Origin of the sequence: Pseudomonas fragi (assembly GCF_002269505.1) — a bacterium.
Lineage (GTDB): Bacteria > Pseudomonadota > Gammaproteobacteria > Pseudomonadales > Pseudomonadaceae > Aquipseudomonas > Aquipseudomonas fragi_D.
The window spans coordinates 116,172-170,636 of sequence record NZ_NQKQ01000004.1 but is presented as its reverse complement, the minus strand read 5'-3'; the positions used below and the strand labels follow the sequence as shown (position 1 = coordinate 170,636).

General features: G+C 54.1%; 60 protein-coding genes and 2 pseudogenes (2 of these 62 running past the window's edge). 26 read left to right on the top strand and 36 right to left on the bottom strand.

Going from position 1 to position 54,465, the window contains the following annotated elements; translation table 11 throughout:
• Window positions 1-948 carry the 3' portion of a zincin-like metallopeptidase domain-containing protein gene (locus CJU81_RS05910; protein ID WP_141232569.1) on the top strand. The gene continues 183 nt to the left of window position 1, outside the view, so the window shows 948 of its 1,131 coding nt (coding positions 184-1,131); the start codon falls outside the window, past its left edge; the stop codon is at window positions 946-948.
• 192 nt (window positions 949-1,140) lie between these two features.
• Here CJU81_RS05910 and CJU81_RS24020 read toward each other — a convergent pair whose 3' ends face one another.
• The 11 genes and pseudogenes from CJU81_RS24020 to CJU81_RS05860 all read right to left on the bottom strand — a co-directional run.
• Complete coding sequence (locus CJU81_RS24020; protein WP_176464805.1) at window positions 1,141-4,860, bottom strand: hypothetical protein; 3,720 nt, start codon at window positions 4,858-4,860, stop codon at window positions 1,141-1,143.
• 93 nt (window positions 4,861-4,953) lie between these two features.
• Window positions 4,954-5,487: a hypothetical protein gene (locus CJU81_RS23685; protein WP_141232568.1), complete on the bottom strand. Its 534-nt coding sequence runs from the start codon at window positions 5,485-5,487 to the stop codon at window positions 4,954-4,956.
• 67 nt (window positions 5,488-5,554) lie between these two features.
• Window positions 5,555-5,965 (bottom strand): hypothetical protein, encoded by a 411-nt coding sequence (locus CJU81_RS05895; RefSeq protein WP_095035876.1) that lies wholly within the window; start codon window positions 5,963-5,965, stop codon window positions 5,555-5,557.
• 229 nt (window positions 5,966-6,194) lie between these two features.
• Complete coding sequence (locus CJU81_RS05890) at window positions 6,195-6,614, bottom strand: hypothetical protein (protein ID WP_095035875.1); 420 nt, start codon at window positions 6,612-6,614, stop codon at window positions 6,195-6,197.
• Between the two features lie 68 nt (window positions 6,615-6,682).
• The gene (locus CJU81_RS05885) at window positions 6,683-7,552 is read right to left on the bottom strand and encodes a hypothetical protein (RefSeq protein ID WP_095035874.1); all 870 of its coding nucleotides are present in this window, start codon (window positions 7,550-7,552) and stop codon (window positions 6,683-6,685) included.
• Window positions 7,549-7,920, bottom strand: coding sequence for a hypothetical protein (locus CJU81_RS05880; RefSeq protein ID WP_095008384.1), 372 nt, complete (start codon window positions 7,918-7,920; stop codon window positions 7,549-7,551). The genes CJU81_RS05885 and CJU81_RS05880 overlap by 4 nt, the downstream gene beginning before the upstream one ends.
• A gap of 151 nt (window positions 7,921-8,071) precedes the next feature.
• The gene (locus tag CJU81_RS23680; RefSeq protein ID WP_141232567.1) at window positions 8,072-8,563 is read right to left on the bottom strand and encodes a hypothetical protein; all 492 of its coding nucleotides are present in this window, start codon (window positions 8,561-8,563) and stop codon (window positions 8,072-8,074) included.
• Between the two features lie 34 nt (window positions 8,564-8,597).
• Window positions 8,598-8,891 carry a hypothetical protein gene (locus tag CJU81_RS05875; RefSeq protein WP_095035873.1) on the bottom strand — a complete coding sequence of 98 codons (294 nt, stop codon included), beginning with the start codon at window positions 8,889-8,891 and terminating at the stop codon, window positions 8,598-8,600.
• Between the two features lie 1,774 nt (window positions 8,892-10,665).
• Window positions 10,666-11,547, bottom strand: coding sequence for a hypothetical protein (locus CJU81_RS05870; RefSeq protein WP_095035872.1), 882 nt, complete (start codon window positions 11,545-11,547; stop codon window positions 10,666-10,668).
• A 154-nt stretch (window positions 11,548-11,701) separates the two neighbouring features.
• Window positions 11,702-12,151 carry a phosphate-starvation-inducible protein PsiE gene (locus CJU81_RS05865; protein WP_095035871.1) on the bottom strand — a complete coding sequence of 150 codons (450 nt, stop codon included), beginning with the start codon at window positions 12,149-12,151 and terminating at the stop codon, window positions 11,702-11,704.
• A 142-nt stretch (window positions 12,152-12,293) separates the two neighbouring features.
• Window positions 12,294-12,536 (bottom strand): annotated as a pseudogene (locus CJU81_RS05860) (phosphate-starvation-inducible PsiE family protein); the annotation flags it as partial.
• A gap of 269 nt (window positions 12,537-12,805) precedes the next feature.
• Here CJU81_RS05860 and CJU81_RS05855 point away from each other — a divergent pair.
• The 3 genes from CJU81_RS05855 to CJU81_RS05845 all read left to right on the top strand — a co-directional run bounded on the left by CJU81_RS05855 (window position 12,806) and on the right by CJU81_RS05845 (window position 14,128).
• Complete coding sequence (locus tag CJU81_RS05855) at window positions 12,806-13,063, top strand: YebG family protein (protein ID WP_016781842.1); 258 nt, start codon at window positions 12,806-12,808, stop codon at window positions 13,061-13,063.
• Between the two features lie 78 nt (window positions 13,064-13,141).
• On the top strand, window positions 13,142-13,717 hold the full coding sequence (locus CJU81_RS05850; RefSeq protein WP_095035869.1) for an NAD(P)H-dependent oxidoreductase: 576 nt from the start codon (window positions 13,142-13,144) through the stop codon (window positions 13,715-13,717).
• A gap of 39 nt (window positions 13,718-13,756) precedes the next feature.
• The gene (locus CJU81_RS05845; protein ID WP_095028959.1) at window positions 13,757-14,128 is read left to right on the top strand and encodes a MerR family transcriptional regulator; all 372 of its coding nucleotides are present in this window, start codon (window positions 13,757-13,759) and stop codon (window positions 14,126-14,128) included.
• Here CJU81_RS05845 and CJU81_RS05840 read toward each other — a convergent pair.
• The 4 genes from CJU81_RS05840 to hmgA all read right to left on the bottom strand — a co-directional run bounded on the left by CJU81_RS05840 (window position 14,125) and on the right by hmgA (window position 18,575).
• The gene (locus tag CJU81_RS05840) at window positions 14,125-15,150 is read right to left on the bottom strand and encodes a Leu/Phe/Val dehydrogenase (RefSeq protein ID WP_095035929.1); all 1,026 of its coding nucleotides are present in this window, start codon (window positions 15,148-15,150) and stop codon (window positions 14,125-14,127) included. The genes CJU81_RS05845 and CJU81_RS05840 overlap by 4 nt on opposite strands.
• Before the next feature lie 161 nt (window positions 15,151-15,311).
• The gene (gene maiA / locus CJU81_RS05835; RefSeq protein WP_095035868.1) at window positions 15,312-15,950 is read right to left on the bottom strand and encodes a maleylacetoacetate isomerase; all 639 of its coding nucleotides are present in this window, start codon (window positions 15,948-15,950) and stop codon (window positions 15,312-15,314) included.
• 12 nt (window positions 15,951-15,962) lie between these two features.
• Window positions 15,963-17,267, bottom strand: a complete 1,305-nt coding sequence (gene fahA / locus CJU81_RS05830) for a fumarylacetoacetase (protein ID WP_095035867.1) — start codon at window positions 17,265-17,267, stop codon at window positions 15,963-15,965.
• A 3-nt stretch (window positions 17,268-17,270) separates the two neighbouring features.
• Window positions 17,271-18,575: a homogentisate 1,2-dioxygenase gene (hmgA, locus tag CJU81_RS05825; protein WP_095035866.1), complete on the bottom strand. Its 1,305-nt coding sequence runs from the start codon at window positions 18,573-18,575 to the stop codon at window positions 17,271-17,273.
• Between the two features lie 164 nt (window positions 18,576-18,739).
• Here hmgA and CJU81_RS05820 point away from each other — a divergent pair, with 164 nt between their 5' ends.
• Window positions 18,740-19,534: an IclR family transcriptional regulator gene (locus tag CJU81_RS05820; RefSeq protein WP_095035865.1), complete on the top strand. Its 795-nt coding sequence runs from the start codon at window positions 18,740-18,742 to the stop codon at window positions 19,532-19,534.
• 12 nt (window positions 19,535-19,546) lie between these two features.
• Here CJU81_RS05820 and CJU81_RS05815 read toward each other — a convergent pair whose 3' ends face one another.
• From CJU81_RS05815 to CJU81_RS05800, 3 genes are all read right to left on the bottom strand, one after another.
• Window positions 19,547-19,924: a hypothetical protein gene (locus CJU81_RS05815; RefSeq protein ID WP_095035864.1), complete on the bottom strand. Its 378-nt coding sequence runs from the start codon at window positions 19,922-19,924 to the stop codon at window positions 19,547-19,549.
• Window positions 19,925-20,309: 385 nt separating this feature from the next.
• Window positions 20,310-20,996, bottom strand: a complete 687-nt coding sequence (locus tag CJU81_RS05805) for an LrgB family protein (RefSeq protein ID WP_095035862.1) — start codon at window positions 20,994-20,996, stop codon at window positions 20,310-20,312.
• On the bottom strand, window positions 20,986-21,372 hold the full coding sequence (locus tag CJU81_RS05800) for a CidA/LrgA family protein (protein ID WP_095035861.1): 387 nt from the start codon (window positions 21,370-21,372) through the stop codon (window positions 20,986-20,988). Before CJU81_RS05800 ends, CJU81_RS05805 begins: the two co-directional genes overlap by 11 nt.
• 99 nt (window positions 21,373-21,471) lie before the next feature.
• Between CJU81_RS05800 and CJU81_RS05795 the strand changes: the two genes are divergently transcribed.
• Complete coding sequence (locus CJU81_RS05795; RefSeq protein WP_095035860.1) at window positions 21,472-22,368, top strand: LysR family transcriptional regulator; 897 nt, start codon at window positions 21,472-21,474, stop codon at window positions 22,366-22,368.
• Here CJU81_RS05795 and CJU81_RS05790 read toward each other — a convergent pair.
• Window positions 22,349-22,804 (bottom strand): flavodoxin, encoded by a 456-nt coding sequence (locus CJU81_RS05790; RefSeq protein ID WP_095035859.1) that lies wholly within the window; start codon window positions 22,802-22,804, stop codon window positions 22,349-22,351. The two genes, CJU81_RS05795 and CJU81_RS05790, sit on opposite strands and share 20 nt — an antisense overlap.
• Before the next feature lie 100 nt (window positions 22,805-22,904).
• Here CJU81_RS05790 and CJU81_RS05785 point away from each other — a divergent pair, with 100 nt between their 5' ends.
• Both CJU81_RS05785 and CJU81_RS05780 read left to right on the top strand, forming a co-directional pair.
• The gene (locus CJU81_RS05785) at window positions 22,905-23,372 is read left to right on the top strand and encodes a PAS domain-containing protein (RefSeq protein ID WP_095035858.1); all 468 of its coding nucleotides are present in this window, start codon (window positions 22,905-22,907) and stop codon (window positions 23,370-23,372) included.
• A 58-nt stretch (window positions 23,373-23,430) separates the two neighbouring features.
• A complete protein-coding gene (locus CJU81_RS05780) occupies window positions 23,431-24,036 on the top strand; it encodes a hypothetical protein (protein ID WP_095035857.1) in 606 nt (201 codons plus the stop codon).
• Between the two features lie 6 nt (window positions 24,037-24,042).
• Here CJU81_RS05780 and CJU81_RS05775 read toward each other — a convergent pair whose 3' ends face one another.
• Entirely contained in the window at window positions 24,043-24,975 is a 933-nt protein-coding gene (locus tag CJU81_RS05775) for a MerR family transcriptional regulator (RefSeq protein ID WP_095035856.1), read from the bottom strand.
• 262 nt (window positions 24,976-25,237) lie between these two features.
• On the opposite strand from CJU81_RS05775, the gene CJU81_RS05770 reads away from it, so the two are divergent.
• The 6 genes from CJU81_RS05770 to CJU81_RS05745 all read left to right on the top strand — a co-directional run bounded on the left by CJU81_RS05770 (window position 25,238) and on the right by CJU81_RS05745 (window position 28,223).
• On the top strand, window positions 25,238-25,807 hold the full coding sequence (locus CJU81_RS05770; RefSeq protein ID WP_095035855.1) for an antibiotic biosynthesis monooxygenase: 570 nt from the start codon (window positions 25,238-25,240) through the stop codon (window positions 25,805-25,807).
• 88 nt (window positions 25,808-25,895) lie between these two features.
• Complete coding sequence (gene folM / locus CJU81_RS05765; RefSeq protein ID WP_095035854.1) at window positions 25,896-26,606, top strand: dihydromonapterin reductase; 711 nt, start codon at window positions 25,896-25,898, stop codon at window positions 26,604-26,606.
• A 25-nt stretch (window positions 26,607-26,631) separates the two neighbouring features.
• Window positions 26,632-27,192, top strand: coding sequence for a GTP cyclohydrolase I FolE (gene folE / locus CJU81_RS05760; protein WP_095035853.1), 561 nt, complete (start codon window positions 26,632-26,634; stop codon window positions 27,190-27,192).
• Window positions 27,192-27,578, top strand: a complete 387-nt coding sequence (folX, locus tag CJU81_RS05755) for a dihydroneopterin triphosphate 2'-epimerase (RefSeq protein WP_095035852.1) — start codon at window positions 27,192-27,194, stop codon at window positions 27,576-27,578. The genes folE and folX overlap by 1 nt, the downstream gene beginning before the upstream one ends.
• A 14-nt stretch (window positions 27,579-27,592) precedes the next feature.
• Window positions 27,593-27,889, top strand: coding sequence for a DUF1244 domain-containing protein (locus tag CJU81_RS05750; RefSeq protein WP_095035851.1), 297 nt, complete (start codon window positions 27,593-27,595; stop codon window positions 27,887-27,889).
• Window positions 27,882-28,223, top strand: coding sequence for a HopJ type III effector protein (locus CJU81_RS05745; protein WP_095035850.1), 342 nt, complete (start codon window positions 27,882-27,884; stop codon window positions 28,221-28,223). Before CJU81_RS05750 ends, CJU81_RS05745 begins: the two co-directional genes overlap by 8 nt.
• A 181-nt stretch (window positions 28,224-28,404) precedes the next feature.
• Here the strand turns inward: CJU81_RS05745 and trxB are convergent, their stop codons facing one another.
• Window positions 28,405-29,367: a thioredoxin-disulfide reductase gene (gene trxB / locus CJU81_RS05740; protein ID WP_016781820.1), complete on the bottom strand. Its 963-nt coding sequence runs from the start codon at window positions 29,365-29,367 to the stop codon at window positions 28,405-28,407.
• Between the two features lie 312 nt (window positions 29,368-29,679).
• Between trxB and cysZ the strand changes: the two genes are divergently transcribed.
• Window positions 29,680-30,441, top strand: coding sequence for a sulfate transporter CysZ (gene cysZ, locus CJU81_RS05730; protein ID WP_095035849.1), 762 nt, complete (start codon window positions 29,680-29,682; stop codon window positions 30,439-30,441).
• Window positions 30,442-30,502: 61 nt separating this feature from the next.
• On the top strand, window positions 30,503-31,693 hold the full coding sequence (locus CJU81_RS05725; RefSeq protein WP_095035848.1) for a glycosyltransferase family 4 protein: 1,191 nt from the start codon (window positions 30,503-30,505) through the stop codon (window positions 31,691-31,693).
• Here CJU81_RS05725 and CJU81_RS05720 read toward each other — a convergent pair.
• Window positions 31,690-32,172 (bottom strand): glutathione peroxidase, encoded by a 483-nt coding sequence (locus CJU81_RS05720; protein WP_095035847.1) that lies wholly within the window; start codon window positions 32,170-32,172, stop codon window positions 31,690-31,692. The two genes, CJU81_RS05725 and CJU81_RS05720, sit on opposite strands and share 4 nt — an antisense overlap.
• A 135-nt stretch (window positions 32,173-32,307) precedes the next feature.
• Window positions 32,308-32,793, bottom strand: coding sequence for an FKBP-type peptidyl-prolyl cis-trans isomerase (locus tag CJU81_RS05715; protein ID WP_095035846.1), 486 nt, complete (start codon window positions 32,791-32,793; stop codon window positions 32,308-32,310).
• Between CJU81_RS05715 and CJU81_RS05710 the strand changes: the two are divergent.
• The 3 genes and pseudogenes from CJU81_RS05710 to CJU81_RS05700 all read left to right on the top strand — a co-directional run bounded on the left by CJU81_RS05710 (window position 32,792) and on the right by CJU81_RS05700 (window position 36,164).
• Window positions 32,792-33,099: pseudogene (locus CJU81_RS05710) on the top strand (DUF3565 domain-containing protein). The gene CJU81_RS05715 and the pseudogene CJU81_RS05710 sit on opposite strands and share 2 nt — an antisense overlap.
• A 59-nt stretch (window positions 33,100-33,158) precedes the next feature.
• Window positions 33,159-35,258 carry a phosphate acetyltransferase gene (pta, locus tag CJU81_RS05705; RefSeq protein ID WP_095035845.1) on the top strand — a complete coding sequence of 700 codons (2,100 nt, stop codon included), beginning with the start codon at window positions 33,159-33,161 and terminating at the stop codon, window positions 35,256-35,258.
• Complete coding sequence (locus CJU81_RS05700; RefSeq protein WP_095035844.1) at window positions 35,259-36,164, top strand: acyltransferase; 906 nt, start codon at window positions 35,259-35,261, stop codon at window positions 36,162-36,164. It begins immediately after the preceding gene.
• A gap of 186 nt (window positions 36,165-36,350) precedes the next feature.
• Here the strand turns inward: CJU81_RS05700 and cysN are convergent, their stop codons facing one another.
• From cysN to CJU81_RS05685, 3 genes are all read right to left on the bottom strand, one after another.
• A complete protein-coding gene (gene cysN, locus CJU81_RS05695; RefSeq protein ID WP_095035843.1) occupies window positions 36,351-38,249 on the bottom strand; it encodes a sulfate adenylyltransferase subunit CysN in 1,899 nt (632 codons plus the stop codon).
• 9 nt (window positions 38,250-38,258) lie between these two features.
• Window positions 38,259-39,176: a sulfate adenylyltransferase subunit CysD gene (gene cysD, locus CJU81_RS05690; RefSeq protein WP_095028988.1), complete on the bottom strand. Its 918-nt coding sequence runs from the start codon at window positions 39,174-39,176 to the stop codon at window positions 38,259-38,261.
• 243 nt (window positions 39,177-39,419) lie between these two features.
• Complete coding sequence (locus CJU81_RS05685) at window positions 39,420-40,178, bottom strand: Nif3-like dinuclear metal center hexameric protein (protein ID WP_095028989.1); 759 nt, start codon at window positions 40,176-40,178, stop codon at window positions 39,420-39,422.
• Window positions 40,179-40,278: 100 nt separating this feature from the next.
• Here CJU81_RS05685 and algW point away from each other — a divergent pair, with 100 nt between their 5' ends.
• Window positions 40,279-41,433 carry a Do family serine endopeptidase AlgW gene (gene algW, locus CJU81_RS05680; RefSeq protein WP_095035842.1) on the top strand — a complete coding sequence of 385 codons (1,155 nt, stop codon included), beginning with the start codon at window positions 40,279-40,281 and terminating at the stop codon, window positions 41,431-41,433.
• A 118-nt stretch (window positions 41,434-41,551) separates the two neighbouring features.
• Here algW and hisC read toward each other — a convergent pair whose 3' ends face one another.
• The 10 genes from hisC to CJU81_RS05630 form a co-directional block, all read right to left on the bottom strand.
• Window positions 41,552-42,604 carry a histidinol-phosphate transaminase gene (gene hisC / locus CJU81_RS05675; RefSeq protein WP_095035841.1) on the bottom strand — a complete coding sequence of 351 codons (1,053 nt, stop codon included), beginning with the start codon at window positions 42,602-42,604 and terminating at the stop codon, window positions 41,552-41,554.
• Window positions 42,605-42,606: 2 nt separating this feature from the next.
• Complete coding sequence (hisD, locus tag CJU81_RS05670) at window positions 42,607-43,932, bottom strand: histidinol dehydrogenase (RefSeq protein WP_095035840.1); 1,326 nt, start codon at window positions 43,930-43,932, stop codon at window positions 42,607-42,609.
• Window positions 43,933-44,080: 148 nt separating this feature from the next.
• Window positions 44,081-44,716, bottom strand: a complete 636-nt coding sequence (gene hisG, locus CJU81_RS05665; protein WP_095035839.1) for an ATP phosphoribosyltransferase — start codon at window positions 44,714-44,716, stop codon at window positions 44,081-44,083.
• Window positions 44,717-44,897: 181 nt separating this feature from the next.
• Window positions 44,898-46,163: a UDP-N-acetylglucosamine 1-carboxyvinyltransferase gene (gene murA / locus CJU81_RS05660; RefSeq protein WP_095028992.1), complete on the bottom strand. Its 1,266-nt coding sequence runs from the start codon at window positions 46,161-46,163 to the stop codon at window positions 44,898-44,900.
• Between the two features lie 31 nt (window positions 46,164-46,194).
• On the bottom strand, window positions 46,195-46,434 hold the full coding sequence (locus CJU81_RS05655; protein ID WP_003439919.1) for a BolA family protein: 240 nt from the start codon (window positions 46,432-46,434) through the stop codon (window positions 46,195-46,197).
• Window positions 46,435-46,549: 115 nt separating this feature from the next.
• Window positions 46,550-46,855 (bottom strand): STAS domain-containing protein, encoded by a 306-nt coding sequence (locus tag CJU81_RS05650; protein WP_095035838.1) that lies wholly within the window; start codon window positions 46,853-46,855, stop codon window positions 46,550-46,552.
• A complete protein-coding gene (locus tag CJU81_RS05645; protein WP_095035837.1) occupies window positions 46,852-47,511 on the bottom strand; it encodes an MlaC/ttg2D family ABC transporter substrate-binding protein in 660 nt (219 codons plus the stop codon). The genes CJU81_RS05650 and CJU81_RS05645 overlap by 4 nt, the downstream gene beginning before the upstream one ends.
• Window positions 47,512-47,522: 11 nt before the next feature.
• The gene (mlaD, locus tag CJU81_RS05640; protein WP_016781805.1) at window positions 47,523-47,990 is read right to left on the bottom strand and encodes an outer membrane lipid asymmetry maintenance protein MlaD; all 468 of its coding nucleotides are present in this window, start codon (window positions 47,988-47,990) and stop codon (window positions 47,523-47,525) included.
• Window positions 47,990-48,787 carry a lipid asymmetry maintenance ABC transporter permease subunit MlaE gene (gene mlaE / locus CJU81_RS05635; protein WP_095028995.1) on the bottom strand — a complete coding sequence of 266 codons (798 nt, stop codon included), beginning with the start codon at window positions 48,785-48,787 and terminating at the stop codon, window positions 47,990-47,992. The genes mlaD and mlaE overlap by 1 nt, the downstream gene beginning before the upstream one ends.
• Complete coding sequence (locus CJU81_RS05630) at window positions 48,787-49,596, bottom strand: ATP-binding cassette domain-containing protein (protein ID WP_095035836.1); 810 nt, start codon at window positions 49,594-49,596, stop codon at window positions 48,787-48,789. Before CJU81_RS05630 ends, mlaE begins: the two co-directional genes overlap by 1 nt.
• A 292-nt stretch (window positions 49,597-49,888) precedes the next feature.
• Here CJU81_RS05630 and CJU81_RS05625 point away from each other — a divergent pair, with 292 nt between their 5' ends.
• The 6 genes from CJU81_RS05625 to CJU81_RS05600 form a co-directional block, all read left to right on the top strand.
• On the top strand, window positions 49,889-50,863 hold the full coding sequence (locus CJU81_RS05625) for a KpsF/GutQ family sugar-phosphate isomerase (RefSeq protein WP_095001144.1): 975 nt from the start codon (window positions 49,889-49,891) through the stop codon (window positions 50,861-50,863).
• Entirely contained in the window at window positions 50,863-51,387 is a 525-nt protein-coding gene (locus CJU81_RS05620; protein WP_095028997.1) for a KdsC family phosphatase, read from the top strand. The genes CJU81_RS05625 and CJU81_RS05620 overlap by 1 nt, the downstream gene beginning before the upstream one ends.
• Window positions 51,388-51,395: 8 nt before the next feature.
• Window positions 51,396-51,968: an LPS export ABC transporter periplasmic protein LptC gene (gene lptC, locus CJU81_RS05615; protein ID WP_095035835.1), complete on the top strand. Its 573-nt coding sequence runs from the start codon at window positions 51,396-51,398 to the stop codon at window positions 51,966-51,968.
• On the top strand, window positions 51,955-52,500 hold the full coding sequence (gene lptA, locus CJU81_RS05610) for a lipopolysaccharide transport periplasmic protein LptA (RefSeq protein WP_095035834.1): 546 nt from the start codon (window positions 51,955-51,957) through the stop codon (window positions 52,498-52,500). Before lptC ends, lptA begins: the two co-directional genes overlap by 14 nt.
• Window positions 52,500-53,225 carry an LPS export ABC transporter ATP-binding protein gene (lptB, locus tag CJU81_RS05605; protein ID WP_016781798.1) on the top strand — a complete coding sequence of 242 codons (726 nt, stop codon included), beginning with the start codon at window positions 52,500-52,502 and terminating at the stop codon, window positions 53,223-53,225. The genes lptA and lptB overlap by 1 nt, the downstream gene beginning before the upstream one ends.
• Window positions 53,226-53,461: 236 nt before the next feature.
• A protein-coding gene (locus tag CJU81_RS05600; protein ID WP_095035833.1) for an RNA polymerase factor sigma-54 crosses the window boundary here: on the top strand, window positions 53,462-54,465 show its 5' portion. Its footprint extends 490 nt past the window's final position; 1,004 of the gene's 1,494 nt are visible here — the first part of the coding sequence; the start codon lies at window positions 53,462-53,464; its stop codon lies beyond the right edge, outside the window.

The following is a 54,465-nucleotide window of genomic DNA, read 5'->3' as shown; positions in this document are numbered from 1 at the left end:
ATCTACGGACTGGAAAATTCACTCCTCCTATCGCAGCTAGCAGAAGACAAAGATTACAGCTTCCCTTTCTACCTCACTGCAAGCCAAGGCTACGCAAACGGCCTGTCCAACAAAGGCGAGAAAAGCGATTTCATCGTTAACCGCTTTGGAGTAAAGCTTGGCTACATGAAGGACAAGGCAGAACCTGAAATTGCTAGGGACGATGAATCAAAAGCCAAGGCTGTGTACATCCCTGCTTCAAAACTCACCCCAGTTTTCAACATTGCTCAGTTCACTGGCGACCTCCCAGCCGCTGTACAGAAGCTAATGGACGCTAACCAGCCAAAAGCCACACCAGCCGAGTTGGAAACGGTCTATCAAGCCTTGCTGGACACGATGCCAACGCCTTTGAAACGTGTGGTCGGGACTAATCACTACCGCCCTACAGAAGACGCCATCTACATGAATCCGTCGAATCTGTTCAAGAGTAGGCTTCACGAAACCAACACCCTCCTACACGAAGTTTCGCACTCCTATGGACACGAAAGCAGGAAGAACCGCCCTTCCCTACGCCACTATTCAGAAGGCATAGAGCACCGTGCGTATGAAGAGCTGGTAGCCAATCTGTCGGCACAGTCAGTCATCAAGCACTACGACTTGAACCTAGACCCTGTAACCCGGCAGGAGCTTGATGAGGGCTTCATGCAGAACCACACAACGTATGACGCGAGCTGGGCAAAATCAGCCTATAAGAACAATCCTTCTGAAATCTTCAGAGCGGCTAAGGACGCTGACAGAACCGCAAACACAATCGTCCATGAGCTGGACCAAAAGCTTGTGCTCATGCTCAAAGCAAACCCTGACCTGAAAATCAGCGAAATGGTCAAAGAAAGGATTATTGCTAAATCAGCACCCGAAATAGACGCACCTAAAAAAACCTATAAAAAATCAAACTACAAGAGAAAATAATGAATAAATCACATGAACAAATCGAACTAGAAATACAAATGCAATTATTAATAATCAGACAGCTATCAGAGGACGGAGAATTGGTAGCGGAAATTGACATCCCCGACGAAACTGAACATACAGGTTATCCAGATGACCTGATAATTTATTAAAAAAAGCCTCAATGAGGCTTTCTTTATGTCACTCCACAAATCATTTTGTTCCTCCACCAAATTCCACATAACTCAATCTCTTGCCAGCCTTAGCTACGTTTATCAACGGTATATCAAAGGTATCTAACTCAACTTTTGCTAATCCTTTTGTGGCTTCTTTGTATGAAACTACAATATTCCCCGATTTCAAATCTAAAATCGTGCTATTGATTATAATGTTCCTTGCATTTTCCGCCGTGATTTTTCCTTTACCAATATATGCAATACCTGAACGAGGAACTCCAGCTATATTTACTTTCCCCTTAGTTTTAGTAATCCAAGCATTAAGCAACGAACCGATTTCGTCTGAATTTATTGCTGATATATTATTAGCAACGATATTCAGCTTATAATCACCATCTGAAACAATATCAACGTTATTCACATATTCAGTCAAGGTTCTTATGACAGCAGAATTATCAGCTTGTACTGATTGATTTCTCAAAAGCCCTTCTGTTTTGAATTCAGAGTTATCACCACTATAAGAAGGAGTATTGATACCTGAACACGTATTTTTATACACTTTGAATTCTTGCCCGTATGGATAAGCAGTGCTGCCATCTGACTTGATTGCTTTGAATCGTATTTTAGTAATCAAACCCGTTTCACCGGCAGCGCAAACTTCTGTTTCGAATTCACTTTCATAATCCACAACGTCAGCAACACAACTATCCACTCTACTCGTCTCTACGAATGTTTTTCCGCTGATACCTTTTGTTATCCATTGGCCTTTGATAGTGATTTTCCCGATGCTTCCAGCAGGGCAAGAATCTTCTCGTTCACCATCAGTAATTTCAATCACATCATCAGTCAATTCCTTACAGGTGTTCGATACAATTTTTTTGACCCAACCAGTATCATTTTTGATTGTTCCTATTGGAGCCGGTTCAACATAATAATCATAGGTTCTGTATTCATTATATTTTATCGAACCAGTTTGACCTTCAAGACACAATTCAGTTGAGGTTTGGAAATCAGAAATTGTTGTGAATCTATCATCGGGCAATTCTGGCCCAACAGGGTCAACAGGGTCTACGGGAACCTCTGGCTCTTCTGGCTCAACGATTACAGGCGGAATCACAACAGGAGGCTCTACTGATGCCACGCAATTGTTCGCAGTCGTTGACCATTCGCTGAACGTGTCTTTATCTCCATTGCTCCAAAGGTTGTAGGTTCTTTGTTCAGTCAATGTGCCCGTCAAAGGACTCACACAATTCACTGTACGAACTTCAGTTTCAGTTGTGAATGACTTCACCGGCATACAAGCCTCAATACTGTCTTCATTCCACACGCCATTTTTATCTACTACGTCCTTGCCAAATGTCCAATCTGGCGATTTATACTCAGCATAGTCGTCGTAGTTAAACTCATTCAATGTTCCCGCTGGTGTCTTGAAAAAATATTTTTCAGTATAGTTTTGTTCAGCATTTATGAACCATGAATACCAAACGGTCAAAGTACCTTTTCTGATTGTAGAACCACCTTCCACGCCGCCAACTGTTGAACCAACGGCACATTGCTCAACACCCGTCTCATTCCAGCCTTCTATTGGCTCAGAAGGTAGTGTTGGCTCTTGCGGAGGCAAATCCTTACATTCTTCAATGCTGTCCGCATTCATTGAGCCATATTTTGAAACCATGTCTTTCGTAATCTGTGGAAATGAATCATATTCAGCGCCTTTCACCATTTCAATTTCTGAGTATTCTTTGCCGTCGAAGAAGTAATTTTGTGATTTTCCTAATTTCGAATCGTACCTATTAAACACAGGAACCTTACCAGTTCTCACATTGCTTCCACCAACCACACCACCAACCGTTTGATTTATTCCGCAGTACTCGTAATAACCCAAATCAAAACTGAATTCCGGGTCTTTTGGTTCTGGCTCAGGCAATGCTTTACATGACTCAATGCTATTTGTATCCATTGCTCCATATTTTTTAACCATCTCCTCTGTCAATGTTGGAAAGGATGAAACACCGTTATTATCAATCATTTCGATTTTTGTGTAATTACTACCATCGAAAAAGTAGTAGTTCGATTCGAACGTTTTATTATCGAACAAGAAGTAAACTGGCACCTTACCATTTCGTGAATTACCGCCACCCACAACACCACCAACTGTCTCGTTAAATGCACAGTACTGATAGAACTGCAAATCAAACATGTACGCAGGGATTTGAGGAGGCTGCTCAGGTTCTATTGGTGGAATCTCAGGCTCTACCGGCTCAACTGGAATCACAGGCTCAGATTCAATTGGCAAACAAGCTTTTGGCTCAGATTGCCATCTTCCGTATTTTTCTACATCAGTTTGTCTTGATGTTGAGCTGAAAAAATCATTCTGTGAATACTTTATGAATTCGTCATTCGTATTATTCTTAACGTATGACAAACCATCCTTATTGTTGTAAAACTGAACAATTCCCAACCCAATCTTTGTATTGCCTGAATTCTTGCCATCTGTTGTGTATCCAGACGGGCAAAACACTTCCAATGCCACATCTTCGTTCGGGTTGTAAACTGGTCCAGTAGGCACCTCTGGTTCAGGTTCTGGCTCAGGAACAACGGGAGTCTCAATCATTTTACAAGCTTGCTGTGTACTAAGATTTTGACCAAATTGCTTGAGCGTGATTTCTTTATCTGCTGAATTAAGCAAGTCAAAACCAGTAGGACTTAATCCTTTTGCCGTTCCGTCTGCTTGATTTCTGACGTAGTTCTGACCTTCATCAGTTCTGTAAAATGACATTTCACCAGTGAGGTAAACATTGCTACCGTCATTCAAGCCGCTTGTTGAATATCCAGAATCGCATTTCAGTTCGATTGTATGCAGTGTATCTGTAACACAAACCGGCGATGCATTAGAAAATACAATATTGCCTGAACCATCATTGCTTTTAAATGCGCTTATGTCAGATAAGCTATTAAATTGATTCGAGTGATTAGCATTATAAAGAGTTTCTGGATATATTAGCGGACCAGACGCTCCAAACCTATATACCTTTGTAGCTCCTGAAAAACTAGGAGACGTATATAGCTTTGCGTATTGAGAAGTTTCCCATCTGTTCGATTCGTATTCCTTTAAATGTATTTTTCCATCAGAATAAATATTCTGATTCACATTACACACTGACTTAGCCTGCCCCCCCTCAGTTTCAACATATGAACCACCTCTCCAATCGTTATTTACGTTCTGATTTAGCACGTCATTTTTAACTTCATTTTTAACTTTAGATAACGCAGAATCTATTGACTCAGGCATAGCCAAACAAAAATCTTCATCGCGTTCAAACAACTTGTCTACATTATATATTGAAGTGGTTCCATCTAAGCTTAGCGCAGTAATCAAATCTAAAGAATCTGCATAAGCAAGTCTTCCGCCCACCCCGTTAGTTTCGTTGGCCCAATCAAGATACCCGGTATCGTAAAAAACTCCATTTTTATCTTTAACAATAAGTCTTCTATCTCCAGCGTCAGAAAAAGAATAGGTTTGAACGTAAACACCCATTTCAGAATGGCTGAATCCCCCACCAACAAAACGACCCGGACCACAAATAGAATCAAGCTGTTTCCTTGTAGTTAAGTCTAATGGTGATATCGGAACCGGAACTGCATATGCCCCATTTTTTTCTAAAAAGGGGTATAACTCAGGGTCAATAATTTGCGCAGAAAAAGCAGTTGATGCGAAGATTAAACTAACGCCAGTTAATAAGGATTTGTAAAACATAATATGATGTAGTAGTTGTACTCGTATTATACCATTTCGCAGAATGCAAAAAACCGCATTAAGCGGCTTACGAATTACAATGCAATATACAGATTAACAAAAGTTCTTTTTCATCCATTTTGCTACGCCGGGGCTATCGCACATTTGAGCTTTAGAACTTCCTATGTTTATTACCTTTGCACCGTCAGGCGACTGCAATACTAATGATGTAGGTTGAAAATAGGGTTCACCGACTTGAATACTCGTATACGTTTGAGTGTCCCAGTCAAGCGCAACTTGTTGCAAAGTTCTTGTTGAAACACTGTACGCAACAATGTGATACACACCCGGTCGAAAGCCGTTGTGCATTGGCTCAACCCTAAATCCCGAAATCTTATAGGGACGCCCTTCTTTCGCTAATAGCGAATTTATTGCCCCAATCTTTCCATTTAGCTTTTTAATTACAGATTCTGCACCTGCTTGCGTCCCGCCATCCCAATAATCCAGCTTACTCAAATCCCAAGAATTTAAGTCCGAATCTTGCATCCAATCGCCAGAACTTGGCCCGCTCGACCATTCAACAGCGAATGAATTCAGTGAGAATGTTATTGCTATGACAGACAATAATGACTTAGTAATATTTTTCATTTAATTTGTTATTTATTTCATAACTGAATTATACCATTTCGACACAGCAGGATTTCCGTTTTACACGCTACAAATCATCCGGGAATTTCTCGACATTTTCTTTGAGAAATTGACACGCTTCAATCGACTCGTTTTGATTCTTAATAAACGCAATAAATTCAGCGAATTTCCTCATTGCAAAAACCGGATGCACATTAATCAAATGCTTCCTAACCGCATCACAATAGTAGTCAAAATAAACGTCTTCTTCGCAGTCATACGTGCCAAGGCAATAGCTGATGTGCGTGTGCATCAGCATGGCTCTCGCGAACTCATAGCCTTCGTCTAAAAGCTGCTGCTTTCGTGCATCAACATCCAGTGCATTGTGAGCACGGAACGCCTCAAAGGTGTCTTCCAGACGTTTCAGCCGCTCAGCCACGTCATCATCAACAGTAATCATGCGGTTAGGCTTGTAGCGGTCTTTGAAGGTCCATGCCATGTGATTTGTCTCCTTTGATTAAGGAGGCATGATTGATCGATTCAGGGAGGCAGGCAACTCAAGCCATAAAAAAACCCACCATCTTGGGTGGGTTCAAAAACCGGAGTGTTTTTCATCGCTTTATCGTAAGCAGTTTTAGAAAAAATCAACAATAACCAAATTATCAATTACTGCTTACATTACCAGTATACCATTTTAAAAATCAAAACAAGGGCATTACTATAATATTCTAAATATTTACAGCATCACCCCATTCTTCTTGAATGGATTTAGCTTTGAAGGCATGAAAGCAATATGATTTGAAAATGACCATACCAGCGTCTTTTATTCCAGCCTGTGCGATTTTAGTCGTGAAATCATTCACGTAACCATCCCAAACTGATTCAATATCTAAATCACCATAATGGCCAAAAAAATTAGCCAACACGTCATGAATTGAGAAAATATCAGCCAAATCTGTGGCTTCGTAATTTTCACCATTTTCAGCCAATTCGCTGACAACCATGTCTAAATCTTCTGAAATTACAAACGTTCGATAGACTTGAAGAGTAGCTATTAAGTGATTGACGGTTGTAGGCACGTTCATTGTGAAATGAAGGTACTGACCTTCTTGATAGGGGTTTTCGAAAACGTTGTCGGGGATATTCATTGGCTCAATTCCTTCTGGATTGAGCAGATTATTGATCGAATGAAATGTGTGTGCAACTCAAGAATTGATCAAAAATCACACACCTCAGAAGCCTTGGGTTTTAAGCGATTCACCAAGAATTCAAGAATTTCATCTGCATCGTATTTTTCATTAAGCATTTTGTTCATCAAGCGTTTATCAATGTCTTTGTTATCAATTTTATCACCTGCCTTCTCAGCATTCGCGTGAATCAATTCACGACTCAATTCAAAATAGAATGCATTGTCACCAACATTTACTGGCTTAGAAGGAATAATGACTGGCACAAACGAAGCAGCTTTGAGCTTTTCAAACGTCGCATAGCGCTCTTGTGAGGTGGGGCAATTGCGGTCGAGGGATCTATCCGCCTTGACGAACATGCCGCTGATTTGGTCTTTAAAGCCGCATGCAGGGATACAGGCTTCGAGATCTTTCTGTGTCTTCTCACCGTACTTGACTTGGTACGACCCCGCTGTCTTTTGGGCAAATGTCGTGTCACCAAGTGCTTCTGTCTTCTTGAAGCGAATCACGACAGAGAAAAACTCCTCTCTGTGTACGTTTCTGCGAACAACAGAGACAAGGCAAGCCTGCACACCGTTGGCTTTGAGCTTGTGCAACTCTTCGAGAGAGACGTTATAGAGCGTTGCGTAGTGGTAGCTCTGAGACTTGCACTTGATGCCTACTGAGTAGCCAGAGGCGTTTCTACCACCGAGAATCGACAGCACAGAGTCTTTCAATAGGTCAGCAGCTTTGTACCCTTTTCCTCGCTCGCCTAGGCGTCCGGGTATCCCGAACGTGTAGGTAGTCTTACCTTTGGCTTGAAGAGCTTTTGAAGGCGTTAGGTAGACGATGTATCTATCTGCTTTGAGAGCACTGAGCTGTTTTTTAAGCTCCTTCATACGGTCTGCTGTTAGGCTCATACAGCGCCTCTCACTTGCAACAACCCATCGCTATTCAAGGACATTGTGTAATTGATATTTTTCCACTCGGTACGAGCATAGAGACCATTAAAGTATCCATCCACGAAAATGCTTTTACTTAATCTGAACGAACCTATATCAACCGACCTTATCAAGCCGATTTTCTTTAGCTGCAAAATTATATTATTTACAGTCTGAGGAACCACACCAGCATCATTAGCAATGCATTTTTTATGGTAGAAATTTATGTTTATGATTCCGTCTTTATCAAGAAATTTCATCAGCTCTTTGAAAACCTTCTCCCCACTCGGAGAAAGATTATTGTGAACGGAAATCATGTGGAATAGAGTATCGGCTTTGTGATTCATATTGATTTTATTTAGTTTCTACAAATATCGTACCATTTTATTTTGTAAAAACCAGTTATACGACAAATTATTTATTAAGAAAAATCCTCAGATTTGAGGATTAGGCATACTCAATTAAGAGTACGTTCAAAAGGTATTCTCACGATACCTTTTAGAAATCGATACCAACGTACAATTCCACCTTTGCTTGGCTTTTTTCATAGAAACGATAGGTTTCAACATATTTCTTGTTAATCATTCCATCTGCATCTAAAGCACATTTATTCAAAGGCTCGCAAAAACGACCATCTGTTTTGCTGTTAATTTCTGAAGAATTTCCGAATGCTCTTGAATTCAACCTGAATAGAATTACTCCTTTACGATTACCATTTACGGTTTCAACAAGCCCCAAAACCCTCAACAAGTTTATTGCTTTAGTTCTTGTTTTTGGTTGCTTTATGCCAAGCACCTTGTCTAAATCAGCATAACAAACTGTGCATTCATTATTTCTATCCATTGCATCAGCGGCTAAATCCAATATCGTTCTAGCGAAGCTATCACACATACCCGCAGCAAAAATCACTGGCAATGCATTTTTGTAGGTTTTTACATAGATAATTTTATCCTTTGTCTTGTCCAACACGCTTGTAAAAGGGTTTTTCATTTACTTCTCCGAATCTTCGTTTCTTCACTGCACATTATTTATTTATCAAAACTTCTATCAAAAACATATTGAATTTTTTGTCGTACTCTTCACTTATCAACTTCCTTTTTCTCAATATGTTTAGTGCTACACGCACAGTTTCTTTTGATTTTGAAAGGTACGCCCCCATTCTTTCGTAATTTTCGTATGCAATTTGATGCTTACCTAAATTCTCATCAGACTCAATCATTAGATACATTAGCAACGTGAATGCCGTTGTGCTTTCCTTTGCCAATTCAGCCAAGCGTTCTTTTGTTTTCTCTCTTCTGCTGATATATGCGTATGACATTTTTTATCCCCTTATTTTTTCTTGTTTTATCAATATAACATTTACCTAACAGATTTTTAGGGGTTAAGCGAAATATTTTCGAAAATTATTATAATGTCCTATTATTGCGGATCATTAAAAACGATTATTATCAAAAGGTGTTTTCACGCCGAATCTTAAACTCAATAGACTAATCGTAATAATTGGTTAAATTTTGAACAATCTTGATTACGATTAAAAGGTAGTACAGTACCTTTTATAAAGTACCTAACACAGATTTACGTGGAAATAAGTGGCTTTAAAAGGTAGTGCAGTACCTTTTAATTGGGGGGTAAATCAGGTTATAAAAGGTAGTACAGTACCTAAGATCTCCTCCACAGCCCTTTAAATTCAAGGGGGCAAAACGTATAGCGTGCGCGTTGCGCGCTAAAGTTTTTAGAAACCAATAAAAAAACTAAGCGCCAGAAAATTCCCCGAAACCAAAAAATCATATTGGGAACAAAAAAAGGGGAACTGGAAAACAAACCTTGCGATTTGAAATTTTTATTCTAAACAATGAATCCTCTTTGTATTAAAAAATCCACTCGCTTCGCGGGAATTGAGTTTTTTCCTAGAAGGATATTTTCAGAATTCTTGCTTCTACTTAGTCTAGTTGTGAATTCAATCGATAAATCAAAAGCGGTTTTAAAGATATTTTAGTTTTTAATATTGGTAGAGTTTATGTAATTGATTGGATTATGCGATTTAAAGCAATTCTATGGTGTTCTTCGATGAGACACACCAGAAAATGCTTAGGACGTGAAATTAGTGGCTTAATGAGTTTAATCCTAAGCATTGCACCTAGACCCAACTCACACTGCGTTCTAAACATTTCTCAAATATCGAATCAAACCATTTCTCTCGAATTCCCTACCGTAATTTTAAACGCAGAAAATCACCTACTTATCTCTTTTTATTTTTCACCGCATTTCCCACTGCGATTCGTTTTCGAGAAAAACCACCGAAATATTTTTCGTATCAATCATAAAAAAATCATCACATCCACTGAATTTTAATCAAAAAATAATATTTATGAACATCATTTTTATTATGTTCATAAATATGAAGATCCACAAATTTGAGTTTTAAAAGCCCTTTGAACATCATTTTTATTATGTTCGTAATTTCGTTAAAAAATCTTTGAACATAACTTTCGTTACATTCACCACTAGTCCAGCCCTTTAAATTCAAGGGGGGGATCGATATACGCGGGCGTGCGCGTTGCGCGCTAAAGAAAATCGTCAACAGCAAAAAAACAAACTAACCTAACAAAATCCATGTCGCTGAAAAAATAAAATGGAAACTTGATAATGGGAACAAAAAATTGGGAACTGGAAAACAAACCTTTGCGATTAGTAATTTTTAGAAAATCAATGCATTCCTCTTTTTTAGAAAAACACACTCGCTTCGCGGGAATTGAGCTTTTTTCCTAGAAGGTGATTTTCAGAATCCTTGCTTGTACTCAGGCCAGTTGTTGATTTAATCGATAAATCAAAAGCAGTTTTAAAGATATTTTAGTTTTATTATTTGTAGAATTTAAATAATTAATTGGATATTGCGATTTGAAGCGTTTCTAGTGGCTTCCTCGATGAGACACACCCGAAAATGCTTAGAACGCGAAATCATGGGCTTTATGACTCAATTCAGAGCATTGCACCAAGAATTAACAAACCGTGCAGTATTCACCACTAGTGCAGCACTAAAGTTGTTGAGCCAAAATCTTCAAATAAAAGCCTAATGACTCAACACCTCAATCTCACGACTTGAATTCTATACCGCTGAACATTTCATATGCTTGCTCATCATCATTTTTATTTCTTGGGATAATTACAGCAATGCTTTCATCATCTTTTTCAAAGAAATACGTGATAAATTTTTCGTCTTGATTTCGCTTTAACTCACAACCTCGCAGCGATGTAAAATCATTATCACTAGCAAAAGACAACGCATAGAAAAGGCTTTTAAATGTTGCGTCTTCAACAATGCTTTTATTTTCATCACAAATGTTAATTTGAATGCGCGTATCAATAGCCTTATCAAGACCCACAAAATCAATCATAAAATTATCAGCATCACCAATATTCACTGAATAAAGATTAGCTTTTTTACACATTTCCACAATGACGTTATTCTTAATTCTGCCAATACTAACCACTCGATTCGCAACGTCAAATTTAAAACGGTCAATGTCATTTCTGACATTCAACCATTTCAGACCAAGCGCATCACCCTGATTAGACATGTACGCTTCATAATCACTTGGCAGGGCTTTCAGATAATGTCTTTGATACTTTATTCTAAGATTAATGCCTTCAAAGCTAAAAACACTTTCAATATTTTCATTTTCATCTAAGTAAGACTCAACCTTACCTTCGCCAAGTGAGCTTTGTTGCAAATCACCAAGAGCATAAATAAACACAAGCGCTTCTTGCTTTGCAGTTACATAAAACTCTATGCATTTCATTTTGCTCATCAAAGCAAATGCAAATCCATTTTCTTTTTCAGCTTTGCAAAAAGAACAATCACCAAAATCTTCATAAATTTCGCCATTTGGCTTCTCTAAAACTACTTCGATTTTGTTGCTGACTTCCATCAACTGAAAAATATCACCCATATCGAACGGAACTGGCAGTTTCATTTTTGTCAATCCTTTAACTGATTCTTTAAGAGATTTATCAAGGCTTTTTGTCTTTCTTCTAATGAGACAAGTGTGTGCTGTTAACTAGAATGAGAGCGTGAGAGACGGAAAAAAATTGGGGTTCAAAATCAAAATCAAAAACCAATTAATTTTCTTATTCAGCCTTTTCTTTTACAGATGGATATTTTGAAGATGAAAATCTAACAACGAGAATCGAAACAGAAAGCAAAAGCACACCACCACAAACGTACAAAATGCCCATATCTGGCGCATTGTGATGTGAAACATCGCTAATCAAAAGCCTAATCAAAGCCGTAACGCCGATGTACAAAAGGAAGCGTAAAGGCATGTGATTTGTACGAAAATAAATGCCCGCCATAGCCAGCAATTCAAGAAATATGAAAAGCAGTAAAATATCATCAACGGAAATTTTAGGCTGTTGCAGCATGTCTATAAAGGTCGAAATCCCCGCATAAACCGTTACCACTCCGATTCCAAAAAGCGCAAGGTAATGAAACGTTTCTACGAACAGATTGCCGATTGAATCGGCACCACCATGAAGCTTTTTCCGCAGCGTTTCAGCCCATTTCACTTGTTCAGTCATTACCTACCACCATCAAAAAATTGAGCGATTCAAGCCAACCGCACGTTACGTCAAAAATAGATTACGCGCACCATGCCCCAGCATTCTCGGGACGTGCAAGGGTTTCGTCGCCCTGAAATGTATTGTTAGTAACGTAGACCTTCGTCTTGAAGTAAATCCCGACCATCGCACCCAACTCGAGGTAGATAAACAGCAGCAGGATGTCATCAATCGTGATGTTGCCCTTCTCCACCATCCCCAGAAATTCCATCACCGCAGCCCAGGCGGTGACCGCACCAATGGCAAACAACGCCAGGTAGTGGAAGGTTTCGACGAACAGGTTGCCCATCGACTCGGCCAGTTCATGAACCTGGCGACGTAGCTTCTCAGCTTTGTTAACTCTCACGATGCAGCTCCTTGAATCGACTCGAACGGATCATCCGCGATGCACATGACGCTTTTTACATGCAGAAAAAAGGCCATGTGGCAGCCTGATGCTGCTTACTTAAGATGATGGCGGACGGCTATTAGACACGTCAGGCACCTGCTGCGCCTATCAATTACAGCTAGAGTGAAAAAGCTGCTATTCAAATCCCGATGATTGGCTTATCCTTTTCGCTGTATATAAATACAGTAATCGCAAGATAATTTACGTGAAGGCATATGAGGTGGTAAATGGCCGTCGAAGTGGTATACCGCAGCAGCCGAGATCTGGAGCGTTTGTTCATGGATAAAGCCGAAGCTGACCGTCATGACAAAATGCTGGAACTGGCAGAATTGCTGGCCGAAGTATTGCAAAAAGCTGTGCCGTCCCTGAACGAGCAGCAAGTCGAAGAAGCCGGTATCTACATGGCGAAAAATCGCGATGTGTTTGCCAAGGCATTCAAGAGCCAGCCGGACGCCCTGTCCGAGTTGCTGGTCGACAGCGAGTAAGACTGCCGCGTACTCGCTTGACTCTCCCCTACGGGGCAGCCCCTACCCTCAAAGGCCTACTTTGAGGTTGGCGCCACGATGAGCAAGCGAGTACTGGTGATTCTCGGTCACCCCGGCACGAACAGTTTCTGTAGCGCACTGGCAGACAGCTACATAGCTGCGGCCAAAGATGCCAGCCATGATGTACGCGTCATGCGCCTGGGCGCCCTGCGCTTCGATCCGGTGCTGCACGAGGGCTACAGGCAGATACAGGCACTGGAGCCCGACTTGCTCGACGCTCAGGCCGACATTCTCTGGGCCGAACACCTGGTGCTGGTTTATCCGATCTGGTGGGGCGGGGTTCCCGCGCTGATGAAAGGCTTTTTCGATCGCATCCTGCTGCCCGGTTTCGCCTTTAACTATCGCCAGGGGAAGGCCTTCCCCGACAAGCTGCTCAACGGGCGCAGTGCGCATCTGCTGGTCACGATGGACACCCCGCCCTGGTACTACAAGTGGATTTACCGCATGCCGGGCCTGCATCAAATGCGTAAAAACACCCTGGCATTTTGTGGCATAAAGCCTTTGGCCACCCTGACCTTTGGCCCGATCCTCGGCGCCACCCCCACTCAACGAGCAACATGGCTGCAGCAAGCCCGCACGCTCGCGACCCGCTGAGCAGATCCTTGCTGACGGCCATTGAAAAAAGGACTTTTCATGTACATCGGCAAAGCCGCCCGCTTGTCCGGCACCACTATCAAAAGCATTCGTCACTACGAAGAAATCGGCCTGTTACCTCCGCCGCAGCGCCGTGGCGCTTATCGCGTTTACAGCGAGCAAAGCGTCGAGCTGCTGATGTTTATCAAGTGCGCGCAGCAATTGGGTTTCAAGCTCAAGGAAATGCAGGCGATTCTGGATCAGCACCGTGGCCAGACGCTGCCGTGGCAAGTGGTCGGTAACGCCATTGACAGCAAAAAACAGGCTGTGATGAATCAGATAGCGGCGTTGCAACAGGTACATGCGGGGCTGGTCGAGTTTGAATCACGCTTTGCAGCGCGAGCACCGGAGCTGGATTTGGCCTGTCATTAAGCTTCGGGGTACAACAAACGCTGCGCCAGCTCATCAGAAACCCTTGCCGGCGAACGCTTTTCGGCTTGGGCATGGGCATAGATGCCGGTAAGACGCTGGCTGATCCGCAGCAATTGCTGGTTGATGGCCTCGGGGGTGGCGTCTTCATGGGTCAGTGCCATGTAGATCAGCCCTCCGGAGTTGATGACGTAATCGGGTGCATACAAAATGCCCCGTCGTTCGAGCTGATCGGCCACTTGCAGATTGGTCAACTGGTTATTCGCGCATCCGGCCACAGCCGAGCAGCGCAGTTGCGCCACGCTATGCCAGTTCAGCACGCCTCCCAGGCCGCACGGTGCAAGAATGTCACAGGGTGTACTGAGCAAGGCTTCGCAGGCAATCGGGTGGGCGCCCAGTTGCTCCATGGCCAGGCGCACTTTTCCGGGGTCGGTATCACAAACCAGCAATTCAGCCCCCGCCGCATGCAGTTGCTCGGCCAGTGCATAGCCCACCTTGCCCAGCCCCTGCACCGCCACTCGCAAGCCCTCGAGATTGTCACTGCCCAAACGTGATGACGCCGTGCTGCGGATACCGGCAAACACCCCCATTGCGGTATGTGGCGAAGGGTCCCCCGCAGCGGTGGTACTGGTGACATGCCGGGTATGTTGGGCAATGCAGTCCATGTCCGCGGTTGATGTACCGCTGTCGATTGCGGTGATATAGCGCCCGTCCAGTTGCTCCACACAACGGCCAAAAGCCTCAAACAGCGCGGCGCGACTTTCGACATGGGCAGCACGCACCACCACCGCCTGGCCACCGCCTACGGCAAGGCCGGCCAGCGCCGCCTTGTAGCTCATGTCTTGAGCCAGACGAATGGCATCGTTCACCGCACTTTCGTCGTTGGGATACGCCAGATAACGGCAGCCCCCCAGCGCTGGTCCCAGATGAGTGTTGTGAATGGCAATCACGGCCTTGAGGCCGGTCACAGGGTCCACGCTAAGGTGCAACGACTCCAGCTTGGCGCTTTGCATGAGAGCAAACATCATCAGGCCCTCGAACGATTATGGGTATTCGCCAGTATAGGCGGCGCCAGAAAATCCGTTGAAGTGCGCAGGAATAAGCCTTTGCGGTTTTCAGGGTTTAGGACATATCCGCGAAGAAGAGATCCGGTGGGAGTAAGCCCGCTCCCACACACAGAGTGAGGTCAGGCCGGTGTGTCGAGCTGATTGGCCGGGTGCGCCGTGATAAACGCCGGATGCTTTTCTGCCAGCGCTGCCACCCGCGCAATGCGCGGGTAAGCCGCCAAGGGCACGTTGAACCGCTGCGCCGCATACAACTGCGGAATCAAGTACACATCCGCCAACCCCGGCTGCGGCCCGAAGCAATAGCCGCTGTCACCGATCAATTGCTCAATGGCACTCAGCCCTTGGCTGATCCAGTGACTGATCCACTGCACCACCTGCTCTTCACCCTGTCCCAACTGGCGCAGTTGGTTGAGCACACTGACGTTATGCAGCGGGTGGATATCGCAGGCCACCAGAGCCGCCACCGCCCGTTCGCGGGCGCGATCAGCAAGGTCCGCAGACAACAGCGCGACCTGCGGGTAGCGCTCTTCGAGGTATTCGATGATTGCCGGTGACTGGGTCAGCACATCGCCCTCGTCCGTGCGCAAAGCCGGCACGCGGCCTTGCGGGTTGATCGCCAGATACGCCGCCTGACGGTGTTCACCGCCAGGCGGGGCAACCAGGTTGACCGGCACAGCCTGATAATCCAACCCCTTGAGCGCCAGTGCAATGCGCACGCGGTAAGAGGACGTGGAGCGGTAGTAGGTAAAGAGTTGCATGACCCGCTCCTTTTAACGCGCCGCCACGACCTTGCCCCGGCACTCGCCAAAACCGATGGAGGCATGACCTTCACGGGTGCAGCGGGCACGCAGGATGATTTCGTCACCATCCTCCAGAAACTTGCGCACTTCGCCCGAGGCCAGTTCGATCGGGTGTTTGCCGCCCTCGGTGATTTCCAGCAGGCTGCCCAGTTGCGAACGATCCGGGCCCGACAAGGTGCCCGAGCCAAACAGGTCACCGGACTGCAACTGGCAACCGTTTACACTGTGATGAGCCACCAGCTGGGCCGCGGTCCAGTACATGTTCAGGCTATTGCTCAAACCCAGGCGATGGGCTGGCAGGTTCTGCTCGCGCATCGCCTGGGTAAGCAAAAGCACCTCAAGTTCGATATCCAGCGCGCCATTGGCTTGATCCCGGGTATCGAGCAAGTAAGCCAGTGGTTGCGGGTCACCCTCAGGACGGGCCGGTTGCGCGCGACGGAATGGCTCCAGTGCCTCGGCACTCACCACCCACGGCGAGATACTGGTGATAAAGCTTTTGGACAGGAACGGGCCCAGCGGCTGGTACTCCCAGGCCTGGATATCCCGTGCCGACCAGTCATTGAGCAGGCAGAAGCCGGCAATGTGCTCGGCGGCTTCGCTGACCGGAATGGCATCGCCCATCTCATTGCCCTGGCCCACCCAGATCCCCAGTTCCAGCTCGTAGTCCAGGCGAGCGCACGGGCCAAAGGTCGGCTCGGTCTGGCCTGCAGGCAAAGTTTGCCCTTTAGGGCGCCGAACTTCGGCACCGGACGGGCGAATGGTCGAGGCGCGCCCGTGATAGCCAATCGGTACATACTTGTAGTTGGGCAGCAGCGGGTTGTCGGGGCGAAACAGCTTGCCGACGTTTTTGGCGTGTTCGATGCCAACATAGAAGTCGGTGTAGTCACCGATTTTGGCCGGCAAGTGCAGTTGGCAATCAGCCGCCAGTGGCAGCAACCGCGAGCCCTGGGCTTCGATTTTGCCGCGCAGGGTGCTGCCCTCGCCCAGCAATTGCTGCAAACGTTCGCGCAAGGCAACCCGGGCACTGCGGCCCAGGGCAAAGTAGGCATTCAACGCGCCGCCCAACGAAGCCTCGACCGCAACCTTGGCCTGGCCTTCAAACAACCCCGCCGCCAACCCGGCCTCCAGATCGAATATGGAATCGCCAATGGCAACCCCGCTGCGTGGCGCCGAGCCATCAATGCTGAAAATACCCATCGGCAGGTTTTGCAGGGGGAAATCGCGATGACCATTGGCAGAGGCGATCCAGCTACGGGTCAAAGTGGACTGGGTCATGGGTTATCTCCGGTTAGGGGTGAAGGTCACAGGCAGCGTGGCCCAGCAAGCGTCGTAGTTCGATTGCAATTGCGGGCATTCAAGGGCAAACCGGCTTGGGCGCAGCACCTGGCTGGTCTCGAACATAAAGGCCATGGTGTTGTCGATTTTGCTCGGTTGCAGTTCGGCGGCAATGGCTTTGGTACAGGTTTCGCCATCCGGGCCGTGGGCGCTCATGCAACTGTGCAACGACGCACCGCCAGGCAGGAATCCTTCGGCCTTGGCATCGTAGTTGCCCTGGATCAAACCCATGTATTCGTTCATCAGGTTGCGGTGGAACCAGGGTGGCCGGAAGGTGTTTTCAGCCACCATCCAGCGCGGCGGAAATATCACGAAATCGAGGTTGGCCAGGCCAGGCACGCTGGTAGGCGAAGTCAGGACAGTAAAGATCGACGGGTCGGGATGGTCGAAGCTGACCGTGCCAATAGTGTTGAACCGGCGCAGGTCGTATTTGTACGGCACGTTGTTGCCATGCCACGCGACCACGTTCAGCGGCGAATGGTCCAGCTCGCAGCCCCACAGTTCCCCGAGGAATTTTTGCACCAGCGGGGTTGGCCGCTGGCCATCTTCGTAATGAGCGACAGGCGTCAGGAAGTCACGGGGGTTGGCCAGGCCATTGCTGCCAATCGGCCCCAGGTCAGGTAGACGTAACGGCGCACCGTGGTTTTCGGCCACATAGCCACGGGCCTGTGAATCAATCAGCTCGACACGAAACTTGAGGCCGCGCGGGATAACGGCAATTTCCAGAGGCTCCAGATCCAGGCGCCCCAGCTCAGTACAAATACGCAAGCGGCCCTGCTCGGGCACCAGCAGCAATTCGCCGTCGGCGTTGAAAAACACTCGCTGCATCGAGGTAGTGGCGCAGTAGTGGTAGATGCTGATGCCCGAAGGTTTATCTAACCCACTGTTGGCCACCATCCCCACCAGACCGTCGATAAAATCCGTAGCCTCGGCAGGAATCGGCAGCGGGTTCCAGCGCAAGCGATTCGGCGTTACCGGGCCCAAAGGGCCGCCAGCCAGTTGCCGCTCCAGCTTGACGAACGCCGGATGCCTGGCTGATGGCTGGATGCGGTACATCCAGGTACGCCGTGCCTCGCTACGGGCCATGGTGAATGCAGTGCCGGAGAACAGTTCGGCGTACAGGCCGTAGGGGGCTTTTTGCGGAGAGTTCTGACCTTCCGGCAGAGCGCCGGGCAATGCTTCGCTGCTGAATTCGTTGCCAAACCCGGACTGATAGCCAAGACCTGACGAAGGCGAATCGACGTTCATGGAGCCTCCAGCGTGGAGAAGGCAGTGGACTGCGCCCGGCGCTGGAAGCGCGTGCACGTCGCTGCGTTATTTTTATCGTAATTCAATTACGCATAACGTAATTTGATTGGTATTAAGCGTCAAGCTATAAAGACGCCCATTCGTCCCGAGATATAAGCCCTTCCATGGAAAAGCCCCGTAGCAGCAACGACAGCACCGGCAAGCAAAAAGTGCGTTCGGCCGAGGTCGGTACCGACATTCTCAAGGCCCTGGCCGAGCTGTCCCCCTCGACATCGCTGTCGCGCCTGGCTGAACACGTCCAGATGCCTGCGAGCAAGGTGCATCGCTATCTTCAGGCACTGATTGCCAGCGGCTTCGCAGAACAGAACGTCGCCACCAACCATTACGGTTTGGGCCGCGAGGCATTGCGCGTGGGGCTGGCCGCGCTCAACAGCATGGACGTGCTGAAAGTCGCCAGCCTGCCCTTGGCCGAGCTGCGCGACGACTTGAATGAAACCTGTTTTTTGGCGGTGTGGGGTAATCAGGGGGCAACTGTGGTGCACATTGAGCCAGCCGTGCGGGCAGTCACCGTAGTGACCCAACTGGGCTCGGTCCTGCCATTGCTAAGCTCATCCACAGGGCTGGTGTTTAACGCATTTTTGCCGGATCGCGAAACCGTCGACTTGCGCGAACTGGAGTTCAAGACCGACCAGGTACATCCGCTGCAAACACCTGAAGCCTACGCAGCGCTTTGCAGCCAGATCCGCAAGCGCGGCTTGCACTTCGTGCATGGTTTGCTGATGCCTGGCGTCGATGCCTTGTCGGCCCCGGTGTTCAATGCAACTGGCCAGGTGGCAGCTGTACTGACCGTAGTTGGCCCAACGTCGCTGTTTCATGCCGATGAAAACGGGCCAGCAGCCAAACGCTTGCTGGCTGCCAGCCAGGCCATCAGTTGGCGGATGGGCTATCAACCCGCCTGACGGCTCGCCGTTTCAAAACACCCACTCGTATTTGGCTTCATCGAGCAGGTCTTTCATCATCTGCTCGATGTCGGCCATAGAAGGTTGATCAATTCGCAGACTGTCATCGAATGTCCAGGATTGGGAAAATATGCCCGTTTCCCAGTCATCATGCTTCTGCACAGCGCCCCACTCCAGGGTATCCAAACCCAGGCCCAGCAGATTCTGGCTATACGTCAGGGTCAGATCAACTATGTTGTTCACTGTATTGATATAGATGCTTTTGCAGTCCAGGCCCTGGGGCCGGAGTCGCTCATCAAGAAACGAACGCACACGCTCGATCACTTCTGCGTTGGGTTTGAGGCTGAAGCTGTCTATCGGCGGTGGTGCGGACTTGTCATTGCGGGTCATGGTGAACCTCCTGTTATTGCCCCCGGCCGATCCAGCCTCGTGCTGTGATCAAGTCTGCCGGAAGAAACCTTGTGAAGGGTCATTCAACACTGAGCTTGCACCCAAGGTGCGATACATAGTTACCGCACAGGGACTATTGCCGTAGCTGTAATACAGATTGTCGTAAACCGGGCTTACTCCGCTGCGGGCCAGCCCTTAAGCTTGCCGGACTTCGCAACATGGACATGCATCGAGTCGCATCGACTCTGCCCTCCCCGATTTACCCTGACGTTGATTTGTAGCTCCTTGATGAACGTCTTCCTTGGCCGCTGTTTTTCAGCGGCCTTTTTTATGCCCGTGAAAATCAGCGCCCAGCCATGCAACCACTGCCGGGCAAGCGGGCGAGTTAAAACACCATCGCCAGCAACGGCGCAGCAAACAGATTGAGGATGCCGGTCAGAACCATCACCAGCCCCGCCACAGAACCCTCTTCGCTGCCCACTTCGCGGGCACGGCTGACACCCGCGCCATGCGCGCCGATACCAAACAGGGCACCGCGGGCCAGGCTGCTGCGCAGGGGTAGCCACTTGAGCAAAATACCGCCCAGCAACGCACCAAATACGCCGGTAAACATCACAAATACCGCTGTAAGCTCAGGCACGCCGCCAAGGTCCTGTGCCAGCGGCATGGCAAACGGCGTGGTGATGGAGCGCGGCACTAACGACATGGTCAGTGAAGTATCCAGCGCCAGCGCCCGGGCCAGCCAGAATGAGCTGGCGATGGATGCCGCGCTGCCCGCCAGCATCCCCAGCAGCAACGCCACCCAGTGCCGCGCCAGCAACTTGCGCTGCTGCCAGATCGGTACAGCAAAGGCCACCGTCACCGGCCCCAGAACGAGCATCAACCAATGGGTATTGCTTGAGTATTCGGCATAGGCGGTGTGCAACGGCACGGCCACAGCAAGCAGCAAGGCCGGCACCAGGATCAGCGGCGACAGCAGATAACGCCCGGTGCGTCGGTACAACCAGCGGCTGAAGCCGTAGGTCGCCAGCGTGAACAGCAGCCAGAACATGGGCATCAGCTCAAACTTCATGACGCATCCTCCAACGGCATACAGCCTCAACGGTAAACGCCGTCACCACCATCACCAGCAAGGTGCTGACGCCAATCACCAGCAGGATGCGCCAGCCTTCATCGCGCACGATCACGCCGTAATCGAGAAGGCTCATCAGGGCGGGGATGAAAAACAGCAACATCTCGGCCATCAACACCCCGGCCCCCAGCTGCAGGGTCGCCGGCTTGACCCAGCCCAGGGCAAACGCAAGCAGCAACAAAGCCATGCCCACTACACCGCCGGGGATCGGCAAGTGCCCCCAGGTCGCCAACTGGCAGCCCAGGAAATACAGCGCCAGCAACACGGCCAATTCACTGACCAATCGACCCAGGCGTTTTACATCAAAGCGTTTCATGTTGTTTCCATCTCTGACAGGTTTTCAGTTTAAAGAGCCTGCTAACATCCCGAAAACGAATTGTCAGACTTATAGCCATTCCAAAATGGAATTCAGCCAATGGAATTCAAACACCTGCGCACTTTTGTCGAAGTCGCACGCCTGGGCGGCTTTACCCCGGCCGCCCACAGCTTGCATATCAGCCAGTCAGCGGTGAGCAAGCAGGTCGCACAGCTTGAACATAGCCTTGGCACGCCGCTGTTTGACCGCCTGGGCTCTCACGTCAGGCTGACGGCAGCGGGCAATGTGGTGTTACAACGAGCCGAAGGTATGCTGCGTTTGCACCGGGAATTGTTGAGCGAGCTTGACGACTTGAGCCATATGACCCGAGGTGAGCTGCGGCTAGGCCTGCCATTGCTGGGCAGCAACACGCTGTTTGCCGGACTGTTTGCCGAATACCGCCGACGCTATCCGAATATTCAGGTGCATCTGGTCGAAGAAGGCAGCTTGAATATCGAACAGGCAGTACTGAGCGGCGATCTGGAACTAGGTGGCAGCCTGACTCCGAAGAATCCCGCGTTTGCTTATCAGCCGTTTTGTGACGAACCGCTGGACGTGTTGCTTGCGGCCGATCATCCGCTGGCCGAGGGGCCGGGGGTGCGGCTTGAGCAATTGGCTGATACGCCCTTTTTGCTCTACCAGCGCAGCTTTGTGCTCAACGACCGTGTGCTAAAGGCCTGCCAGCAAGCGGGTTTTACCCCCAAGGAAGGCGGACGCAGTGGTCAGGCAGATTTTCTGGTGGCGCTGGTGGCCGCTGGCCAGGGCGTGGTGTTGCTGCCAAGCGTGGTAGCCCGCGGCCTGGTGCGCCCAGGGATAGTACGGCTCAAACTGATTGCACCGCACGACTTGCGTTGGGATATCGCGTTTATCTGGCGCGATGGCGCATATTTGTCACGGGCAGCCCAAGCCTGGCTTGAGCTGCTGCGTGAACGCCCGGTTACTGGCTCAGTGCTTTGATCCAGTCTGCAATCCAGGGCTCGGAATCTTCCTCAGGTGTCACCGTGACACTGGAGTCCAGGCGCAGCATTGGCTGCACTTCACGTACGCCAAGCTCGGCAAAAAGCTCGCGCATTTGCTCGCCACCGCCACAGAAGGTGTCGCCGTAGCTCTCATCACCCAAGGCGATTACGCCGCCGGGCAGGCCACGCCAGGCGGCTGGCAGTTGGTCACGAATGGCGCTGTATAACGCCACAAGATTGTCTGGCAGTTCGCCCATACCAGTGGTCGAAGTCACGGCCAGCAAGGCTTGCGGGTCGAACGCCTGGACATCGGCAAGGGTGGCGCGGGAATTGAGCAAAACCTCAAAACCGGCATCAGTGAGCAGTTGCTTGGCATTGCGGGCGACTTCTTCAGCCGTGCCGTATACCGAGCCGCAAAGGATGGCGACTTTCATCAATCTGATCCTGTAACTGACTAAAAGGCCGGGATATTAACAGGTCTGGCAGCGATGCCTTACCATGCGCCCAACTGCATGCTTCCAGGAGAGCAACACAATGATCAACGCCCGCTTGTTACAGCGCATGGTAGACGCGTCCCAGGACGGCATTGTGGTTGCCGAACAAGAGGGTGAAGACAACATTCTGATTTATGTAAACAACGCCTTTGAAACCCTGACCGGCTACTGCCGTGACGACATCCTGTATCAGGACTGCCGTTTTTTGCAGGCCGGTGACCGCGACCAGCAGGGCCTGCAGTTGATCCGCGAAGCCATTGCCAGCGGCCAGCCAACCCGCCAGATCCTGCGCAACTACCGCAAGGACGGCACGCATTTCTGGAATGAGCTGTCGATCACCCCGGTATTCAACGAGAACGACAAGCTGACGTACTTTATTGGCGTGCAAAAAGATGTCACCCATTACGTCAAAGCCGAGCAACGGGTGGCGCAGCTCGAAGCCCAGTTGGCAGCTGCACAGACCGAACTGCAAGCGCTCAAGGCGACGAGCGGATTAAACAAAAGCTGAAAAAAGCGGTCTGATAATCGCAATGACGATTTTTCAGACACTTTTTTGAGCCCCATCCATGTCTCACGATGCCCTTTTGACTCAGGACGAGCTGGATTTCATACAAACGATGCACCAAAACCCGCTGCTGAATGTACGGGATGCATCGTCCAGCCTCATGGTTAACGGGATGTCGCAAATCCGTGATTTGCTGACACGTCTGGCAGCCCATGAACAGGTCACCATCCAGGCGCAATTTGCCAATCAGCAAATGAGCTTTCCGCTGCGTCTGGTTGAAGACGAATTTCATGCCCAGCATCTGCAACTGGGTGCCCCGAGTATCTTCGAAGACGGACCAAAAGCTCGCCCCTGGCGCATGACGCTGACCGAACCGGTGCCGCTGGAAAACATCCGCGGCAAAGCCGGCCACTTGTGGATCACCGAACTGTCGTTCAAAGGGGTCCTGGCCGAAATGCGCCATGACAGCCAACCGCCACGCCAGTTTGCCCAGTGGTTCAGCCCTGGCGGATATGAGCGCATTGCCCTGCGCGGCACCCTGGAGCGCAAGACCGAGCTGGGCCTTTATGCCTATCGTCTAAGCCAGCGCAACAAGGGCGAAACCGAGCGGCTGCGCCAATACATCCTGCAACAACACCGTCTGACGCACCCCGGCCTGCACGCCTGATATCGCTCAGCCGCCCAGGGTAGCCTTGAGATCAGCATCCAGACGCTGATTGATCAAGCGCGCCTCGCTGCCCAAACAAGCGATGGATGAACCGCACAGCGCCTCTTGTGCCACATTCGCAGCCTCACCGGCCAGCGACACCGAACAATTCAAGGTTTGCGCCAGCCGCACCAGCCTGCGCTGTTGAGCCGTGCTCAGCGCATGGCTGGCAAACAGCACAACAGCCTGCGGCTCAAGCTTCTGGCAAACCAGCGACAACTCCTCCAGTGGCTGGCCGACAGCCAGCACCCGAACCATCCGATCATTGCGGCTCAGCAGCAAGCCTGTGACCAGCAGCTCAAGTTCAAGGCACAGCTCGGGCATGCCCACCACAACCACACACTGCCCGGCCTGCGGGGCCTGCAATTGCAAACGATGCTGCACCCGCCCGCGCAGAAACCCGTCCAGCAGCAACCATTCGCTGGTGCGACCAAACACGTCCCGGGTTCTGTGCAGTTGACTCCACAACGGCAGAAAAATCCCCTGAAACACAACTTCAATCGGGTAACTGGAAAAAATCTGCCCGTACAGGCGCTCCAGCTCAGGCTCGTTGAACGCCGTCAGAGCTTTGCCAATACGGGTTTGCCAGTCGCTGTATTCGCTGGCCAGCGGCTGCGGGTCTTCGACAGGCAGACTGCTGGCAAGCAATTGCGCGACTTTGCTGACAGAAACGCCACGCTCAAGCCAGCCCATCACCTGACGGATTGTTCCAATATCGGTCGCTGAATACAGGCGATGCCCACTTTCGGTGCGTTTTGGTTCAATCAAACCATAGCGTCGCTCCCAGGCGCGCAGGGTTACCGGATTGATGCCCGTGAGCCTGGCCACTTCCCGGATCGGATACAGGCCCTGGCAATCATCAGCCTGGGCAATGGGCTCAAGTTCAGTAATCACGGGCATCGGGCGGGCAACGATCAGAAAGGGATGACTGGATTCTACCTGCCATTCAAGCCCCTGTGGGAGCGGGCTTGCTCGCGATGGCATCACCGCGGTTGCCCTGACACACAGCGCGGCCTGCATCGCGGGCAAGCCCGCTCCCACAAAAGGCGTTGCGTGCATTCAGGAACAATCCTTGCTTGTTTTTACAGACACGGCCCACCACCCCGGCGCTGTGTTTTGTGATTGCCCTACCCGGGCAGCATCAGCCTCATGGAGATACACAATGTCTACCTCCCCTGTCACCCTGATGGTTGCGCGCCGCGTCGCCAAAGGCCGCTATCAGGAACTGATCGCCTGGCTACACGAAGGCGAACAACTGGCCACCGACTTCGCCGGCTACCTGGGTTCGGGTGTATTGGCCCCGCCGCCTGGCGACGACGAATTTCAAATCATCTTCCGCTTTGCCGACGAAGCCACCTTGCATGCCTGGGAGCATTCGGTCTCGCGCAAGGCCTGGTTGCTGCGCGGCAGCGACCTCTTCGCCAACCCGTCGGAGCACCGTGTCAGCGGCATCGACGGCTGGTTTGGCACTGTCGGGCAAAGACCGCCCCGCTGGAAACAGGCCGTTGCCATCTGGCTGGCGTTTTTTCCGGTCTCGCTCCTGTTCAACTTTGTCTGTGCGCCCTTGCTCGCCGAGCTGAGCCTGTTGCCACGGGTTCTGGTCAGCACGCTGGCCCTGACACCACTGATGGTTTATCTGTTTATTCCACTGTCTACACATTTGCTGGCCGCCTGGCTGCACAGCACGCCAGGCAAACCCCTGCGCAGTACCATAGCGGCACATCGCAACTAAACTCGGATTTGGGCTTCAGGTCGCGGACACTGGTATAGTTTTGCCATTGCGCCGCGACTGTTTCCGGCTTTTGTAAACCGAGTCCGTCATGCCCACTTCTTCTGCCCCGATTCTGATCACCGGTGCCGGCCAGCGCATTGGTCTGCACTGTGCGCAGCGTTTGCTGGCAGACGGCTACGCGGTGGTGTTTACCTACCGCAGTGAAAAACCCGGCGTACAGACCCTGCGCGAACTGGGCGCGACCGCACTGTTTGCCGACTTCTCGAGCGAAGCCGGCATTCTCGATTTTATCGGGCGCCTCAAAAAACACACCGACAGCCTGCGGGCGATTGTTCACAACGCTTCGGCCTGGCTGGAAGAAACCCCACAGACAGAAACCAGCGCGTTCATACACATGTTCAGCGTGCACATGCTCGCGCCCTATCTGATCAACCTGCACTGCAGCGACATGCTCAAACGCTCGAACCCGGCGGACATCGTGCATATCAGTGATGATGTGACGCGCAAGGGCAGCAGCAAGCACATCGCCTATTGCGCCACCAAGGCCGGGCTCGACAGCCTGACCCTGTCATTCGCGGCTAAACTGGCGCCACAGATCAAAGTCAACGGCATTGCCCCGGCCATGCTGATGTTCAACCCCGACGACGATGCGGCGTACCGCACCAAAGCGCTGGCCAAATCCGTGCTGGGCATCGAGCCCGGCGCCGAGGTGATCTACCAGAGCCTGCGCTACCTGCTGGATAACCCCCATGTGACCGGCACTACCCTGACCGTCAACGGCGGCCGGCATTTAAAATAATGCCGCCCCGCGAGGAAGTACTTAGATGAGCGCATCACTGCCTGAGCATTACCGCGAGATTCTTATTGGTTTAGGCGAAGACCCTGAGCGCGAAGGCCTGCTCGACACCCCCAAGCGTGCTGCCAAAGCTATGCAGTACTTGTGTCATGGTTATGAGCAGAGCCTGGACACCCTCGTCAACGGCGCCCTGTTTGCATCCGACAGCGACGAAATGGTGATCGTGGCCAATATCGAGCTGTACTCGCTGTGCGAGCATCACCTGCTGCCGTTTATCGGCAAGGCCCATGTGGCCTACATTCCTACGGGCAAAGTACTGGGCTTGTCGAAAATCGCCCGCATCGTCGACATGTTTGCCCGGCGCCTGCAGATCCAGGAAAACCTCACCCGGGAAATTGCTGACGCCATCGAAAGCGTGACCCAGGCTGCCGGCGTGGCTGTAGTGATAGAAGCCCAGCACATGTGCATGATGATGCGCGGCGTAGAAAAACAGAATTCGACCATGAACACCTCGGTCATGCTCGGCGCGTTTCGCGAACCGAGCACCCGCATGGAGTTCTTGCAACTGATTGGACGGAGCAAGCCTTAATGCCACAACTTCAGCCAGGAATGGCCCGTATTCGCGTCAAGGACCTGTGCCTGCGCACCTATATCGGTATCAATGAGGAAGAGATCCTCAACAAGCAGGATGTGCTCATCAACCTGACCATCCTTTACGCGGCGCAGGAAGCGGTTCGTGATAACGATATCGACCACGCGCTCAATTACCGCACCATCACCAAGGCCGTGATCCAGCACGTCGAAGAGAACCGCTTTGCCCTGCTTGAGCGCCTGACCCAGGAGTTGCTGGATCTGGTGATGACCAACGACGCGGTGCTATATGCCGAAGTCGAAGTCGACAAACCGCACGCGCTGCGCTTTGCCGAATCGGTATCGATTACGCTGGCGGCAAGCCGTCAGACTGCAACCTCATAACCCCGGTGAACCCCATGACACCTCAAGAACAACTTGAACTGGAGGCAGCCGCCTTTCGCCGCCTGGTCGCGCACCTGGACAGCCGCAAGGACGTGCAAAATATTGACCTGATGAACCTCTCGGGTTTTTGCCGCAACTGCCTGTCCAAGTGGTACAAGGCCGCGGCAGACGAGCGCCAGATCGACATCAGCCTCGATGACGCCCGCGAAGTGGTGTACGGCATGCCGTATGCCGAGTGGAAAGCCCAATACCAGAAAGAAGCCAGCGCCGAGCAGGCTGCGGCGTTCGACCAAGGAAAAAAGCATGACTGATTTGAACACCCTGAGCGCCAGCCTCAACAGCGGCGAGCACGTTTTTGCCGACACCCTGGCGTTTATTGCCGCGCATTACGATTACCAGCCTCTGGCATTCAGCAACGGCGCTGTGGAAAACGCAGCCGGGCAGAACGAAGGCTCTTGCAAGACCCTGGGCCTGGCCCTGCTGGAAGGTTTGAGCGACCAGGAAGCACTGCTGGCTTTCGGCGAACATTACCGTTCGGTTCTGGCCACGCCTGAAGGCACAGACCACAGCAATATCCGCGCACTAATTGCCCATGGCCTGGGCGGTGTGAAATTCGAAGCGCAACCGCTGACCCGCAAGGCATAACGCAAAACTGTAGATACTCTGTTGCAGGTCAAGCCTTATTGTGGGAGCGAGCCTGCTCGCGAACGACCTTCGCGAGCAGGCTCGCTCCCACAGTTGCAGTGTTTCTGTAGCTGCTACGAAATCCCTTGCTCCAGAAAACAAAAAAACCGGCCAAGGCCGGTTTTTTTGTTGGGGTGGGCTATCAGAACTGAGCGTTCTGCAGGCCGTCCAGGTAACGTTCGGTGTCCAGCGCTGCCATGCAGCCTGCGCCAGCCGAGGTGATGGCCTGACGGTACACGTGGTCTGCCACGTCGCCCGCAGCAAACACGCCTTCGACGCTGGTCGCAGTAGCATTGCCTTCACGGCCGCCCTGCACAACCATGTAACCGTCTTTAAGCTCTAGCTGGCCTTCGAACAACGAGGTGTTCGGCGTGTGGCCGATGGCGATGAATACGCCATCAACTTTCAGCTCGTCAAAGCTGCCGTCGTTGTTTTTCAGGCGCGCACCGGTCACACCCATGTTGTCGCCCAGCACTTCATCCAGGGTCGCGTTCAGCTTGAGCTCGATCTTGCCTTCCGCTACACGGGCGTGCAGCTTGTCGATCAGGATCTTCTCGGCGCGGAAGGTTTCACGACGGTGAACCAAGGTCACTTTACTGGCGATATTGGCCAGGTACAGCGCCTCTTCAACCGCGGTGTTACCACCACCCACTACGGCAACAGGCTTGTTGCGGTAGAAGAAACCATCACAGGTCGCACAGGCAGAAACGCCTTTGCCCATAAATGCTTCTTCAGACGGCAGGCCCAGATAACGGGCGCTGGCGCCGGTAGCGATGATCAGTGCGTCGCAGGTGAACGTACCGCTGTCACCCTTGAGGGTGAACGGACGGTTTTTCAGATCCACTTCATTGATGTGGTCGAAAATGATTTCAGTCTCGAAACGCTCGGCATGCTCACGCATGCGCTCCATCAAGGCCGGGCCGGTCAGGCCGTGAACATCACCGGGCCAGTTGTCGACTTCGGTAGTGGTGGTCAACTGACCGCCAGCCTGCATGCCCGTGATCAGCAGTGGTTTGAGGTTGGCGCGGGCCGCATAAACAGCGGCGCTGTAACCGGCAGGGCCGGAGCCCAGAATAATCACACGCGAATGACGTACTTCAGACATGACTCACTCCTATGACCGCCCGCATTGAAACCGGGTCGGAACGCCGCTTTACCGGCTGGAATAAAAAAGAAACCGTAAACCTGCCCAGGCTATGCCTGCAACGCGCAGATCCTGAAAAATATGGGTGAAGCATATAGAGGCCGCAGAGAGTAAGGAAATACGCATTAACAATCCAGCTCATAGCAGGTCTCTATGTAGTCGAAGTCGATTTTAGACGGCTTTGTTACAGTTATTGTCGATACTGCGACAAGGCTTTCGTCCTGCCGATAAAGCCGTTAAGGTCGCCCGGTTTTCCTTTGCTCGGAGTGCTCTATGCCCGCCCCCGTTCTCTCTGGCCCGCAGTACCTGCGTGAAGGCCTGAAGCTGGTCTTAAGCCCAGGCTTGCGCCTGTTCGTGCTGCTGCCGTTGCTGATCAATCTGGTGCTGTTCGTCGGATTGATTTACTTCGCCGGGCATCAGTTCAGCCTGTGGGTCGATACGCTGATGCCGACCCTGCCCAACTGGCTCAGTTTCCTCAACTACGTGTTATGGCCGCTATTTGTGGTACTGGTGGCGTTGATGGTGTTTTTCACCTTCACCATGCTGGCCAATATCATTGCCGCGCCATTTAACGGTTTTCTCTCGGAAAAGGTCGAAGCCGTGGTGCGCGGAGTCGATAATTCGCCGCCTTTCAGCTGGGGTGAACTGGCCGCCATGGTGCCGCGCACCCTGGCCCGTGAAATGCGCAAGCTGGGCTACTTTCTGCCTCGGGCCATTGCGTTGCTGATTCTCTCGTTTATCCCGGTACTCAACCTGATCGCGGCACCGCTGTGGCTACTGTTCGGGATCTGGATGATGGCCATCCAGTACATTGACTACCCGGCCGACAACCACAAGCTGGGCTGGAACGAGATGCTCGCCTGGCTGCGCGAGAAGCGCTGGCAGAGCATGAGCTTTGGCGGCATTGTCTACCTGGTGCTGCTGATCCCGGTGGTCAATATCCTGATGATGCCCGCAGCCGTCGCCGGCGCAACCCTGTTCTGGGTGCGTGAGCGTGGCGATGAAGCGCTGGCAGCCGCCAATCGCAGCCGCTGACTTCATAATTCCATCATCACCGTGACACATTGACGTCATGACCCCAACGCACACTGGGGTCATGACCACAGCCCTTCATATCGCCCTTGTTACCGAAACCTTCGCCCCTGAAATCAATGGAGTGGCCAATACCCTTGGCCATCTGTGTGAGGGCCTGCGCGCACGCAATCACCGTGTAGAGCTGATTCGCCCGCGCCAGCCCGATGATGGCAATCAACGCAGCAGCGACGAACTGATGCTCTGCCGCGGCTTCCCGCTACCCGGCTATCCCGGTCTGCAATGGGGCCTGACGTCCACCCACCGATTGACCCGGCGCTGGCGCCAGCAACCCCCGGATGTGGTCTATATCGCCACCGAGGGCCCGTTGGGCTTATGCGCCCTGCGTGTTGCCCGACGCCTGGGCATTACCGCAGTCACCGGCTTTCATACCAATTTCCAGCAGTACTTGCGTCAGCATGGCCTGACCCTGTTTACCCGCGCACTGACCCATTACCTGCGCTGGTTCCACAACCGCTCGGCGCTGACCCTGGTGCCCAGCACCAGCCAGCGTGTGGAGCTTGAACGCAGGCATTTCGAACGCCTGGAGCTGCTCCCGCGCGGCGTCGACAGCCAATTATTCAGCCCGGCCAAACGCCAGCAGGCATTACGCCAAAGCTGGGGCCTCAGAGAACAGGATATTGCCCTGCTGCATGTCGGACGGCTGGCACCGGAAAAAAACCTGAATGCACTCAAGCGCTGTTTCGATGAGCTGCAAGCGCGCTATCCCGCACGCCGCTTCAAGTTGATTGTAGTGGGCGACGGCTCAAAACGGGCGACGCTGGAAGCAGCACTGCCTGAAGCAATTTTTTGCGGGCAGCAGTCAGGCGAAGCGCTGGCGTGCCATTACGCCTCGGGGGATGTTTTTTTGTTTCCGAGCCTGAGCGAGACTTTTGGCAACGTGGTGCTCGAAGCGCAGGCCTCTGGCCTGGGTGTGGTGGCCTATGACGAGGCCGCTGCCGGGCTGCATATCCGGCATGGCTACAACGGCGTGCTGGCCATGCCGGGTGATGAATACGCCTGGATCGAAGCCGCCTGCTGGCTGCTGGAAGCTCCCGAGACCTTGCGTACCTTGCGCCTCAACGCCCGCCGCCATGCTAGCCGGCAGACCTGGCCGGGCATTATCGAACAGTTCGAAAGCCAGTTGCAGCGAGCTTGCCTGGGCCACGAATGCGCAGCCCCGATTGCGGTCCAGATCGCAGCAAAGAAGCCTTAAGCCAGGGACTTTTCGATAGCATGGATGACCGTGGCATCGTCTGGCGCGGTACGCGGTGAAAAACGCGCCAATACCCGGCCATCCTTGCCTACCAGAAACTTCTCGAAGTTCCAGGTGATATCCCCTTCAAATTCGGCGCCCTCGCCTGCCAGCAGCCGATAAAGCTGATGTCGATCAGGCCCGTTGACCTCAAGCTTGCTGCTCAGAGGAAAAGTGACGCCGTAATTGAGGCTACAAAACTCCTGAATTTCCTGCTCGCTGCCCGGCTCTTGTCCGGCGAACTGATTGCATGGCACGCCCAAAATACTGAAACCCTGGCCTTTGAATTGCTGATACAGGTTTTCCAGTGCCGCGTATTGAGGGGTCAAACCGCACTTGGAGGCAACGTTAACAACCAGTACCACCTTGCCTTTGAAGATATCCAGCGGCAGCGGCTTACCATCCAGCGCGTCCAGGGTAAGTTCGTGAAATGCACTCATGACGGACTCCAAAAATTCCCGTATCCACATTCAAACAATCGTTCAGTTCACCGATTGCCCTCATAACCCAGGATGCAAAAAGGCGCCCGAAGGCGCCTTTCCTGGCTAGCTCACATGTGAGCGTAGCAGCACTTATCAGTGCTGATGACCGCCTTCACCGTGTACGTGACCGTGAGCGACTTCTTCTTCGCTCGCGTCACGGATGGCAACAACCTTGACCTTGAAGTTCAGACGCTGACCAGCCAGTGGGTGGTTACCGTCTACAGTCACGTCGTCGCCGTCCAGATCACGGATGGTCACGATTTGCATTTGGCCGTCCGGCGCCGAAGCGTGGAACTGCATGCCAACTTCCAGTTGGTCAACGCCTTCGAACATGCTGCTGCTCAAAGTGCTGACCAGCTCGGCGGAGTACTCGCCGTAAGCGTCTTCCGGCTCAACGGTAACGTCCAGCTCGTCACCGACGGCCTTGCCAACCAGAGCCTTTTCCAGACCCGGAATGATGTTGCCAGCGCCTTGCAGATAAACCAGCGGCGCGCCGCCGGCGGAACTGTCGATGACCTCACCAGCGTCGTTGGTCAGGGTATAGTCGATGGAGACAGCCTTGTTGGCGGCGATCGTCATGGGGCGAGACCTTTTGCAAAAAATAATGAGTGCGCAAGTTTAACCAAGCAATCGCCCGAAAGCGAACACAACCAAGACCAACGGATAATTTTGAAAACATCAACGATCATTGGCTGGCGTCAGGATGAAGAGCTGCACTGGGTTGCCGTGCTCTCCTGTGGCCATACCCAGCACCAGCGCCATCAACCGCCCTGGCAATCCCGGCCGTGGGTGCTTGACCCCGGGCAACGCCAGGCAAAAATAGGCCAGCCCTTTGCCTGTGGCTGGTGTGCTCAAGAGGCGGATAGCGCTAATCTTGGCAATTGATTCAGGCACAAGCCCGTATAAAGGGTGTTGCCCTTGCACTGCCACGTCAGGAAGCTCGCATGCAAACTTTCTTTATCGCGCCCACCGATTTTGGTGTGGGTCTGACCTCCATTAGCCTGGGCCTGGTTCGCACCCTTGAGCGCGCCGGGTTGAAAGTCGGCTTTTTCAAGCCCATTGCCCAGCCGCACCCGGGGGATTTGGGCCCTGAGCGCTCCACCGAACTGGTGGCCCGCACCCACGGCCTCAAGCCGCCTACCCCGCTGGGTCTGGCCCATGTCGAGCGCATGCTGGGTGACGGCCAACTGGATGAGTTGCTCGAAGAGATCATCAACCTCTATCAGCAGGCCGCCATCGGCAAGGACGTGCTGATTGTCGAAGGCATGGTGCCCACCCGCACCGCCAGTTACGCAGCCCGGGTCAACTTGCACCTGGCCAAGAGCCTGGATGCCGAAGTGATCCTGGTCTCGGCCCCGGAAAACGAAGTGCTGACCGAACTGTCTGGCCGAGTGGAGTTGCAGGCCCAGCTGTTTGGCGGGCCAAAAGACCCGAAAGTGCTGGGCGTGATCCTCAACAAGGTGCGCACCGACGAAAGCATGGAAGCCTTTGCGGCACGCCTCAAAGAGCATTCGCCGCTGCTGCGCAGTGGTGATTTCAAGTTGCTGGGCTGCATTCCCTTTCAGCCCGAACTGAACGCTCCGCGCACCCGCGACGTGGCCGAGTTGCTGGGAGCCCAGGTGCTCAATGCCGGAGATTATGAAACCCGGCGCATGTCAAAAATCATCCTGTGCGCACGCACCGTGCTCAACACCCTGCAACTGCTCAAGCCCGGCGTACTGGTGGTGACCCCCGGTGATCGCGATGACATCATCCTGGCCGTCAGCCTGGCCGCGATGAACGGCGTACCGCTGGCCGGCCTGCTGCTGACCAGTGACACCCAGCCCGACCCGCGCCTGATGGAGCTGTGCCGTGGCGCCCTGCAAGCCGGGTTGCCGGTGCTGTCGGTGAGTACCGGCTCGTACGACACCGCCAACCGTCTCAATGGCCTGAACAAGGAAATTCCCATCGATGATCGTGAGCGTGCAGAAATCATCACTGATTTCGTCGCCAGCCACCTCGATGCCCATTGGCTGCACCAGCGTTGTGGTACACCCCGGGAAATGCGCCTCACCCCCGCCGTGTTCCGCTATCAGCTAATCCAGCGCGCCCAGCAGGCCAACAAGCGCATTGTCCTGCCCGAAGGCAGCGAACCCCTGACCGTTCAGGCTGCGGCCATTTGCCAGGCCCGCGGTATCGCCCGTTGTGTATTGCTGGCCAAGCCCGAAGAAGTCCAGGCAGTGGCCAAGGCCCACGGCTTCGAACTGCCCGAAGGCCTGGAAATCCTCGACCCGGACCTGATCCGCGGCCGTTACGTCGAACCGATGGTGGCCCTGCGCAAAACCAAAAGCCTCAACGCACCGATGGCCGAGCAACAACTGGAAGACCCGGTGGTGATTGGTACCATGATGCTGGCTCTGGATGAGGTCGACGGCCTGGTTTCAGGGGTGATCCACTCCACCGCCAACACCATCCGCCCTGCCCTGCAGCTGATCAAAACGGCACCGGGCTGTACGCTGGTGTCATCCGTGTTCTTCATGTTGTTCCCCGAGCAGGTGCTGGTGTACGGCGACTGCGTGATGAACCCGCACCCCAGCGCCACTGAACTGGCTGAGATCGCCCTGCAAAGCGCCGACTCTGCCGCTGCGTTCGGCATTACCCCACGGGTGGCGATGATCAGCTATTCCAGCGGTGAGTCGGCCAGCGGTGAAGAAGTCGAAAAAGTCCGCGAAGCTACTCTGCTGGCCCATGAAGCACAGCATGCGCTGCTGATCGACGGCCCGTTGCAATATGACGCAGCAGCCAACGAAGTGGTGGCCAGGCAACTGGCCCCCAACAGCCAGGTGGCGGGTCGGGCTACAGTGTTCGTGTTCCCTGACCTCAATACCGGCAACACCACGCACAAAGCCGTACAGCGCAGCGCTGACTGCGTGAGCCTGGGACCCATGCTGCAGGGGCTGCGCAAACCAGTAAACGATCTGCCTCGCGGCGCACAAGTGGACGACATCGTCTACACCATCGCCCTTACGGCGATTCAAGCCGCCAACCGACCTATGGATGTGTAAATGCTGGACTTTCTGCCTGCGCCGTTACGCGGCGTCATCGCTTCACTGCTGCTGGCAATCAACACCATCCTGTGTTGCACGCCGCTGTTCATCGTCGCGATTTTCAAACTGTGCCTGCCATTCCCGGCGGCGCAACGACTGACCGACGAATTGATGCGCCGGATCCACGAAGCCTGGGTCGGCAACAACAACCGCTGGATGGACCTGATTCGCAAGACCCGCTGGCATATCAAGGGCCTTGAGGGGCTGGACTACGAGCACTCGTACCTGGTGACCAGCAACCACCAGAGCTGGGTTGACATCATGGTGCTGCAATATGTGCTCAACAAACGCATCCGCCCGCTGAAATTCTTCCTCAAACAGGAATTGATCTGGGTGCCGGTGATCGGCCTGGCGTGGTGGGCGCTGGGCTTTCCGTTTATGAAGCGCTACTCCAAGGCGTACCTGGCCAAACATCCGGAGAAGAAAGGCGCCGATCTGGCAACCACGCGCAAGACCTGCGCCAAGTTCAAGAACCAGTCGGTAGGCATCTTCAACTTCGTCGAAGGCACGCGTTTCACCGAAGCCAAGCATGCGCAGCAGAACTCGCCGTTTCGCTACCTGCTCAAGCCCAAGGCCGGCGGCATTGCTTTTGTACTGGATGCGATGGGTGAGCAGTTGCAGTCAATCGTCAACGTGACCATTCACTACCCGGGCGGGCGTCCGGGGTACTGGGACTTGTTGTGCGGCAATGTGAAAGACGTGGTCGTGGTATTTGAAGAACTGCAAATACCCGATGAATTCCTGGGCAAGAACTACGACCAGGACCCGGAGTACCGCCTGGCGTTCCAGAGCTGGATCAACCAGCTGTGGGAAGACAAGGACCGAATGCTGGAGCAATTGCATCGGGAATATCCGGCACAGTGAAGAAGATCGAAAGCCCCTCACCCTAACCCTCTCCCAAAGGGAGAGGGGACTAAAGGCAAAAGCAGGCCTGTGCAACACCACAAATCAGCCCCCTCTCCCTCGGGAGAGGGCTGGGGTGAGGGGAAAATACAGCGCCCAATAAAAAGCCCGCCACCGATCACTCGGTGGCGGGCTTTTTAGTGTGGCTTAAATTGCGCCGCGTTGACGCAACAGGTCCAGCACCTGCTTGACGCTTTCTTCCAGTGACAGCGTTTGCGTGTCGACCACCAGGTCGGCATTCAACGGCACGTCATACGGGAAGGACTCACCCGGAATGTTGTCGCCACCCGCCGCATACAAACCTTGCGGGTCACGCTCTGCACACACGGCCGGGGATGCCTGCACATACACAGTAAGCAGACGGTCGTTGCCAATCAGCGCCTTGGCCTGTTCGCGGCCTTCGGCATCCGGCGCCACGAACGCGGCCAATGTCAGCAGGCCGGCTTCGTTGAACTGGCGCGCCACGTGAGCGGCACGACGCCAGTTTTCAGTACGACCGGCACGATCCTGTGGCAGCCCCTTATTCAGGTCATGACGCAGGTTCTGACCATCGAGTACAAATACCGCACGGCCCATGTCGAACAGCTTGCGCTCAACGGCATAGGCCAGGGTGCTCTTGCCGGCGCCGGACAGGCCGCTGAACAGAACGGTGGCTGGCTGCTGGCCAAAGCGCTGGGCACGTTCTTCAACCGCCACATGCGCCAGTTTGCCGTGATGGGTCGCACTGCCATGACTCAACGGCTGGGCAACGATCATGCCTGCACCGACAGTGCCATTGGTCAGGCGGTCGATGATGATGAACGAACCGGTGGTGCGGTTGCTGGCGTAGCCGTCCAGGGCGATCGGGGCGTCGAGGCTGATCTTGACCTTGCCGATCTCGTTCAGTTGCAAGGCGCTGGCCGGGCCCTCTTCCAGGGTGTTCACATCGACCTTGTTGACGATGCTGGCAACCGAACCCGGTACATAGCTGGTCGCGCGCTTGATGTCGTACTTCTTGCCCGGCAGCATCGGCTCTTCAGCCATCCACACCAGCATGGCTTCGAAGTTGTCAGTCACCAGTGGCACGTTGTCGGCATGCACCAACAGGTCGCCACGGGAGATGTCGATCTCGTCTTCCATGGTCAGCGTAACGGCCTGGCCCGGGCCTGCGTGTTCCAGCTCACCTTCAAAGGTGACGATGGATTTGACGCGGCTGCTCTTGCCCGACGGCAATACCACAATTTCATCGCCCTTGTGCACGATACCGCTGGCCAGGGTGCCGGCAAAACCACGGAAGTTCAGGTTAGGACGGTTCACGTACTGCACCGGGAAACGCAGATCGGTGAGGTTGCGGTCGGCCGCCACTTCCACGGTTTCGAGGATTTCCATCAACGACTGGCCGGTGTACCACGGCGAGCGCTCGGACTTGTTCACCACGTTGTCGCCTTTAAGGGCGGACATCGGCACAAAGTGCAGGCTGGTCGGCTTGAGCTTCAAGCCTTCGGCGAACTTCAGGTAGTCGGCCTTGATCGACTCGAACACACCTTCGTCGAAACCCTTGAGGTCCATTTTGTTGATGGCCACAACGATATGCTTGATGCCCAGCAACGAGGCAATAAAGCTGTGACGACGGGTCTGGGTCTGCACGCCGTAACGGGCATCGACCAGAATGATCGCCAGGTCACAGGTGGACGCACCGGTGGCCATGTTGCGGGTGTACTGCTCATGGCCAGGGGTGTCGGCAATGATGAATTTGCGCTTGGCGGTAGAGAAATAGCGATACGCCACGTCAATGGTGATGCCCTGCTCGCGCTCGGCTTGCAGACCGTCAACCAGCAGTGCCAGGTCGATATCGTCGCCCGTGGTGCCGCTTTTTTTCGAGTCGCGGGTAATGGCTTCCAGATGGTCTTCGTAGATCATCTTGGAGTCGTGCAACAGGCGCCCGATCAGGGTGCTCTTGCCGTCATCGACGTTGCCGCAGGTCAGGAAACGCAGCATTTCTTTGCGTTCGTGCTGGCCCAGGTAGGCGAGGATGTCCTCGCTGATCAAATCAGATTGGTGCGACATGACAACCCCTTAGAAATAACCTTGACGTTTTTTATCTTCCATTGAGCCGGCGCCATCGTGATCGATGACTCGGCCCTGGCGCTCGGAAGTTCGCGTCAGGAGCATTTCCTGGATGATGTCGGTCAGGGTCTCAGCCTCTGACTCTACCGCGCCGGTCAGCGGGTAGCATCCCAAGGTACGGAAGCGGACCTTTTTCTTGACGATTCGAGCCTTGTCTTCGTCAGACAGGTGCTCAAGGATACGGTCGTCGTCGATCATGATCAGCGTGCCGTTCTTCTCGATAACGTCGCGCTCGGCCGCAAAGTACAGCGGCACGATCGGGATGCCTTCAAGGTAGATGTACTGCCAGATATCCAGCTCGGTCCAGTTCGACAACGGGAACACACGGATAGACTCGCCCTTGTTGACGTTGCCGTTGTAGACGTTCCACAACTCGGGGCGCTGGTTTTTCGGGTCCCAGCGGTGCTTGCTGTCACGGAACGAATACACGCGCTCTTTGGCACGGGATTTTTCTTCGTCGCGACGCGCGCCACCAAAGGCGGCATCAAAGCCGTATTTGTCCAGAGCCTGCTTCAGGCCCTCGGTTTTCATGATGTCAGTGTGCTTGGCGCTGCCGTGGGTGAAAGGGTTGATCCCTTGCGCCACGCCGTCCGGGTTGACGTGAGTGATCAAGTCCAGGCCCAGCTCGGCAACCATCTTGTCGCGAAAGCTGTACATCTCCTGGAATTTCCACTGGGTGTCGACATGCATCACCGGAAACGGCAGCTTGCCAGGGAAAAACGCCTTGCGTGCAAGGTGCAGCATCACGGCGGAATCTTTACCGATCGAGTACAGCATCACCGGGTTATCGAACTCGGCGGCCACCTCGCGGATGATGTGGATGCTTTCCGCCTCCAGCTGTTTCAGGTGCGTCAGTTTGTCGACCATGGCTACTCACGAAAGCTATCTTATGAACGGCCTGCGGGCCGTGTTCGAGGGACGAATGCTAGCACAGCGCCCTCTTCTATTGAGGGCGCCAACTAGATCGAAAAGGTCTAAGAATAGATCGCAGAGTTTGGCCCTTCAGCCCTTGTAGTCGCTGCCGAAGGCTGCGAAAAGGGCCGCTGGTCCTTTATGGATCTGGGGGCGCTACGCACCCTATCGCAGCCTGCGGCAGCGACTACATAAGCCTCAAATCGGATTCGGGCAATCGATAAACAGGTGTTCCACAGCGAAGCGCCGCGCCAGGTAGTCGCCCAGGGCCTGCACGCCATAACGCTCGGTGGCATGATGGCCGGCGGCTATAAAGCTGATGTCGTTTTCCCGGGCACTATGGAAGGTTTGCTCCGATGCTTCGCCGCTCAGGTACAAATCCACGCCCGCCAGCACGGCCTGATCGATATAGCCCTGCCCGCCTCCGGTACACCAGCCCACACGGCGGATCATGTCACTGCCTTCAATCAGCAACGGCTCACGCCCCAGCGCTTCCTGCACGCGACGGGCGAAATCACGGGCGGTCACAGGTTCGGCCAAGGAGCCAACCAGCCCCACCACTTTCGAATTGCCCGGATCCAGCGGCCCTTCGACAGTGATGTCCAGTTGCCGTGCCAACTGCACGTTGTTGCCCACTTCAGGGTGCAGATCCAGCGGCAAGTGATACGCCAGCAGGCTGATGTCGTGTTTGAGCAGGGTTTTCAGGCGGCGCTGTTTCATGCCGGTGACGCAAGGGTCTTCGCCCTTCCAGAAATAACCGTGGTGCACCAGTATCAGGTCAGCCTGGGCCTCGACGGCCGCATCCAGTAATGCCTGGCTGGCGGTCACGCCACTGACGATGCGCATCACCTGCGGGCGCCCTTCGACCTGCAAGCCGTTGGGGCAATAATCACTGATGGAGGCACTGTTGAGGTAACGATTTGCTTCTTCTACCAGCGTGCTCAAGGCGACAGCCATAAAAGACTCCTAAATATAGCGTTCAGAGCCGGGCGGCCCTCGTATAATGGCGCCATTATGGGCCGTCAGAATGGCTCTGCAACCTTCAGGACTGAGTTCAATGTTTAAGGCTTTGCGTTTCTTTGGCTGGCCGTTGCTGGCCGGTGTGCTTATCGCTTTGCTGATTATCCAGCGCTACCCGCAATGGGTTGGGCTGCCGAGCCTGGACGTCAATCTGCAACAAGCCCCGCAAACCAGCTACATGCAGCAGGGGCCCGTGACCTACGCCGATGCAGTGGTGCGCGCCGCCCCGGCCGTGGCCAACCTGTACACCACCAAGGTGGTGAACAAAAACGCCCGCCCATTGTTCGAAGATCCGCAGTTCCGTCACTTTTTCGGCAACAACGAGCCCAAGCAGCGTCGCATGGAGTCCAGCCTCGGTTCCGCAGTGCTGATGAGCCCGGAAGGCTATTTGCTGACCAACAACCATGTGGTCGCCGGGGCCGACCAGATTGTGGTGGCACTCAAGGATGGTCGTGAAACCCACGCCCGGGTCATCGGCAGCGACCCGGAAACCGATCTGGCGGTACTGAAGATCGACCTCAAGAATCTGCCGGCCATTACCATCGGTCGCTCGGACACCTTGCGCATCGGTGATATTGCCCTGGCCATTGGCAACCCGTTTGGCGTAGGCCAGACCACCACCATGGGCATCATCAGCGCCACCGGGCGCAACCAGTTGGGTCTGAACAACTACGAAGACTTTATCCAGACCGATGCCGCGATCAACCCGGGCAACTCGGGTGGCGCATTGGTAGATGCCAACGGCAACCTGACCGGGATCAACACCGCGATCTTCTCCAAATCCGGCGGTTCACAGGGCATCGGTTTCGCGATCCCGATCAACCTGGCCATGGAAGTCATGAAGTCGATTATCGAGCACGGCCAGGTGATTCGCGGCTGGCTGGGTATTGAAGTGCAGCCATTGACCCAGGAGCTGGCCGAGTCGTTTGGCCTGAGCGGTCGACCAGGGATTGTGGTCGCGGGGATTTTCCGTGATGGCCCGGCGCAAAAAGCCGGCTTGCAACTGGGGGACGTGATTTTGAGCATTGATGGTGAGCCCGCCAACGACGGCCGCCGCTCGATGAATCAGGTGGCGCGGATCAAGCCTTCGGACAAGATCACGATCCAGGTCATGCGCAACGGCAAAGAGCTCAAGCTCACTGCCGAAGTGGGCCTGCGACCACCGCAAGAGCAGCCGCCGCAGAACGACTGAAAACCCTCACCCCAACCCTCTCCCAAAGGGAGAGGGGGCCGATTTGTGGTGCTGCGCGAATACTGCTCTTGCTTTAGTCCCCTCTCCCTCCGGGAGAGGGCTAGGGTGAGGGCAGCGGTTACAAGTCTGACAGCCCTTCAATCAACGCTGCATTCTGCTCCGGCGTACCAATGCTGATCCGCAGGAACTGGGCAATGCGCAGTTGCTTGAAGTGACGCACGATCACGCCCTGCTCGCGCAACTTGGCCGCCAGCGCCGCCGCATCGTGCTCCGGGTGACGGGCGAAGATAAAGTTCGCGGCCGATGGCAGCACTTCAAAACCCAGCGCCTGCAATTGCCCGATTACCTGTTCACGGCTGTCGATCACCCACTGGCAGGTGTGCTCAAAGTACTCACGATCGGCAAACGCTGCCGCCGCCCCTACAATGGCGATACGGTCCAGCGGATAAGAGTTGAAGCTGTTCTTGATCCGCTCCAGCGCTTCGATCAGATCCGGGTGACCCACCGCCAGGCCAACACGCAAGCCAGCCAGGGAGCGCGATTTGGACAGGGTCTGGGTGACCAGCAGGTTCGGGTAGCGATCCACCAGGCTGATAGCCGTCTCACCGCCAAAATCGATATACGCCTCATCCACGACCACCACTGAATCCGGGTTGGTCTTGAGGATCTGCTCGATGGCTTCCAGCGCCAACAGGCAACCTGTCGGTGCGTTGGGGTTCGGGAAAATAATTCCGCCATTGGCCCGGGCATAGTCCGCAGGCTGGATCTGGAACTGCTCATCCAGTGCTACGGCGTCAAATTCGATGCCGTACAAACCGCAGTAAACCGGATAAAAGCTGTAGCTGATATCCGGGAACAGCAGCGGTTTGTCGTGCTGGAACAGACCATTGAATACATGGGCCAGCACTTCGTCAGAGCCGTTGCCCAGGAACACCTGATCGATCTGCACGCCGTAGTACTCCGCCACCGCCTGCTTGAGCAGGTCACTGTTGGGGTCCGGGTACAGACGCAGGTTGTCGTTGATTTCGGCCTGCATCGCTGCCAGTGCTTTAGGCGAAGGCCCGTAGGGGTTTTCATTGGTGTTGAGCTTGACCAGTTTGGTCAGCTTCGGCTGCTCGCCCGGCACATAAGGCACCAGCTCTTTTACGAATGGACTCCAGAACTTGCTCATGCTTATTGCCCCTGTTTGTCGGCGAGGATGCGGTATTCGGCACTGCGGGCGTGACCGGTCAGCGACTCGCCGCGGGCGAGAATCGAAGCGGTTTTGCCCAACTCGGAAGCACCCTGCTCAGAGCAGAAGATGATCGAGGAGCGCTTCTGGAAGTCATACACCCCCAGCGGCGACGAAAAACGCGCCGTGCCGGAAGTCGGCAATACATGGTTGGGCCCCGCGCAGTAGTCGCCCAACGCCTCGGAGGTGTGACGCCCCATGAAAATCGCACCAGCGTGGCGGATCTGCGGCAACCAGGCTTGCGGGTCAGCCACCGACAGCTCCAGGTGTTCCGGGGCAATGCGGTTGGCGACGTCGATCGCCTGCTGCATGTCGTTCACCTGAATCAGTGCACCGCGACCATTGATCGAGGTTTCGATGATTTCGGCGCGCTCCATGGTCGGCAGCAGTTTGGCGATGCTGGCCGCTACCTTGTCGAGGAACTCGGCATCGGGGCTGACCAGAATCGCCTGCGCGTCTTCGTCGTGCTCGGCCTGGGAGAACAGGTCCATGGCAATCCAGTCCGGGTCGGTCTGGCCATCGCAGACCACGAGAATTTCCGAAGGGCCGGCGATCATGTCGATACCGACCTGGCCAAACACATGGCGCTTGGCAGTAGCGACATAGATGTTGCCCGGGCCTACTACTTTGTCTACTTTCGGCACACTTTCGGTGCCATAAGCCAGTGCTGCAACCGCTTGAGCACCACCAATGGTGAACACCCGGTCAACGCCCGCAATGCAGGCGGCAGCCAGCACCAGCTCATTGATTTCGCCACGCGGGGTCGGCACGACCATCACCACTTCGGTTACGCCAGCAACCTTGGCCGGAATCGCGTTCATCAGCACCGACGACGGGTACGACGCCTTGCCACCCGGTACGTACAGACCGGCTCGATCCAGCGGCGTGACTTTCTGGCCCAGCACCGTGCCATCGGCTTCGGTGTAGCTCCAGGAGTCCTGTTTCTGTTTTTCGTGGTAGCTGCGCACGCGCTGTGCGGCTGTTTCCAGTGCTTCACGTTGTGGCGCAGTGATGCGGGTCAGGGCCAGTTCCAGACGCTCGCGCGGCAGGATCAGGTCAGCCATCGAGGCCACTTCAAGGCCGTCGAAACGCTGGGTGAATTCGACCAGGGCTGCATCACCGCGCTCGCGCACGGCCTTGATGATGTCGAGCACACGCTGGTTGACCGAGTCGTCAGACACACTTTCCCAGCTCAGCAGATGATCCAGATGCTGCGCGAAGTCCGGGTCAGCAGCGTTGAGTCGGCGAATTGCAGTGGGAGCGGTCATAGCGAGGGCCTCGGTAATGGGCGAATGCTTGGAATAGGGGTTTTGCACAGCTCAGGCACCACAAGACTACCAAGCCATCCGCGTGGGTACCTGAGATTTCTGGCTATTGCGCGGATAGATGGGCGCGGCAAGAAGCCGCGCAGGTGAGTCAGCCGCGGTGTCGAGATTCCACTGCTTTGCGCAGGGTATCGATCAGGGCTTGAATACGGGCGTGCTGCATTTTCATCGAAGCCTTGTTAACCACCAGGCGGGAGCTGATGGCGGCAATGAATTCCTGGGGTTCCAGGCCATTGGCGCGCAAGGTGTTGCCGGTATCGACCACGTCAATGATCTTGTCGGCCAGGCCAATCAGCGGGGCCAGCTCCATCGAGCCGTACAGCTTGATGATGTCGACCTGACGGCCTTGTTCGGCGTAGTAACGCTTGGCGACGTTGACGAACTTGGTCGCAACGCGCAGACGGCCCTTGGGTTCGGCGACACCAATGGCACCGGCGGTCATCAGCTTGCACTGGGCAATCTGCAGGTCCAGCGGCTCGTACAGGTCCTGGCCACCGTACTCCATCAGCACGTCTTTACCGGCCACACCGAGGTCGGCGGCACCATGCTCAACGTAAGTCGGCACGTCGGTGGCACGGACGATCAGCAGGCGGACGTCGGGCTGTGAAGTCGGGATGATCAGCTTGCGGCTTTTGTCCGGATTCTCGGTCGGCACAATGCCTGCTTCGGCCAGAAGCGGCAGGGTGTCGTCAAGGATACGGCCCTTGGACAGTGCAATGGTCAACATGGGAAACGTAAGTCCTTATCAGGGTACTTTTGCCCGTGCGCAATCGGCGCCGGACAAGCATCGAGCCTGATATCAGGCTCGACTTGAACGATTCGAGGCCAGGTAAGGTAACGCTTGCAAGCCGTTACGTCACCTGGCAGCTGGACACTATCCCTGTGCCCATGATGCCAAACAGCAAAAACTAGCCCGGAACGCGGCGGATTTTGGCGCCCAGCATTTGCAGTTTTTCTTCGATGCACTCGTAACCACGGTCGATGTGGTAGATGCGGTCGATCAGGGTATCGCCTTCAGCCACCAGCGCCGAAATCACCAGGCTGGCCGAAGCACGCAGGTCGGTCGCCATGACTGGCGCGCCCTTGAGGGTCTCGGTGCCAGTAACGATGGCAGTGTTGCCTTCAACCTGGATCTTGGCGCCCATGCGGTGCAGTTCATACACGTGCATGAAGCGGTTTTCGAAGATCGTCTCTATCACTGCGCCCGTGCCTTCGGCAATGGCGTTGAGCGAGATGAACTGCGCCTGCATGTCGGTCGGGAACGCCGGGTACGGAGCCGTACGCACGTTCACCGCTTTAGGGCGCTTGCCGTGCATGTTCAGCTCGATCCAGTCTTCACCGGTAGTAACTTCGGCGCCGGCTTCCTTGAGCTTCTCAAGAACAGCTTCGAGGATGGTCGGATCGGTATCCTTGACCTTCACGCGGCCACCGGTCACGGCAGCTGCGACCAGGTAAGTACCGGTCTCGATACGGTCAGGCATCACGCGGTAGGTCGCTGAGTGCAGCTCTTTGACGCCATCAATGGTGATGGTGTCAGTGCCTGCGCCGCTGACCTTGGCGCCCATGGCGTTGAGGAAGTTGGCCAGGTCGACGACTTCAGGCTCGCGTGCAGAGTTCTGCAACACGCTGCGGCCATTGGCCAGAGCTGCGGCCATCATGATGTTCTCGGTACCGGTCACGCTGACGGTATCGAAGAAGAAGTTGGCACCGCGCAAGCCGCCTTCCGGTGCCTTGGCCTTGATGTAGCCGCCTTCAACATCGATCACTGCGCCCATGGCTTCAAGGCCGCGGATGTGCAGGTCAACCGGACGCGAACCAATGGCGCAACCGCCTGGCAGGGCTACTTCGGCATAACCGAAGCGCGCAACCATCGGGCCCAGCACCAGGATCGACGCACGCATGGTTTTAACCAGTTCGTACGGTGCGACCAGGGTTTTGATGGTGTTCGGGTTGATTTCGACGCTGAGCTTCTCATCGATCACCGGCTCAATGCCCATGCGACCGAACAGCTCGATCATGGTGGTGATGTCATGCAAATGCGGCAGGTTGGCAACCGTTACCGGGCCATTGCACAGCAAGGTCGCAGCCAGAATCGGCAAGGCAGAGTTTTTTGCCCCGGAAATACGGATCTCGCCATCAAGACGGGCACCGCCGGTAATAATCAATTTATCCATAACAATCTCGACGCCAATGGGCTCAGGGGGCTCAGGTGCGCTCGGCCCAGGCCGCGCTGCTGAAGAATTTCATAGTGACCGCATGGATGCTGCCATCAGCGATCCAAGGGTTCAAATGGGCATAGATGCTTTGTTGACGTTTGACCGGGCTCAGGGCCACCAGTTCGTCACTGATCACGTTCAACTGAAAGTTGCAGCCTTCGCCCTCAACTTCTACTTGGGTTCCTGGCAGCTTTCCTTCAAGAAAGCTCTTCACTTCTACGGCCTGCATGCTCAACCTCAATCGGCGCCTAACGCGCACGGGTCGGCCATCATACAAAAAAGCCCCGCGCCTGCGAACCCCGCATAACAGGACTCTGACAGGGGGGCTTTATAATATGTGGCGATTAATGATGTGCCAGCAGTTCGGTAACACCCGAGACCTGGGCGATTTCGCGCATATCTTCAGGCATGGCACGAATGCTCAATGGCTTGTTCAGGGCTTGGGCATCACGGATAAAACACAGCAGCAGCGACAAACCTACGCTGCTCGATTTGGTCACGCCCGAGCAGTCAACCACCAGCTCTTTGGCCAGTGCTTTTTTGATCAGGGCCTGGCCTTCTGTGCGCAAGCGGGGACCAGTCTGATAATCGAGCACGCCAGTCAGGCGCAGCTCGCTCTCGCCGGCCAGGGTTATGGCCGCTTCACTCATTGGCCAGCTGCCTTGGGCGATGCCGCATCAGTGGTCTGCTTGGCCTTGGCCACTTCACCAGCCCAGTTGTCGATGGTTTTATCCAGGTTATTGCCGTTGCGCTGCATGGCATCAGCGAACTGATCACGGAACAGCTTGCCAATATTGATGCCATTGATGATTACGTTGCGCACTTTCCACTCGCCGTTGACCTTGTTAAGGGTATAGGACAGTGGGTAAATGGCGCCGTTGTCGCCCTTGACGGTCATGTCGACACTGGTGCGATCGCCGCTTTCGTCCTTGGCCGGGCCAACAGTAATACCCTGGTTCTTGAATTCAAGCAGGGCATTGCCATAGAACTGCATCAGGCTGCGCTTGAAGTTCTCTTGAAAGCGCTGCATCTGGGCAGGCGTTGCATTACGCGAGTACTTGACCGTCATGATGCTTTTTGAGATGCCATCGACATCTACCGCCGGGCCGACGATTTCGTTCAGGGCATCGTAGAACTTGCTCGGGCTTTGTTTGTATTGCTCTTTGTTGGCAGCCAGATCGGCCAGCAACCGGGTCGTGGTATCTGAAACGATGTCATGGGCCGACTGCCCCGGTGCCGCGTTCGCCACCAGAGGAAGGGCTGCGGCCAGTATTACCAGCAGGCCACGGCGCAAGTGAGAAATCATCTAAAAGCTCCTTATTTGGCGTCTTTGCTAACGGTATTGAGCAGGAATTTGCCGATCAGGTCTTCAAGGACCAGCGACGACTGTGTGTCGTGAATGGTGCCACCATCCTTGAGGATGGCGTCTTCGCCACCCACGCTGATGCCGATGTACTTCTCGCCCAGCAGGCCAGCCGTAAGGATAGACGCTGTCGAATCCACAGGCAGGTTATCCACCGCTTTTTCGAGCTGCAATGTGACGCGGGCCATGTAGTTGTCACGGTCCAGGTCGATCGCCGTTACCTTGCCGATGGTCACGCCAGCCATGGTGACTTTGGCGCGCACGGTCAGGCCGGCAATATTGTCGAAATTGGCATAGAGCTTGTAAGTGTCAGTGCTCGCCGTCGGGGACAGCCCGCTGACCCGCAGGGCAAGCAACAGCAAAGCCAGGATGCCAGCCAGCAGGAACAGGCCGACACCGATTTCCATGGTGCGGTTTTGCATCAGAAATCTCCAAACATCAAGGCGGTCAAAATAAAGTCCAGCCCGAGGACTGCCAGTGAGGCATACACCACGGTCTTGGTAGTGGCACGGCTGATCCCCTCTGAAGTGGGCTCACAGTCATAACCTTGAAACACGGCAATCCAGGTCACCACAAAGGCAAACACGATGCTTTTGATGATCCCGTTAATTACGTCACCACTGAAGGTTACGCTGTTTTGCATATTGGCCCAGTAGGAACCGTCGTAGACGCCCAGCCAGTCTACAGCGACCCACGAACCACCCCAGATCCCGACCACACTGAAAATCATCGCCAGCACCGGCAGGGAAATGAACCCGGCCCACAACCGCGGCGCAATAATGTACTTGAGCGGATCGACACCAATCATTTCCAGACTGGACAGTTGCTCGGTCGATTTCATGTTGCCGATTTCAGCGGTCAGCGCCGAACCCGCACGCCCGGCGAACAGCAAGGCGGTCACCACCGGCCCCAGCTCACGCAGCAAGGTCAGGGCAACCATCTGCCCGACCGCCTGCTCGGAACCATAGCTGGACAGGATGCTGAAGCCCTGCAGCGCCAGTACCATGCCGATAAATATGCCGGACACGACAATGATCACCAGCGACATGACACCCACGGAGTGCAGTTGCTTGATCAGCAAACCAAACCCGCCACCAATACCGCCACGCCCCAGCAATGCATGAAACAGGAACACTGCCGAGCGCCCCAGTACCGCGACGGTGTCGATCCCGGCCCTGCCGAACAGACCGATACGGCTCATTAATGAAGTCTTGCGCATCAGCGCTTCCCCAGTAGATCGGTTCGGTAGTCCGACGCCGGAAAGTGGAACGGAACCGGACCATCCGGATCGCCGGTCATGAACTGACGAATGCGCGGATTATCGGCGTTCATCAACTCTTCCGGCGTGCCCTGCCCCAGCACCTGGCCATCACCGACTACATATAGATAGTCGGAAATACTCGCAGTTTCTGCCAGATCATGAGAAACCACGATGCTGGTGATTCCCAATGCATCATTGAGCAGACGAATCAGGCGTACCAACACGCCCATTGCGATGGGGTCCTGCCCCACGAAAGGTTCGTCATACATCAGGATCTGCGGATCGAGGGCAATTGCCCGCGCCAGTGCTACCCGGCGCTTCATGCCGCCGGACAACTCGTCGGGCATCAGATCGATGGCCCCGCGCAAGCCCACCGCCTGCAATTTCAGCAAGACGATGTCACGAATCATTTCTTCCGGCAGCTCGGTATGCACCCGCAGCGGGAAAGCAACGTTCTCGAACACGTCCAGATCGGTAAACAGCGCACCGCTCTGGAACAACACGCCCATGTGCTTGCGGGCATCAAACAAATCACTGCGCGACAGGGCCGGCAAGTTTTGATTGTTGACCCACACTTCGCCGCTGCTGGGACGCAGTTGCATGCCCATCAGGCGCAAAAGTGTGGTCTTGCCGCAGCCAGACGGGCCCATGATCCCCGTGACCTTGCCACGCGGGATACGAATATCGACATTATTGAAGATGCTGCGCGTACCGCGCTTGAAGGACACTCCCTTCAGCTCGACCGCGTAGGCGTTATCGGCGCTCATCTAAACTCCTTGCGATGCAGCCTCTGCCTCTCACCCGGACACCAAACTTCTTGTGAAGAAGCACGCGTTCCCTGGCGGGCCGAACTGGCGGCGAACTATACCACTGCACATAGTGACCGCCCAAGACCGAAGGAGTGCCGGTTAAGTCTCGGTACAGTGAAATAAACAGGTTTTTTCTGCAAACACACGAGTACTTTGCATTCAGAGACAACAAAGCCCTGCGATCAAGCGTGAGGGAAAGCCATATAACCGCTATAATCTTTGCCTTTTCTCAGGCTACCCGACTTCAACCATGAGCCAATCCAGCGACCTGATTCAATCTGCCCAGCGCACCATCCGCCTCGAACTGGAAGCCGTAGAGGGCTTGCTGACACATATCGACGCAGATTTCGTACGTGCTTGCGAGATGATTTTGGCTAGTAAAGGCCGGGTAGTCGTGGTTGGCATGGGCAAGTCAGGGCATATCGGCAACAAGATTGCCGCGACCCTGGCCAGCACCGGCACCACGGCTTTTTTTGTTCACCCGGCAGAAGCCAGCCATGGCGACATGGGCATGATTACTCGCGATGACATCATTCTCGCGCTGTCCAACTCCGGCTCGACCGCTGAAATCGTCACCCTGCTGCCGCTGATCAAGCGCCTGGGCATCAAGCTCATCAGCATGACCGGCAATCCCGAATCGCCATTGGCCAAGGCCGCCGATGTCAGCCTGGACGCCCGCGTGGCCCAGGAAGCCTGCCCGCTGAACCTGGCACCGACTTCGTCCACCACCGCCACCCTGGTGCTTGGCGATGCACTGGCCATCGCCCTGCTCGAAGCCCGCGGTTTTACCGCTGAAGACTTCGCCTTCTCCCACCCGGGGGGTGCGCTGGGCCGCCGCCTGCTGCTCAAGGTCGAAAACGTTATGCATTCGGGCGACGAGCTGCCACAAGTGGTGCGCGGCACGCTGCTCAAGGAAGCGCTGATGGAAATGACCCACAAGGGCCTGGGCATGACCGTAGTCATAGAAGAAGACGGTCGACTGGCCGGAATCTTTACTGACGGCGACTTGCGCCGCACCCTGGACCGAGAAATCGATATCCGCAACGCCACCATCGACGCAGTCATGACCCCGCACGGCAAGACCGCTCGCGCCGACATGCTGGCCGCCGAAGCGCTGAAGATCATGGAAGATCACAAAATCAGCGCACTGGTGGTTGTCGACAAGCAAGATCGCCCGGTGGGCGCCTTGAACATGCACGATCTGCTACGCGCAGGAGTAATGTAATGACCCAGGAACTTCTCAAGCGCGGCAAAAACATCAAGCTGGCCATTTTTGATGTTGATGGAGTGTTGACCGACGGTCGCCTGTACTTCCTCGAAGATGGCAGCGAATTCAAGACCTTCAACACCCTCGACGGCCAGGGCATCAAGATGCTCATGGCCGCCGGAGTACAGACAGCAATCATCAGCGGTCGCAAAACCCCGGTGGTTGAGCGCCGCGCACAAAACCTGGGAATTCCACACCTGTATCAGGGCCGGGAAGATAAATTGGTCGTTCTGGACGAGCTTCTTGGCCAACTCAACCTAAGCTATGAACAGGTTGCCTACCTGGGTGACGACTTGCCTGACCTGCCGGTAATCCGCCGCGTCGGCCTGGGCATGGCTGTGGCCAATGCCGCGAGCTTTGTTCGTGAGCACGCCCACGGCGTGACCCTGGCACGTGGCGGCGAAGGTGCCGCCCGCGAATTCTGCGAACTGATTCTGCGTGCCCAGGGCAGCCTGGACGCAGCTCACGCCGCCTACCTATAGAGCTTTGTATGCTTAGCAAAAAGATTCGCCAAATACTGCTGTTCGCGGTGATTGCCTCGCTGTTTGCAGCGGTTGGCTACTGGAATATCAGGCCGGAACGCTTTCTCGATGCCCCTACCCTGGCGGTTGATGAAAAAGCTATCGACTATTTCGCCATCAATGCGCACAGTCGTCAGTTTTTGCCTGACGGCAAGCTGCAATACGAGATGACCTCCGAGAAGCTGGAACATTTGAAAGCTTCCGAGGTCACTCAATTGACCCAACCCGATATGCAGCTATACCGCGGCACGGCATACCCGTGGCACGTGAAAAGCGAGCGCGGCGAAGTCAACCCGGACGGCACCGAGGTCGAGCTGATCGATTCGGTGCGTGTTGCCCGTACCGATGACAAAAACCGCACCACCATTATTACCAGTACACGCATGACTGTATTCCCCCAGAAGGAATATGCGCAGACCGAGCGAGACGTTAGAATCGACGGCGCTGGCGGCGTAACCACTGGCAAGGGAATGAAAGCATATTTGAAAGACGGCAGGATGGACCTGCTGTCCAACGTAAGAGGACAGTATGAGTCTCGTTAAAACCCTCCCATTATTGCTCAGCCTGAGCGCAGCACTGGGAAGCGTGAGCGCCTGGGCTCTGCCGAACGACAACGAACAGCCTATCCGCATCCAGGCCAACGAGGCGCAACTGGATGACAAGCAAGGTATTGCCACCTACAAGGGCGATGTCATCATCACCCAGGGCTCGATGAAAATCACCGGTAACACCGTCACCATCACCCGTAATGCTGCGGGCGAAATCGACGTGGTTACATCCGTAGGCAACCTGGCCTACTTCGAGCAACTGCAGAAAGCCACCGACCCCAAACCGGTTCAGGCTTACGCCGTCACCATTCAATACCATGCGCCACAAAACCGCATCGTGCTGATTGACAAGGCCAAGGTCATCAACGACGGCAACACCACCGAAGGCGAGAAAATCGTCTACGACACGGTCAAGCAGGTCGCCAATGCCGGCCGGGCCAATGGTGCCAATGTCACTGCGCCACGCCCGCGCGTCGACATGGTGATCCAGCCCAAGAAGAAAACCGACCAGCAGAAGGCCCAGTAATGGCAACTCTGAAAGCCCAGCATCTGGCCAAAAGCTACAAGAGCCGTCAGGTAGTGCGTGATGTCAGCCTGTCGATCGACAGCGGGCAAATCGTGGGCCTGCTTGGCCCTAACGGCGCGGGCAAAACCACCTGTTTCTACATGATTGTCGGCCTGGTGCATGCCGATCAGGGCCGCGTCCTGATCGACGACCTGGACGTCAGCCATGAGCCCATGCACGGTCGCGCACGCGCCGGTATCGGTTACCTGCCACAGGAAGCCTCGATCTTTCGCAAGCTGTCGGTGGCCGACAACATCATGGCGATCCTAGAAACCCGCAAGGAGCTCGACAAGGCCGGTCGTCGCAAGGAGCTGGAAAGCCTGTTGCAGGAATTCCATATCAACCACATTCGCGACAACCTGGGCATGAGCCTGTCGGGTGGTGAGCGTCGCCGGGTAGAAATCGCCCGCGCACTGGCTACAGCTCCCAAGTTCATTCTGCTCGACGAACCCTTTGCCGGTGTCGATCCGATCTCGGTGGGCGACATCAAGCAAATCATCTACCACCTCAAGGCCAAGGGCATTGGCGTGCTGATCACGGACCACAATGTCCGTGAAACGCTCGACATCTGCGAAACCGCCTATATCGTCAACGACGGGCAACTGATCGCTGAAGGCGATGCTGAAACGATTCTGGCCAACAAGTTGGTGAGAGAAGTTTACCTGGGCCACGAGTTCCGCCTGTAAGCCCGGACATATCACGGGCCGCCGGGGCATCCGGGCAGTAAAAAATGCGCCAGCTTTTTATTGCCCAAATGCTCAACCGGGCACTCCCGATCAGCACCCCACCCGCAAACTAATTTAGACCGCCCCCTAGGCAAACGCACCAGTTTCAGGCATATAATTTGCTTATGTTTGGCGCTCACGCGCCCTGTAGTGGATGGCGCCATGTGCGCCGGCGAATAAGGTGTTAAGCCCCTGCCATGAAACCATCGCTAGTCCTGAGAATGGGCCAGCAGCTGACTATGACACCTCAGCTGCAACAGGCCATCCGCCTGCTCCAATTGTCGACCCTCGACCTGCAACAGGAAATCCAGGAAGCTCTGGAGTCCAACCCGATGCTCGAACGCCAGGAAGAAGGCGACGACTTCGACAATGCAGACCCCCTTGCCGACAACATTGAGCAAAAGCCCAATCCCGACGTTCAAGAGCCCTCCTACCAGGAAACCGCCCAGACCGTAGACAGTCTGGAAGATGGCGACTGGGGCGAGCGCATCCCCAACGAACTGCCCGTGGACACCGCCTGGGAAGATATCTACCAGACCAGCGCCAGCAGCCTGCCAAGCAACGACGATGACGAGTGGGACTTCACCACCCGTACCTCCACCGGCGAAAGCCTGCAAAGCCATCTGCTGTGGCAATTGAATCTGGTACCGATGTCCGATACCGACCGCCTGATCGGCGTGACCCTTATCGACTGCATCAACAACCAGGGCTACCTGGACGAGACCCTCGAAGAAATTCTCGAAGCGTTCGACCCCGAGCTGGACATCGAGCTCGATGAAATCGAAGCCGTCCTGCACCGCATCCAGCAATTCGAGCCGGCCGGCATTGGCGCTCGCAACCTGGGCGAGTGCCTGCTACTGCAGTTGCGCCAATTGCCGGCCAAGACACCCTGGTTGAACGAGGCCAAGCGCCTGGTCACGGATTACATCGATCTGCTGGGCGCACGCGACTACAGCCAGCTGATGCGGCGCATGAAGCTCAAAGAGGACGAACTGCGTCAGGTCATCGAACTGGTACAGAGCCTCAACCCGCGCCCGGGTTCGCAAATCGAATCCAGCGAAGCTGAATACGTCGTACCTGACGTGATCGTGCGCAAGGACAACGAGCGCTGGCTGGTCGAGCTTAACCAGGAATCTGTGCCGCGCCTGCGCGTCAACGCGCAATACGCAGGCTTTGTACGCCGTGCAGACACCAGCGCCGA

What these genes read in the sequence shown, in the direction of transcription:
- lptC (WP_095035835.1), top strand. Translation starts at nt 51,396, where the DNA reads ATGCTTAGCAAAAAGATTCGCCAAATACTGCTGTTCGCGGTGATTGCC.
- hisC (WP_095035841.1), bottom strand. Translation starts at nt 42,604, where the DNA reads ATGAGCAAGTTCTGGAGTCCATTCGTAAAAGAGCTGGTGCCTTATGTG.
- maiA (WP_095035868.1), bottom strand. Translation starts at nt 15,950, where the DNA reads ATGCAACTCTTTACCTACTACCGCTCCACGTCCTCTTACCGCGTGCGC.
- CJU81_RS05870 (WP_095035872.1), bottom strand. Translation starts at nt 11,547, where the DNA reads ATGAAACTGCCAGTTCCGTTCGATATGGGTGATATTTTTCAGTTGATG.
- fahA (WP_095035867.1), bottom strand. Translation starts at nt 17,267, where the DNA reads ATGACCCAGTCCACTTTGACCCGTAGCTGGATCGCCTCTGCCAATGGT.
- CJU81_RS05800 (WP_095035861.1), bottom strand. Translation starts at nt 21,372, where the DNA reads ATGAAACGCTTTGATGTAAAACGCCTGGGTCGATTGGTCAGTGAATTG.
- folM (WP_095035854.1), top strand. Translation starts at nt 25,896, where the DNA reads ATGCCCACTTCTTCTGCCCCGATTCTGATCACCGGTGCCGGCCAGCGC.
- CJU81_RS05715 (WP_095035846.1), bottom strand. Translation starts at nt 32,793, where the DNA reads ATGACGATCGCCGCCAACAAGGCTGTCTCCATCGACTATACCCTGACC.
- CJU81_RS05625 (WP_095001144.1), top strand. Translation starts at nt 49,889, where the DNA reads ATGAGCCAATCCAGCGACCTGATTCAATCTGCCCAGCGCACCATCCGC.
- CJU81_RS24020 (WP_176464805.1), bottom strand. Translation starts at nt 4,860, where the DNA reads ATGTTTTACAAATCCTTATTAACTGGCGTTAGTTTAATCTTCGCATCA.
- CJU81_RS05880 (WP_095008384.1), bottom strand. Translation starts at nt 7,920, where the DNA reads ATGAATCACAAAGCCGATACTCTATTCCACATGATTTCCGTTCACAAT.
- mlaD (WP_016781805.1), bottom strand. Translation starts at nt 47,990, where the DNA reads ATGCAAAACCGCACCATGGAAATCGGTGTCGGCCTGTTCCTGCTGGCT.
- CJU81_RS05700 (WP_095035844.1), top strand. Translation starts at nt 35,259, where the DNA reads ATGCTGGACTTTCTGCCTGCGCCGTTACGCGGCGTCATCGCTTCACTG.
- CJU81_RS05770 (WP_095035855.1), top strand. Translation starts at nt 25,238, where the DNA reads ATGTCTACCTCCCCTGTCACCCTGATGGTTGCGCGCCGCGTCGCCAAA.
- CJU81_RS05790 (WP_095035859.1), bottom strand. Translation starts at nt 22,804, where the DNA reads ATGAAAGTCGCCATCCTTTGCGGCTCGGTATACGGCACGGCTGAAGAA.
- CJU81_RS05650 (WP_095035838.1), bottom strand. Translation starts at nt 46,855, where the DNA reads ATGAGTGAAGCGGCCATAACCCTGGCCGGCGAGAGCGAGCTGCGCCTG.
- CJU81_RS23680 (WP_141232567.1), bottom strand. Translation starts at nt 8,563, where the DNA reads ATGAAAAACCCTTTTACAAGCGTGTTGGACAAGACAAAGGATAAAATT.
- cysZ (WP_095035849.1), top strand. Translation starts at nt 29,680, where the DNA reads ATGCCCGCCCCCGTTCTCTCTGGCCCGCAGTACCTGCGTGAAGGCCTG.
- lptB (WP_016781798.1), top strand. Translation starts at nt 52,500, where the DNA reads ATGGCAACTCTGAAAGCCCAGCATCTGGCCAAAAGCTACAAGAGCCGT.
- algW (WP_095035842.1), top strand. Translation starts at nt 40,279, where the DNA reads ATGTTTAAGGCTTTGCGTTTCTTTGGCTGGCCGTTGCTGGCCGGTGTG.
- CJU81_RS05885 (WP_095035874.1), bottom strand. Translation starts at nt 7,552, where the DNA reads ATGAGCCTAACAGCAGACCGTATGAAGGAGCTTAAAAAACAGCTCAGT.
- trxB (WP_016781820.1), bottom strand. Translation starts at nt 29,367, where the DNA reads ATGTCTGAAGTACGTCATTCGCGTGTGATTATTCTGGGCTCCGGCCCT.
- pta (WP_095035845.1), top strand. Translation starts at nt 33,159, where the DNA reads ATGCAAACTTTCTTTATCGCGCCCACCGATTTTGGTGTGGGTCTGACC.
- CJU81_RS05815 (WP_095035864.1), bottom strand. Translation starts at nt 19,924, where the DNA reads ATGACCCGCAATGACAAGTCCGCACCACCGCCGATAGACAGCTTCAGC.
- CJU81_RS05630 (WP_095035836.1), bottom strand. Translation starts at nt 49,596, where the DNA reads ATGAGCGCCGATAACGCCTACGCGGTCGAGCTGAAGGGAGTGTCCTTC.
- CJU81_RS05775 (WP_095035856.1), bottom strand. Translation starts at nt 24,975, where the DNA reads ATGCCCGTGATTACTGAACTTGAGCCCATTGCCCAGGCTGATGATTGC.
- hisG (WP_095035839.1), bottom strand. Translation starts at nt 44,716, where the DNA reads ATGTTGACCATTGCACTGTCCAAGGGCCGTATCCTTGACGACACCCTG.
- murA (WP_095028992.1), bottom strand. Translation starts at nt 46,163, where the DNA reads ATGGATAAATTGATTATTACCGGCGGTGCCCGTCTTGATGGCGAGATC.
- CJU81_RS05725 (WP_095035848.1), top strand. Translation starts at nt 30,503, where the DNA reads ATGACCACAGCCCTTCATATCGCCCTTGTTACCGAAACCTTCGCCCCT.
- CJU81_RS05795 (WP_095035860.1), top strand. Translation starts at nt 21,472, where the DNA reads ATGGAATTCAAACACCTGCGCACTTTTGTCGAAGTCGCACGCCTGGGC.
- hisD (WP_095035840.1), bottom strand. Translation starts at nt 43,932, where the DNA reads ATGACCGCTCCCACTGCAATTCGCCGACTCAACGCTGCTGACCCGGAC.
- CJU81_RS05820 (WP_095035865.1), top strand. Translation starts at nt 18,740, where the DNA reads ATGGAAAAGCCCCGTAGCAGCAACGACAGCACCGGCAAGCAAAAAGTG.
- CJU81_RS05720 (WP_095035847.1), bottom strand. Translation starts at nt 32,172, where the DNA reads ATGAGTGCATTTCACGAACTTACCCTGGACGCGCTGGATGGTAAGCCG.
- CJU81_RS23685 (WP_141232568.1), bottom strand. Translation starts at nt 5,487, where the DNA reads ATGAAAAATATTACTAAGTCATTATTGTCTGTCATAGCAATAACATTC.
- lptA (WP_095035834.1), top strand. Translation starts at nt 51,955, where the DNA reads ATGAGTCTCGTTAAAACCCTCCCATTATTGCTCAGCCTGAGCGCAGCA.
- cysN (WP_095035843.1), bottom strand. Translation starts at nt 38,249, where the DNA reads ATGTCGCACCAATCTGATTTGATCAGCGAGGACATCCTCGCCTACCTG.
- CJU81_RS05855 (WP_016781842.1), top strand. Translation starts at nt 12,806, where the DNA reads ATGGCCGTCGAAGTGGTATACCGCAGCAGCCGAGATCTGGAGCGTTTG.
- CJU81_RS05865 (WP_095035871.1), bottom strand. Translation starts at nt 12,151, where the DNA reads ATGACTGAACAAGTGAAATGGGCTGAAACGCTGCGGAAAAAGCTTCAT.
- folX (WP_095035852.1), top strand. Translation starts at nt 27,192, where the DNA reads ATGCCACAACTTCAGCCAGGAATGGCCCGTATTCGCGTCAAGGACCTG.
- CJU81_RS05785 (WP_095035858.1), top strand. Translation starts at nt 22,905, where the DNA reads ATGATCAACGCCCGCTTGTTACAGCGCATGGTAGACGCGTCCCAGGAC.
- CJU81_RS05780 (WP_095035857.1), top strand. Translation starts at nt 23,431, where the DNA reads ATGTCTCACGATGCCCTTTTGACTCAGGACGAGCTGGATTTCATACAA.
- CJU81_RS05645 (WP_095035837.1), bottom strand. Translation starts at nt 47,511, where the DNA reads ATGATTTCTCACTTGCGCCGTGGCCTGCTGGTAATACTGGCCGCAGCC.
- hmgA (WP_095035866.1), bottom strand. Translation starts at nt 18,575, where the DNA reads ATGAACGTCGATTCGCCTTCGTCAGGTCTTGGCTATCAGTCCGGGTTT.
- CJU81_RS05875 (WP_095035873.1), bottom strand. Translation starts at nt 8,891, where the DNA reads ATGTCATACGCATATATCAGCAGAAGAGAGAAAACAAAAGAACGCTTG.
- cysD (WP_095028988.1), bottom strand. Translation starts at nt 39,176, where the DNA reads ATGGTCGACAAACTGACGCACCTGAAACAGCTGGAGGCGGAAAGCATC.
- CJU81_RS05655 (WP_003439919.1), bottom strand. Translation starts at nt 46,434, where the DNA reads ATGCAGGCCGTAGAAGTGAAGAGCTTTCTTGAAGGAAAGCTGCCAGGA.
- CJU81_RS05845 (WP_095028959.1), top strand. Translation starts at nt 13,757, where the DNA reads ATGTACATCGGCAAAGCCGCCCGCTTGTCCGGCACCACTATCAAAAGC.
- CJU81_RS05805 (WP_095035862.1), bottom strand. Translation starts at nt 20,996, where the DNA reads ATGAAGTTTGAGCTGATGCCCATGTTCTGGCTGCTGTTCACGCTGGCG.
- CJU81_RS05850 (WP_095035869.1), top strand. Translation starts at nt 13,142, where the DNA reads ATGAGCAAGCGAGTACTGGTGATTCTCGGTCACCCCGGCACGAACAGT.
- folE (WP_095035853.1), top strand. Translation starts at nt 26,632, where the DNA reads ATGAGCGCATCACTGCCTGAGCATTACCGCGAGATTCTTATTGGTTTA.
- mlaE (WP_095028995.1), bottom strand. Translation starts at nt 48,787, where the DNA reads ATGCGCAAGACTTCATTAATGAGCCGTATCGGTCTGTTCGGCAGGGCC.
- CJU81_RS05685 (WP_095028989.1), bottom strand. Translation starts at nt 40,178, where the DNA reads ATGGCTGTCGCCTTGAGCACGCTGGTAGAAGAAGCAAATCGTTACCTC.
- CJU81_RS05745 (WP_095035850.1), top strand. Translation starts at nt 27,882, where the DNA reads ATGACTGATTTGAACACCCTGAGCGCCAGCCTCAACAGCGGCGAGCAC.
- CJU81_RS05750 (WP_095035851.1), top strand. Translation starts at nt 27,593, where the DNA reads ATGACACCTCAAGAACAACTTGAACTGGAGGCAGCCGCCTTTCGCCGC.
- CJU81_RS05895 (WP_095035876.1), bottom strand. Translation starts at nt 5,965, where the DNA reads ATGGCATGGACCTTCAAAGACCGCTACAAGCCTAACCGCATGATTACT.
- CJU81_RS05620 (WP_095028997.1), top strand. Translation starts at nt 50,863, where the DNA reads ATGACCCAGGAACTTCTCAAGCGCGGCAAAAACATCAAGCTGGCCATT.
- CJU81_RS05840 (WP_095035929.1), bottom strand. Translation starts at nt 15,150, where the DNA reads ATGTTTGCTCTCATGCAAAGCGCCAAGCTGGAGTCGTTGCACCTTAGC.
- CJU81_RS05890 (WP_095035875.1), bottom strand. Translation starts at nt 6,614, where the DNA reads ATGAATATCCCCGACAACGTTTTCGAAAACCCCTATCAAGAAGGTCAG.